This window comes from Lyticum sinuosum, assembly GCF_034471385.1.
Lineage (GTDB): Bacteria > Pseudomonadota > Alphaproteobacteria > Rickettsiales > Midichloriaceae > Lyticum > Lyticum sinuosum.
This window is the reverse complement of sequence record NZ_JARGYU010000003.1, coordinates 115,344-173,014: the sequence shown is the minus strand read 5'-3', so window position 1 is coordinate 173,014 and position 57,671 is coordinate 115,344. Positions and strand designations below refer to the sequence as shown.

The 57,671-nt window shown below is 23.7% G+C and carries 49 protein-coding genes and 4 pseudogenes (2 of these 53 cut by a window edge); 31 read left to right on the top strand and 22 right to left on the bottom strand.

Features of this window, described 5'->3' with window-relative positions; all coding sequences use genetic code 11:
- Positions 1-1,060, top strand: partial view of a S41 family peptidase gene (locus Lyticum_RS04010; protein ID WP_322499043.1) — the 3' portion only. The gene continues 233 nt to the left of window position 1, outside the view; the window shows 1,060 of its 1,293 coding nt (coding positions 234-1,293); its start codon lies beyond the left edge, outside the window; the stop codon is at positions 1,058-1,060.
- 11 nt (positions 1,061-1,071) lie between these two features.
- Here the strand turns inward: Lyticum_RS04010 and Lyticum_RS04005 are convergent, their stop codons facing one another.
- Positions 1,072-1,815, bottom strand: coding sequence for a lysophospholipid acyltransferase family protein (locus tag Lyticum_RS04005; protein WP_322499042.1), 744 nt, complete (start codon positions 1,813-1,815; stop codon positions 1,072-1,074).
- Positions 1,816-2,285: 470 nt separating this feature from the next.
- Between Lyticum_RS04005 and pal the strand changes: the two genes are divergently transcribed.
- From pal to Lyticum_RS03960, 9 genes are all read left to right on the top strand, one after another.
- Positions 2,286-2,861, top strand: coding sequence for a peptidoglycan-associated lipoprotein Pal (pal, locus tag Lyticum_RS04000; RefSeq protein ID WP_322499041.1), 576 nt, complete (start codon positions 2,286-2,288; stop codon positions 2,859-2,861).
- 142 nt (positions 2,862-3,003) lie between these two features.
- The gene (locus tag Lyticum_RS03995) at positions 3,004-4,176 is read left to right on the top strand and encodes an NADH-quinone oxidoreductase subunit D (protein WP_322499040.1); all 1,173 of its coding nucleotides are present in this window, start codon (positions 3,004-3,006) and stop codon (positions 4,174-4,176) included.
- A 102-nt stretch (positions 4,177-4,278) separates the two neighbouring features.
- Positions 4,279-4,911 carry an NADH-quinone oxidoreductase subunit NuoE gene (gene nuoE / locus Lyticum_RS03990; RefSeq protein ID WP_322499039.1) on the top strand — a complete coding sequence of 211 codons (633 nt, stop codon included), beginning with the start codon at positions 4,279-4,281 and terminating at the stop codon, positions 4,909-4,911.
- 183 nt (positions 4,912-5,094) lie between these two features.
- Positions 5,095-7,866, top strand: a complete 2,772-nt coding sequence (locus Lyticum_RS03985) for a CDC27 family protein (protein WP_322499038.1) — start codon at positions 5,095-5,097, stop codon at positions 7,864-7,866.
- A gap of 36 nt (positions 7,867-7,902) precedes the next feature.
- Positions 7,903-9,342: a 2-C-methyl-D-erythritol 2,4-cyclodiphosphate synthase gene (ispF, locus tag Lyticum_RS03980; RefSeq protein ID WP_322499037.1), complete on the top strand. Its 1,440-nt coding sequence runs from the start codon at positions 7,903-7,905 to the stop codon at positions 9,340-9,342.
- 24 nt (positions 9,343-9,366) lie between these two features.
- Positions 9,367-9,918, top strand: coding sequence for a phosphatidylglycerophosphatase A (locus tag Lyticum_RS03975; protein WP_322499036.1), 552 nt, complete (start codon positions 9,367-9,369; stop codon positions 9,916-9,918).
- Positions 9,919-9,996: 78 nt separating this feature from the next.
- Positions 9,997-10,521, top strand: a complete 525-nt coding sequence (locus tag Lyticum_RS03970) for a CinA family protein (RefSeq protein ID WP_322499035.1) — start codon at positions 9,997-9,999, stop codon at positions 10,519-10,521.
- Between the two features lie 356 nt (positions 10,522-10,877).
- Positions 10,878-11,789 carry a triose-phosphate isomerase gene (locus Lyticum_RS03965; RefSeq protein ID WP_322499034.1) on the top strand — a complete coding sequence of 304 codons (912 nt, stop codon included), beginning with the start codon at positions 10,878-10,880 and terminating at the stop codon, positions 11,787-11,789.
- Positions 11,790-12,001: 212 nt separating this feature from the next.
- Entirely contained in the window at positions 12,002-12,676 is a 675-nt protein-coding gene (locus tag Lyticum_RS03960; protein ID WP_322499033.1) for a helix-turn-helix domain-containing protein, read from the top strand.
- A gap of 927 nt (positions 12,677-13,603) precedes the next feature.
- Here Lyticum_RS03960 and clpX read toward each other — a convergent pair.
- A pseudogene (gene clpX, locus Lyticum_RS03955) lies at positions 13,604-14,908 on the bottom strand (ATP-dependent Clp protease ATP-binding subunit ClpX); the annotation flags it as partial.
- 38 nt (positions 14,909-14,946) lie between these two features.
- Positions 14,947-15,564 (bottom strand): ATP-dependent Clp endopeptidase proteolytic subunit ClpP, encoded by a 618-nt coding sequence (gene clpP, locus Lyticum_RS03950; RefSeq protein WP_322499032.1) that lies wholly within the window; start codon positions 15,562-15,564, stop codon positions 14,947-14,949.
- Between the two features lie 388 nt (positions 15,565-15,952).
- Between clpP and infA the strand changes: the two genes are divergently transcribed.
- Positions 15,953-16,210: a translation initiation factor IF-1 gene (gene infA / locus Lyticum_RS03945; protein WP_322499031.1), complete on the top strand. Its 258-nt coding sequence runs from the start codon at positions 15,953-15,955 to the stop codon at positions 16,208-16,210.
- A 145-nt stretch (positions 16,211-16,355) separates the two neighbouring features.
- On the opposite strand, the gene Lyticum_RS03940 is transcribed toward infA, so the two are convergent.
- The 7 genes from Lyticum_RS03940 to Lyticum_RS03910 form a co-directional block, all read right to left on the bottom strand.
- Positions 16,356-16,964: an L-threonylcarbamoyladenylate synthase gene (locus Lyticum_RS03940; RefSeq protein WP_322499030.1), complete on the bottom strand. Its 609-nt coding sequence runs from the start codon at positions 16,962-16,964 to the stop codon at positions 16,356-16,358.
- A 58-nt stretch (positions 16,965-17,022) separates the two neighbouring features.
- Complete coding sequence (locus tag Lyticum_RS03935) at positions 17,023-18,078, bottom strand: UDP-3-O-acyl-N-acetylglucosamine deacetylase (protein WP_322499029.1); 1,056 nt, start codon at positions 18,076-18,078, stop codon at positions 17,023-17,025.
- A gap of 183 nt (positions 18,079-18,261) precedes the next feature.
- A complete protein-coding gene (locus tag Lyticum_RS03930) occupies positions 18,262-18,468 on the bottom strand; it encodes a hypothetical protein (RefSeq protein ID WP_322499028.1) in 207 nt (68 codons plus the stop codon).
- Between the two features lie 32 nt (positions 18,469-18,500).
- The gene (locus Lyticum_RS03925) at positions 18,501-18,845 is read right to left on the bottom strand and encodes a hypothetical protein (protein WP_322499027.1); all 345 of its coding nucleotides are present in this window, start codon (positions 18,843-18,845) and stop codon (positions 18,501-18,503) included.
- Between the two features lie 32 nt (positions 18,846-18,877).
- Positions 18,878-19,165 carry a hypothetical protein gene (locus Lyticum_RS03920; protein ID WP_322499026.1) on the bottom strand — a complete coding sequence of 96 codons (288 nt, stop codon included), beginning with the start codon at positions 19,163-19,165 and terminating at the stop codon, positions 18,878-18,880.
- A 32-nt stretch (positions 19,166-19,197) separates the two neighbouring features.
- Positions 19,198-19,590, bottom strand: coding sequence for a hypothetical protein (locus tag Lyticum_RS03915; RefSeq protein ID WP_322499025.1), 393 nt, complete (start codon positions 19,588-19,590; stop codon positions 19,198-19,200).
- Between the two features lie 32 nt (positions 19,591-19,622).
- Positions 19,623-20,045: a hypothetical protein gene (locus Lyticum_RS03910; protein WP_322499024.1), complete on the bottom strand. Its 423-nt coding sequence runs from the start codon at positions 20,043-20,045 to the stop codon at positions 19,623-19,625.
- Between the two features lie 194 nt (positions 20,046-20,239).
- On the opposite strand from Lyticum_RS03910, the gene Lyticum_RS03905 reads away from it, so the two are divergent.
- Positions 20,240-21,967, top strand: coding sequence for a type I secretion system permease/ATPase (locus Lyticum_RS03905; protein WP_322499023.1), 1,728 nt, complete (start codon positions 20,240-20,242; stop codon positions 21,965-21,967).
- Positions 21,968-21,983: 16 nt separating this feature from the next.
- On the top strand, positions 21,984-23,321 hold the full coding sequence (locus Lyticum_RS03900) for an HlyD family type I secretion periplasmic adaptor subunit (RefSeq protein ID WP_322499022.1): 1,338 nt from the start codon (positions 21,984-21,986) through the stop codon (positions 23,319-23,321).
- A 386-nt stretch (positions 23,322-23,707) separates the two neighbouring features.
- On the opposite strand, the pseudogene Lyticum_RS03895 reads toward Lyticum_RS03900, so the two are convergent.
- Positions 23,708-24,610, bottom strand: a pseudogene (locus tag Lyticum_RS03895) (SPFH domain-containing protein); the annotation flags it as partial.
- A 329-nt stretch (positions 24,611-24,939) separates the two neighbouring features.
- On the opposite strand from Lyticum_RS03895, the gene Lyticum_RS03890 reads away from it, so the two are divergent.
- Both Lyticum_RS03890 and Lyticum_RS03885 read left to right on the top strand, forming a co-directional pair.
- Positions 24,940-25,527, top strand: coding sequence for a 3,4-dihydroxy-2-butanone-4-phosphate synthase (locus tag Lyticum_RS03890; protein ID WP_322499021.1), 588 nt, complete (start codon positions 24,940-24,942; stop codon positions 25,525-25,527).
- Positions 25,528-25,595: 68 nt separating this feature from the next.
- Positions 25,596-26,843, top strand: coding sequence for a hypothetical protein (locus tag Lyticum_RS03885; protein ID WP_322499020.1), 1,248 nt, complete (start codon positions 25,596-25,598; stop codon positions 26,841-26,843).
- A 163-nt stretch (positions 26,844-27,006) separates the two neighbouring features.
- Here Lyticum_RS03885 and lpxD read toward each other — a convergent pair whose 3' ends face one another.
- The 3 genes from lpxD to Lyticum_RS03870 form a co-directional block, all read right to left on the bottom strand.
- Positions 27,007-28,104 carry a UDP-3-O-(3-hydroxymyristoyl)glucosamine N-acyltransferase gene (lpxD, locus tag Lyticum_RS03880; protein WP_322499019.1) on the bottom strand — a complete coding sequence of 366 codons (1,098 nt, stop codon included), beginning with the start codon at positions 28,102-28,104 and terminating at the stop codon, positions 27,007-27,009.
- Between the two features lie 110 nt (positions 28,105-28,214).
- The gene (locus Lyticum_RS03875) at positions 28,215-28,607 is read right to left on the bottom strand and encodes an iron-sulfur cluster assembly scaffold protein (protein WP_322499018.1); all 393 of its coding nucleotides are present in this window, start codon (positions 28,605-28,607) and stop codon (positions 28,215-28,217) included.
- A 179-nt stretch (positions 28,608-28,786) separates the two neighbouring features.
- Complete coding sequence (locus Lyticum_RS03870; RefSeq protein WP_322499017.1) at positions 28,787-29,365, bottom strand: hypothetical protein; 579 nt, start codon at positions 29,363-29,365, stop codon at positions 28,787-28,789.
- Between the two features lie 260 nt (positions 29,366-29,625).
- On the opposite strand from Lyticum_RS03870, the pseudogene Lyticum_RS03865 reads away from it, so the two are divergent.
- The 3 genes and pseudogenes from Lyticum_RS03865 to smpB all read left to right on the top strand — a co-directional run.
- Positions 29,626-30,858: pseudogene (locus Lyticum_RS03865) on the top strand (malic enzyme-like NAD(P)-binding protein); the annotation flags it as partial.
- A 72-nt stretch (positions 30,859-30,930) separates the two neighbouring features.
- Positions 30,931-31,233 (top strand): hypothetical protein, encoded by a 303-nt coding sequence (locus Lyticum_RS03860; protein WP_322499016.1) that lies wholly within the window; start codon positions 30,931-30,933, stop codon positions 31,231-31,233.
- Between the two features lie 123 nt (positions 31,234-31,356).
- Positions 31,357-31,830: an SsrA-binding protein SmpB gene (gene smpB / locus Lyticum_RS03855; RefSeq protein ID WP_322499015.1), complete on the top strand. Its 474-nt coding sequence runs from the start codon at positions 31,357-31,359 to the stop codon at positions 31,828-31,830.
- A 58-nt stretch (positions 31,831-31,888) separates the two neighbouring features.
- Here the strand turns inward: smpB and Lyticum_RS03850 are convergent, their stop codons facing one another.
- Positions 31,889-33,130, bottom strand: a complete 1,242-nt coding sequence (locus tag Lyticum_RS03850) for a hypothetical protein (protein ID WP_322499014.1) — start codon at positions 33,128-33,130, stop codon at positions 31,889-31,891.
- Positions 33,131-33,474: 344 nt separating this feature from the next.
- On the opposite strand from Lyticum_RS03850, the gene Lyticum_RS03845 reads away from it, so the two are divergent.
- Together Lyticum_RS03845 and hemA are read left to right on the top strand one after the other, a co-directional pair.
- On the top strand, positions 33,475-34,299 hold the full coding sequence (locus Lyticum_RS03845) for a transglycosylase SLT domain-containing protein (RefSeq protein ID WP_322499013.1): 825 nt from the start codon (positions 33,475-33,477) through the stop codon (positions 34,297-34,299).
- A 26-nt stretch (positions 34,300-34,325) separates the two neighbouring features.
- Positions 34,326-35,585 (top strand): 5-aminolevulinate synthase, encoded by a 1,260-nt coding sequence (gene hemA / locus Lyticum_RS03840; RefSeq protein WP_322499012.1) that lies wholly within the window; start codon positions 34,326-34,328, stop codon positions 35,583-35,585.
- A 129-nt stretch (positions 35,586-35,714) separates the two neighbouring features.
- Here the strand turns inward: hemA and flhB are convergent, their stop codons facing one another.
- Both flhB and bioB read right to left on the bottom strand, forming a co-directional pair.
- Positions 35,715-36,770, bottom strand: coding sequence for a flagellar biosynthesis protein FlhB (gene flhB / locus Lyticum_RS03835; protein ID WP_322499011.1), 1,056 nt, complete (start codon positions 36,768-36,770; stop codon positions 35,715-35,717).
- Positions 36,771-36,875: 105 nt separating this feature from the next.
- A complete protein-coding gene (gene bioB / locus Lyticum_RS03830) occupies positions 36,876-37,862 on the bottom strand; it encodes a biotin synthase BioB (RefSeq protein ID WP_322499048.1) in 987 nt (328 codons plus the stop codon).
- Positions 37,863-38,000: 138 nt separating this feature from the next.
- Here bioB and Lyticum_RS03825 point away from each other — a divergent pair, with 138 nt between their 5' ends.
- From Lyticum_RS03825 to Lyticum_RS03810, 4 genes are all read left to right on the top strand, one after another.
- Positions 38,001-39,194, top strand: a complete 1,194-nt coding sequence (locus Lyticum_RS03825; RefSeq protein WP_322499010.1) for an aminotransferase class I/II-fold pyridoxal phosphate-dependent enzyme — start codon at positions 38,001-38,003, stop codon at positions 39,192-39,194.
- A gap of 20 nt (positions 39,195-39,214) precedes the next feature.
- Complete coding sequence (locus tag Lyticum_RS03820) at positions 39,215-41,212, top strand: ribosome biogenesis GTPase Der (protein WP_322499009.1); 1,998 nt, start codon at positions 39,215-39,217, stop codon at positions 41,210-41,212.
- Between the two features lie 86 nt (positions 41,213-41,298).
- On the top strand, positions 41,299-41,583 hold the full coding sequence (locus tag Lyticum_RS03815; protein ID WP_322499008.1) for a hypothetical protein: 285 nt from the start codon (positions 41,299-41,301) through the stop codon (positions 41,581-41,583).
- Complete coding sequence (locus tag Lyticum_RS03810; protein ID WP_322499007.1) at positions 41,570-42,076, top strand: hypothetical protein; 507 nt, start codon at positions 41,570-41,572, stop codon at positions 42,074-42,076. The genes Lyticum_RS03815 and Lyticum_RS03810 overlap by 14 nt, the downstream gene beginning before the upstream one ends.
- A 67-nt stretch (positions 42,077-42,143) precedes the next feature.
- Here the strand turns inward: Lyticum_RS03810 and Lyticum_RS03805 are convergent, their stop codons facing one another.
- On the bottom strand, positions 42,144-43,388 hold the full coding sequence (locus Lyticum_RS03805) for a hypothetical protein (RefSeq protein WP_322499006.1): 1,245 nt from the start codon (positions 43,386-43,388) through the stop codon (positions 42,144-42,146).
- 62 nt (positions 43,389-43,450) lie between these two features.
- Positions 43,451-47,503, bottom strand: a complete 4,053-nt coding sequence (locus Lyticum_RS03800; RefSeq protein WP_322499005.1) for a glycoside hydrolase/phage tail family protein — start codon at positions 47,501-47,503, stop codon at positions 43,451-43,453.
- 173 nt (positions 47,504-47,676) lie between these two features.
- On the opposite strand from Lyticum_RS03800, the gene Lyticum_RS03795 reads away from it, so the two are divergent.
- The gene (locus tag Lyticum_RS03795) at positions 47,677-47,913 is read left to right on the top strand and encodes a hypothetical protein (RefSeq protein ID WP_322499004.1); all 237 of its coding nucleotides are present in this window, start codon (positions 47,677-47,679) and stop codon (positions 47,911-47,913) included.
- Positions 47,914-48,196: 283 nt separating this feature from the next.
- Here Lyticum_RS03795 and Lyticum_RS03790 read toward each other — a convergent pair whose 3' ends face one another.
- Positions 48,197-48,913 carry a hypothetical protein gene (locus Lyticum_RS03790; RefSeq protein WP_322499003.1) on the bottom strand — a complete coding sequence of 239 codons (717 nt, stop codon included), beginning with the start codon at positions 48,911-48,913 and terminating at the stop codon, positions 48,197-48,199.
- Positions 48,914-49,122: 209 nt separating this feature from the next.
- On the opposite strand from Lyticum_RS03790, the gene ftsY reads away from it, so the two are divergent.
- The 4 genes and pseudogenes from ftsY (at position 49,123) to Lyticum_RS03770 (ending at position 53,268) form a co-directional block, all read left to right on the top strand.
- The gene (gene ftsY, locus Lyticum_RS03785; RefSeq protein ID WP_322499002.1) at positions 49,123-50,025 is read left to right on the top strand and encodes a signal recognition particle-docking protein FtsY; all 903 of its coding nucleotides are present in this window, start codon (positions 49,123-49,125) and stop codon (positions 50,023-50,025) included.
- Positions 50,026-50,110: 85 nt separating this feature from the next.
- Positions 50,111-50,452, top strand: coding sequence for a TrbC/VirB2 family type IV secretion system protein (locus Lyticum_RS03780; RefSeq protein ID WP_322499001.1), 342 nt, complete (start codon positions 50,111-50,113; stop codon positions 50,450-50,452).
- Positions 50,453-50,554: 102 nt separating this feature from the next.
- Positions 50,555-51,988, top strand: a pseudogene (gene mtaB, locus Lyticum_RS03775) (tRNA (N(6)-L-threonylcarbamoyladenosine(37)-C(2))-methylthiotransferase MtaB); the annotation flags it as partial.
- A gap of 728 nt (positions 51,989-52,716) precedes the next feature.
- Positions 52,717-53,268, top strand: coding sequence for a hypothetical protein (locus Lyticum_RS03770; RefSeq protein WP_322498999.1), 552 nt, complete (start codon positions 52,717-52,719; stop codon positions 53,266-53,268).
- A 303-nt stretch (positions 53,269-53,571) separates the two neighbouring features.
- On the opposite strand, the gene hslV is transcribed toward Lyticum_RS03770, so the two are convergent.
- Positions 53,572-54,147: an ATP-dependent protease subunit HslV gene (hslV, locus tag Lyticum_RS03765; protein ID WP_322498998.1), complete on the bottom strand. Its 576-nt coding sequence runs from the start codon at positions 54,145-54,147 to the stop codon at positions 53,572-53,574.
- A 282-nt stretch (positions 54,148-54,429) separates the two neighbouring features.
- Positions 54,430-54,933, bottom strand: coding sequence for a nucleoside deaminase (locus Lyticum_RS03760; RefSeq protein ID WP_322498997.1), 504 nt, complete (start codon positions 54,931-54,933; stop codon positions 54,430-54,432).
- A 189-nt stretch (positions 54,934-55,122) separates the two neighbouring features.
- Here Lyticum_RS03760 and htpG point away from each other — a divergent pair, with 189 nt between their 5' ends.
- The gene (gene htpG / locus Lyticum_RS03755; protein ID WP_322498996.1) at positions 55,123-56,955 is read left to right on the top strand and encodes a molecular chaperone HtpG; all 1,833 of its coding nucleotides are present in this window, start codon (positions 55,123-55,125) and stop codon (positions 56,953-56,955) included.
- Positions 56,956-57,078: 123 nt separating this feature from the next.
- On the top strand, positions 57,079-57,671 hold the beginning of the coding sequence (gene nuoF / locus Lyticum_RS03750) for an NADH-quinone oxidoreductase subunit NuoF (RefSeq protein ID WP_322498995.1). It continues 676 nt past the right edge of the window; the window shows 593 of its 1,269 coding nt (coding positions 1-593); it begins with the start codon at positions 57,079-57,081; its stop codon lies beyond the right edge, outside the window.

Genomic DNA, 57,671 nt, shown 5'->3' with positions numbered 1-57,671 from the left:
AAAAGAATACTCAGAGATGAAAAAAACAACAGATGGTCAATTTAGTGGAATTGGTGTTGATATTATGCCTCCAGATATAAATGGATTAATTAAAATTATATCTCCTTATGAAGGTGGTCCATCATTTAAAGCAGGAATAAAATCTGGAGATATTATTCTCGCTATAGATGATGTTGAAGTAGGGGATATGGATTTTTTTAGTGTTATAGAGAGTTTACGTGGAAATATAGGGACAAAAGTAAAAATTAGAATATTAAGAGATTTTAGTAAAATTATAGAATTTACAATTGTTCGAGAATTAATAAAAATAATTCCTGTTCAAATAAAAATACTTCCAAATAGTAAAACAGTATATATTAAGATACGTGTTTTTAATAATTTAACTCAAAAAATAATAAATAAAGAATATGCAAAAATTTTACAAACAAAAGAGTTTATTCCTGATAGTATAATTTTAGATTTACGTTATAATCCAGGTGGGCTTCTTGAACAAGCTATTAATGTTTCAGAATTATTTTTAGCTAAAAATAAAAAAATTGTATCAATTTATGGAATTAATAATCAAAATATACAAGAATATAAAACTTTAGATAGTAAAGATATAACAAATGATCTTCCTATTATTGTTTTAATTAATGGAGGTACGGCTTCTGCTGCTGAAATTGTTGCAGCAGCTATACGAGATAATAATAGAGGTATTTTAGTTGGAGAAACCAGTTTTGGAAAGGCATCAGTACAAACTATTATTCCTCTTGCTAATGGTGCCGCAATTAAACTTAGTACAGCTACTTACCATACTCCAAATGGACAATTAATTCATGGAAAAGGAATAAATCCAGACATTTATATTGATTCACAAGGAAAAATACTTAGTAGTGATTTTAAATATAATTATCTTGATAGTAATAATGGAAAAGAAATAGAAAAAGATAATACAAATATATCAACTGATACTAAAAACGACTTTAAAACAATAGTATTAGATTCTCAATTAAATCGTGCTTTTGAAATATTAAAAATTATGATTTTTTATAAAAAAAATAATTGTTATGATCAATAATATTTTCACAATTAATAATTATTCAAAGTATTGATTTGATTTTTTATATGTTCTAAAAATTCATTTTTTGTATAATTGAAATCTAATATTTCATTTTCAAATTTTAAAGTTATTATTCCAGAGCTTAAATTTCCATTTTTTGGCCAAAATTTGCCAGAATTAACAGAAACTGGGATTAAATTTTTTACAATTTTATAAACTAAATATACACCAGGCATACAATTAATAGATTTACCATATTCAACACGTGTACCTTCAGGAAATATAACAATATCTCTTTTATTTTTTATTACTAAGTCAATTCTTTGAGAGAGTTTTCTTATTGAATATATTTTATCTTTCCTATTTAGACCAATCATTCTCATTTTTTTTAAATACCATCCGTAAAATGGTATATTAACAAGCTCTTGTTTTAAAATAAAACATGGTTTTTCTAAAATATATAAAAAAAATACTGTTTCCCAAGTAGATTGATGCTTAATTGCAAATATTCTTGAAGAATCATTATTTTTAATTTTAGGATAATTTATTACTATATAGCTAATATTACATAGCTTTTTTAAAAGAAGAAGAGTAACTTTTGCCCAAGTTTTTCCTATTATCCATATCAATTGATAGCCAAGATTCCCAGGAATAAGAAGAAGAGGTGATCCAGATATAGATATAATAGCAGTCCAAATAATAAATATTATACGAAATAGTATTGATCTAAAATTAGATAAATTCTTATATTTTTCTATTTTATAAAATGACATTTTATTAATTAATTATTTTTGTTGTTTTAATAAATATAATAAGAGATAAGTTACAATATAGAGATAAATTTTTATTAACTAATAATCAATACAAAATGATATTAGTTATTATTAATAATATATAAATTAATATAATAATTAAATTTTAATATTATTTTGATTAAACTATAGTATTTTTAATATTTTAAATGTATTTTTCATAAAAATTTACATTTATATAAGTAAGATTTTTTTTTAATAAATAAAAATAAGACAATATAATAATAAGTTAAATCCATTACAATCTACAGATGTAATTAATAAATGTATTTTTTTGTTTTATAAATATTTGGATCATATTTGCAACTATATTTGCATTTATATTATTATGATTTGCATTTTATATTAAAATTCTGTTGCCAGAGATATGTAAAGTACGATAGAATAAATATTGTTGATTAAGTATATCATTTAAAAAAAATTTTTGATAAATGATCTGCTATAGTCAAAATAATTTGGCATATATTATTTTATTTTATAAACAAAATATGGAATTTTTAAGAATTCGTAACTTATTATTATCTGTTTGTGCTGGAACACTTTTGACTGCATGTTCTTGTGGTAATCGTATTTCTACTGATAACACTTCATCAGGAATAACATCAGGTGTTTCAGATCTAGATGATGTTCCTGCTGGTCTTGTAGGTATTAATGATCAAATGCGTAAGACTGCTGGAGATAGAATCTTTTTTAAACTTAATAAGTCAAATATAACAGCTGAAGCTCAGTCTGTTCTTAATAAACAAGTTGAATTTATAAAGCAAAATCAAAATCTTCAATTTGTCATTGAAGGACATTGTGATGAAAGAGGTACAAGAGAATATAACATGGCTCTTGGAGAAAGAAGAGCAAATGCAGTTAAAAACTATCTTATAAGTAAAGGAATTGATTCTAGCAGATTGAGTGTTGTTAGCTTTGGTAAAGAAAAACCAGCTGATGAAGGTCATAATGAAGAAGCTTGGGAACATAATCGTAGAAGTGTAACTATAATAGTATCTGCAAGATAATGATAAATAAAACATATGCCATTATTGGATAAACCAAAGGCGTATGTTAAAATCATAGGTTATTGCAATAGGTTAATGTTTATCATAGAATAAATTATATAGAATTTTATGATATAAATTTTATTAAAGATTGCCATTTATTATGGTAGAAAATAGTAAAATAGTTTTAAACTTTGGTCCACAACATCCTGCAGCTCATGGAGTTTTAAGATTAATTCTGAGTATGGATGGTGAAATAATATCTAGTATAGATCCTCATATTGGTCTTCTTCATAGAGGAACAGAAAAATTAATTGAGAATAAAACATATCTCCAAGCTCTTCCTTATTTTGATCGCTTTGATTATGTTTCTCCAATGGCGCAAGAACATTGTTTTTCTCTAGCAATTGAAAAAGTCTTAGGATGTAAAATACCAGATCGTGCACAATATATAAGAGTTTTATTTTGCGAAATAACACGTCTTTTAAATCATATGTTGAATGTTACAACAAATGCAATGGATGTTGGTGCTATGACGCCATTACTATGGATGTTTGAAGAAAGAGAACATCTTATGAGTTTTTATGAACGTGTAAGTGGCGCTAGACTACATTCTGTCTATATTCGTCCAGGAGGAGTTGCATCAGATATTGATGATGAATTTATTGAAGATCTATCAATTTATATCAATTCTTTACCACAAAAAATATCAGATGTTGAATCACTTCTTAACGATAATATAATATTTAAACAGAGAATGATTGGTGTAGGTGTGATTTCTTCAGAACAAGCATTATCTTATGGATTTAGTGGACCAGTATTGAGAGCATCTGGTGTTGCATGGGATTTAAGACGTTGTCAACCTTATGAAATTTATGATAAATTAGATTTCATGATACCAGTGGGAAAAAATGGGGATTGTTATGATCGATATTTAGTTAGAATAATGGAAATGTATGAATCAATAAAAATAATAAATCAATGTTTAAAGATGATTCCTAAAGGACCTATAAAAACTGATGATCATAGACTGGTTCCACCAGATAAAAAAGATATCGAAAATTCAATGGAAGCTCTTATTAATCATTTTAAACTTTATACAGAAGGATTTAGATTACCTCAAGCGGAAACTTATACTGCTGTTGAATCACCAAAAGGAGAATTTGGAATTTTTTTAATATCAGATGGTAGCAATAAACCATATCGCTGTCATATTAGAGGACCTGGATTTGCTCATTTGCAAGGAATAGAATCACTTTCTATTGGTAATATGCTTGCAGATTTACCAGCAAATATTGGTAGTTTAGATATAGTATTGGGCGAAATTGATAGATAAAAATATATCATTATTAAATCTTAATAATTTCAAGATTTATGTACTTAGTGGTATAATTTCTTTGTGATAAATACATAAAATGATAATATAAATATTTTATAAATGGCATTAATTAATGATAATAAAATCAATATAAATTTAAATTTATGTAATAAAAATAAAATTTTTACAGAAAATAATAATGAAATTTTAATAAAATATCAAGAAACATCTTCAATAAATAGTAAATATGATGTAGCAGAAAATGCATTCTCATTTTCAGAAGAAAACCTGAAAGAAGTTTCTAAAATCTTATCTAAATATCCTTTAGAATATAAAAGAAGTGCTATTATGCCATTGTTGCATTTAGCACAAAAACAGAATAATGGATGGATTTCATACCCTATAGTGGAATATATATCTAATATTGTTGGTATTCCAGCAATTAAAATATTAGAGATAGTAAATTTTTATACAATGTATAATATACGTCCTACGGGTGAATATTTATTACAAGTATGTCGTACAATGCCATGCTGGTTATGTGGCGCAGAAGAAATTCTTAAAGCTTGTAAAGATATATTAGGAATTGAAATAGGTATGAATACTCCTGATGGTGTATTTTCATTAAGAGAAGTAGAATGTCTTGGTATATGTATAAAGAGCCCAGTTCTGCAAGTTAATTATGATAATTATGAAAATCTTGATTATCAAAAAACTGTAAATTTATTATTGTTTTTATACAAAAATATATAAAAAAATATTTTATTAATTTTTACTACATAATAGTTGATCATTCTACTATCTAAAAATTAATCTAACAAGGAATTGTTTTATAATTTTATATTTGGTAATCTTCTGTAGAAGAATTTTGAATATAAAAAATTTTTACAATTTTATTAATGATTGTTTTTAATTATAGTCTAATTATACAATATAATGATTACAACTAATTTTATCAACTTAAAATTAGCTATTATAACTATATTAATTGCTATTTTGTATCAAATAGGATTAAATTTTAATAATAGTTATGCTGTTTTTACAGAATACAAAAATATACATAATGATATTGATAATAAAATTATTAAAGAAGCAAAATCTGATTTAAATAACATATATGATAATTATAACTTATCGTCTATTAATATTAATAAAGTTATAATTAATTGCAAAAAAGATTCAGATATTGCTATTTTTACTCGTTCAAACAAGATATGGATTGTTCTTAATATTGGATATGAAGATATTATATCATATACTTTATATAAAGATTTAAATATAAATAAAAATCTTAAATTTCGTTTAGGCGATATAAATAAAACGGAAATTGTTACATATCCTTCCAGTTATACAAAATCAACTTCTGTTTTTATTATTCCAATAATATCTTCTCAAGATGGTATTCCATCCATTTTTGCCAAAAAAGATGGAAATAAATGGCATATTAGCATTTCTGCAAAGCCAAATATTTTTATGATGAATTATTCTGTCAAAGATATTAATTATCAGTTAAATAATAAAAAAATTATTATCAAAACAGATCAAAAATTTGCCAAGGAAATATCATTTATTGATCCAATGGTCGGAGATCTAATAACAGTTATTCCAAGCTCTGAAAGCAATATTATGACTATGGTAGATAGATCTTTTATTGATTTTGATATAATATCAAGCAATTCTGGATTGGTAATTAAAAATAAATCTGACGATTTATATATTCATAATAATCAAGATTATATATCAATTGAAAATAAAGATAAAACAAAATCTTTAAATTTAGATTGTGATGAAATTATAAATACATCTTTTTCTTCTCTTATTGAAGAACAAAAAAATAGCTTAAGTATTCTAAATTTAAAATCTTTAGAAGAAAATGGTAATAAAAATTTTTCTTCTAATATTATAAATATAGATTATAAAATACCATATTTATCATCATATGATAAAACACGTTTTATGATTGATTTAGCAAAATATTATCTCAAAAATCAATGGTTTGATGAGAGTATTGCAATGATGAATTTTGCAGTCAATAATACACCTTCATTACAAAGAGATTATAAATTATTCATTATGTACTTTTTAGCATTTAGTGCTATGGGTAAATCTATTGAAGATGTTGATATAAATAAAATAGATATAAATATAATACCTGAAAATAAAAGGGAAGAGGTAATATTCTTAAAAAAAATAATGAAATATATGTCACCATATTATGATTTTATAGATAAATCTTTATATAAAAGTGATAATATTTATCAACCTATTAATAATGAAAGTAATATTTTTAATGATATAAAATTTTTTAATTCAATATATAAAAATAGGGAAAACAATTTTTTAAGGGAATACCCAGATTATTGGAAGATAAAATTTTCTTTTACATTAATAAGAATGGCAATAAATGTTTCTTCTATATATTTAGCTAAAGATATTTTAGCAAGTACTAATACGCTTATTAATTCATCTAGAGATTCTGATAAAATCAATTTTTATAATGGAAAAATAGAAGAAATTCGTCAAAATTACGAGACATCACTTAATATGTATAATAAATGTTCTTTAAGTACTGATGATTTAGTAAAACAAGAATGTCTTTATGCAAAAAATAGTTTACTCTATAAAATAGACAATATATCTTCGTCAGAATATATTAAAGAAATTTCTAATATAACAACTGATTGGCATGGAGATATATTTGAAGCTATTATACTTTATAATTTAGCAGATGAATATAAAAAGAATGATAAGTTAGGATATGCTATAAAAACTTGGCAAAGAATCATTAAAAACGGATCAAATTTAGATTTATCAACATTATCTCATAGAAATATAATATATAGTTTTATAAATTTTTATGATAAAAACTATCAAAATAAAAAAAAGATCTCATCATTTAAAAGAATAGCTTTTTATAATGAATTCAATCAATATTTACCAATAGGTCAAAAAGGCGATGAGATTATGATCAGTATTATTGATGATTTTATAGAACTAGGATTATGGAAGAATGCTGCTTCTATAATACAATATCAAATTTTATATCGTCTTTCTTATTACGAAAAAGAAAAATATATTTATAAATTGTCTCAAATTTATATGGATAATGGGCTTTATAAAAAAGCATATGAAATTTTAAATAGTTATGGATTAGGATGGAAAAATTTTTCTGGTAAATTATCAGATATGCAGAAATATATGTCAGCAAAAGCTTTAGTAAAAATGGGTAAATATAATGAAGTCGAAAAAATGTTGGAGAAAGATTATAGTAATGAAGCAGATGATATTCTATCTGATATGTATTGGTCTACTTATAAATGGAATAAATTTTTAGATAGAGCTGAGCCATCTCTTTATTTATGGCGTAATAACAATTACACAGTAATAGGATATGATAATGTTTTTAATAGAGATATGATAATAAAACAGCCTAAATTTTTTTCTCAGAAGAACTTAGAAAAAATTCTAAAATTGTCAACTGTGTATAGCTTAATAGGTAATAAAAGACTTTATAATGATATGTATATTACAGTTCGTGATAGAGTTCCTATGGATACAGAACATGGTAAATTTATAGCATTACAACTTGATTTCTTACATGAAGGAATGAGAATAGATAATAATATTGAATATGATTATTATACTTCTAGAGAAATAATAAATAATCTAAAAAACTTAATAAAAGAAGAATTCACTGACCAGAAATAACTAGGAATATAATTTTTTATTAATAAGATGTACAAAATGTACGATAAAAATATAAAAACTATAGCTTTAATTTTATCATGTGGGTCTGGTTCTAGATATGCAAAATCATTACCTAATTTTTTTATATTACAAAATATAAAAAAGATTCCAACAAAACAATATGAAATAATATGTGATAAGTTTAATAAAACAGTTTTAGAAATAACAATAGAATCATTTTTACTGAATAAACTAATTGATAATGTTGTAGTTTGTATAGATAAAAATCACTATTCTAACTATTATGAAATAGAGCAAAGAATCAAAATAATTCAAAATGCCTCAAAATTAATTTCTCCACTTTGTTTAAATTCTACTGATAATCGACAAGAGACTGTGCGTTTATCTTTAAATTATTTAATGAAAATATTTGATGGAAATTCGAAAATATTAATACATGATGGTGTGCGCCCACTTGTCTCGCAAAATATTATAAGTTCAGTAGTAAAGAGCCTTGACCATTATAGAGCAGTAGATCTAGGAATCAATCTAAATGATAGTTTAAGAGAAAAAATTAAAAAGAATAATAATACTATAAAATTAAAAAGAAATAATTCAGAATTTAAATCTTTTCAGAAAAATAAATATAATTTAGTAAACAGAGATAATTACTATCTTGTTCAAACCCCGCAAGGATTTTATCTTGAAGATATATGTAATCTTCATAATATTTATAAAGATTATGCTGTTACTGATGATATATCATTTTGTGATTTATCAAATATAAATTATACTTTTGTAAGAGGTGAAAGTTCAAATATTAAAATTACATCATATAATGATTTATTATTTGTAAAAACATTATTGAAAAATCAAAATCAATTAAAAAATCAAGAAAAATATAAAGAAAATAATAAATTTTATTCAGACAAAAAAAATACACAGGAAGATTTCGTTGATTTACATTTTGAATATAGAATTGGTTATGGATTTGATATTCATTCTTTCATAAAAAATAGTATAACTATAAATAATTTAGAAGAAAAAATTATAGAGAATAATAGTATAATTATCGGTGGATGTAAAATTCCATCTACTTATAAAATCAGATCTCATTCTGATGGTGATCTTGTATTTCATGCTATTACTGATGCTATTTTAGGAACAGTTTCTGGTGGTAGTATTGGAACAATTTTTCCTAATACTGATAAAAGATTCGAATCTGCTAGTTCTGCAGAATTTGTTAAATATGCGTATAATTTATTAAATTCTTTTCATGGAAAAATAGTAAATATTGACGTATGTGTTATTGCAGAAGAACCTCAAATTATGCCATATGCATATCAAATAAAAAAGAATATTGCTTCCTTATTAGATATTGAAATGAATAGAATCAATATTAAAGCTACAACTTCTGAAAAAATAGGATTTATTGGAAGAACCGAAGGAATTGCAGCACAAGTTGTTTGTCTATCTAAAATTCCTATAAAACAATAGAATAATCACGAATTTATTGAAATAATGGTAAAAATTATTGCTCAGTGGTTTGGGCTTGGAAGAATAAAATATGCTCCTGGTACTTTCGGTTCACTTGGAGCTTTACCAATATGTTATATATTAATACTATTTCCTTATTTTATATCTCAAATATTTGAATATGAATATTGGAAAATGTTCTGGATAATTTTTATTGTAATAGAATTAAAATTACTGATTCTTGGATATTATTCAATAGGTAAGTTTACCGTAATAGTTGGAGTTAAAGATCATAAATCCATAGTCATAGATGAAGTAATAGGTCAAGTTATTTCTTTTGCAATATTATTTTTTCTAACAATATCAAGATTTCCATCTCAATATCAAGATTTTATATCATTACCAGTATTTTTTTATATTTTTTTTATATCATTCTTTTTTTTTCGTATATTTGACATTTTTAAACCATTTGGTATTAGATGGCTTGATAAAAATATAGATGGAACAACGGGAGTTATAATCGATGATATAGCAGCAGGTATAATAGCTGGAATAATTTCTTCTATTTTATATAGATATTTTATTTTAAATTCTTAATCAGTAATAGTGTTGATATTATATCTACTTCAAAATATGATAAATACTAGAAGTAGTATATAATTGTGAATATTTATTATGGATGAATTACTACATATTCAAGATAGATTTTATCGTATGAGCAATATTGCTTCATTTATTGCTGATGTGTTAAAAAAAAATAATGTTAAGATAGCAATAGCAGAACTATGTACAGGTGGATTAATATCGGCTATGATAAATCAGATTCCAAAATCATCGGAAATTTTAGAGAGAACAATTATTACATGTTCAGATCAAACTATAATAAAGCTATTAGAAATTGATAAGTCTATAATTCAAAAAAATACTTTAATCAGTCGAGAAGCAACAATTGCTATTGCTAGAGGAATAGCAAAGAGTGCAAAAGTAGATATCGCTCTTGCTGTTGTAGGAGAGTTAAATGATTATAGTAAAATATATTTAGATCAAGAAGCTTTTATAGCTCTATTCTTCAAAGGGGAAGTGCACTGTTTAAAATATTATTTTTTTGGTAGTAGGATAGAAATAATTTTTTCTATTACAGAAAAATCTTTAGAATATGTACTAGGAATTATAAGTGAACATTTTAATATCATTAATTAAATTAACTAGAAAATGTAATAATTTATAATAGTAATAAATAATCTTATTATTTTTTTATATTTTAAACCCAAAGTAGTATACTTACTTATGGTTGATAAATTTTTACAACTTTAGTAAAATTTTTATAAATTTATAACGTATTTTTTTATTATTGCTTGATTTTAAAAACCTATAGTGTTATAAGGAATTGGATTTTATTAATTATCTAAATAATTTTATAATATAAATAATGTTAATTTTTGGGTGTTTATTAATAAATTCAACAAACAATAATAAAAATAATAATTGTAAAAGATATAAATTGAAATTAAATAACAAATTTTCTAATTAATTACATTAGTTTTAATTTTTAGATGATGATTGATAAAAAAATTACTGCAAACAAAAAATATGTAATTTGTAATTGGAAGATGAATGGTAGTGTTCTTCTTTGCGAAGAGTACTGCAGAATGATAGAGAACTTAGTTTCTTGTAATGACAAGAATAGAATAATGCCACTTGAAATAATTGTACTTCCACCTAATCCATATATAAATATTTTTTCTAGATTATTAGATAATTTAGGGGATATTAATATGCAAAATGATATAATTAGTGTAAGAGTTGGAGCACAATCGATTTCGTCTGTAGATTTTGATTTTGGCTCATATACTGGAGAAGTGAGCTCTAAAATGTTACATGATATTGGATGTTCCTATATTCTTATCAATCATTACGAATCTAAAAAAATTAATCCCACTTGCAATTCTATAAAAAATATACAAATAAAACTAAAAAATTCTTGGAAAAATTGTTTAATTCCTATTGTTTGTATTGGGCATACAATAGAAGAGCATGATTCTATAAACTCTGTTCAAGAAAAAGTTTTTAATGAAATAAATGAAATTTTTTCTAATTTTGATTTTTTAATAAATGAAAGTAGAAAAAATGATCATATAAATGATAAGACTTTTTCTAAAATAGAGTTTTTATTAGCTTATGAGCCATCTTTTACAATTGGCTCTGATAAATTACAAGAGATAGATAAGGTTGATGTTATTTGTTCAATAATAAAAGATATTGTTAGTAACAATATAGAAAGCAATATACAAAAATATAAATTTAATATAAATATGCTTGGTTTGATTTATGGTGGATCAATTGACCAGTTCAATATAAAATACATTTGCAATAGTTCTAAAATTGATGGTTTCCTTATAGGTAGAAAGAGTTTAGATATAGAGTCTCTTACTAATATATGTTATAATGTCTTGAATAGATTAAGTTAAAAATATTTTATTTACAAATTTATTTAATAAAATTTAATATTTTTTTATATAATGTCAATTTTTATATTTATTTTCTATTTTAGTTAACTAATATCAATAATTTTTTACAATATATTTTTATTATGATAATATTATTATTAATAAATTATCATAAGATAGTATAAAAATGTTTATTAATAAATTTTGTTTTAAATATAAATAGAAATATTCCTATGACCAATAAAGATAAAATAAAAACATCATCACAAGATGCTTTGCAAATTCCACATCCAGTTGATATTTTCGTTGGATCTAAATTAAGATACTTACGTAGATGTTTAGGTATGAGTCAAGATATCTTAGCTAAATTAGTTGGACTAACTTTCCAACAAATCCAAAAATATGAAAAAGGACTTAATAGAATAAGTTGTAGTAAATTATATGAGTTCGCAAAAATATTAGGTGTAAGTATACAAGATTTTTTTGATGGATTTTTAGAAAATAGTGAAGATATTCAAGATACACAATATTATCTTGCAGATAGTAGTCAAAATCCTGTATATGATTATGGGCCAAAAACTGTATCACATCAATTTGCTAAAATTCCACAGAAAAAATATAATTTACAAGATAATTCTCATATATCAAAAACAATGCAAGGTAATAATAATTTAAATCAGTCTTTTAGTAATTATGAGAATGATAATAGTGTTTTAGATATGGGCTCAATAGATGATATTAATTCATCAGAATCATATAGTGATAAATCTAAATTTGATAGGCTTATAGATAGTATAGTGACTAATCCAGCAGATAGAGCTGCTGCTGTAAAAAGATTACAGGAAGCGCTGGATTCTATAAAAAGCCTTACTGACGAAGGAATAGAAGAAGAAAATAAAGAATTTTAATTGATAAGAAAAAATTATAGCCCATCATAGTGTATACTATTAATATAAAATAAAAATAGTGTATCTGAGAATAACCTGTTCTTATAGGGCAAAGCAAAAATGGTAAAACAAATTTAACTGAATTTATTGGGGTTACAGCTTTAGCTATAGCCCTTGTATTCAATCCAATATGCTTTGAAGATGATGAAGAGAACGCATTTTATATAAATGCTATATTACACTACAGAAAACACAAACATAAACAAAAGAACAAGTATAAAAAACAAAAATACTGTTGTAGAAAAAAACCTATAAAAACTATAAATAGTATTATAATTTTAATTATTAATATTGCTTTTATTTTTATTATAAAGAGATAAAGTTATTACTTATCTTTTAGCATTAAAAATTATAGGAAAAACTTAATATAAATATCTTTATTATTAAAAATAATAGGAAAAACTTATAAAAACTACAGAAAAACCAATAAAAATAATAGGAAAAACTTATAAAAACTACAGAAAAACCAATAATAGTATTTTATACTATAATGTAAAATTTTTTATAATTTTAACTAAAGTTGATAAGATAACAATTATAATTTTAATTATTAATATTGCTTTTATATTTATTATAAAGAGATAAAGTTATTACTTATCTTATTTTTAATTAAGTAGACTTGAAGAACGAAAAATAACAAACCGTTTATCAAGTCAACACACGTTTATGAATGCTACAAAATCCGAAAAACACCTCACTAAAAAGTCACATTCATATAAAACGTGCGTACTCCATTGTATTACGCAGTGAGTTCTTTGTCAAGATATTATTAATATAAAAGTCTATTTTGAGGAATTTTTTTATATAAATTTATAAACAATCTTCTTCAATATCTATTAATTTTTTAAAATTATTATTAATAGAATTTTTTATTGTTTTTATATTATAAATATCTTCCATAGTATCTTCATTTACTGTATCTTCGTCTTTCACTACTTCTTTTTCATAAAATATTATAGGATCTTTTAAACCATTTACAACATCAGAATCTATAAAAACTTTAGATACTTGGTAATTACCAGGTAAATCATACATTACATTTAGTAATAATTTTTCCATAACAGATCTTAAAGCTCTAGCTCCAGATTTTTTATTAACAGCTTTTCTTGCTATAGATTTTATTCCATCAAAAGAAATTTCTAAAATAATATCATCCATGTCAAATAAGCGAACATATTCTTTTAATATTGAATTTTTTGGCTCAGTAATAATTCTTGTTAATGATTCTTCATCTAATTCTTGCAATGTGGTAATAACAGGGAGTCTACCAATAAATTCTGGAATAAATCCAAATCTAATAAGATCTTCTGTTTCAACATCTACAATATCAATCTTCTTTTTATTTTGAATAAGTGTCTCAGCGCCAAATCCTAATTTAACAGATTTTTTTCTATTTTTTATAACATGTTCCAGACCTTCAAAAGCACCACCACAAATAAATAATACATTTGATGTATCAAATTGTACCATATCTTGATTATTAATCTTACGAGTTCCATAAGGATTAACTGTTAACTGTGTTCCTTCAATTATTTTTAAAAGTGCTTGTTGTACTCCTTCACCTGAAATATCTCTAGACATAGATGGAGATAAACTTTTTTTTGTTATTTTATCTATTTCATCTATATAAACTATGCCTCTCTGAGCTCTATTAACATCAAAATCAGCTCTTTGAAGCAGACGAACTATTATGCTTTCGACATCATCACCAACATATCCAGTTTCAGTAAGAGAACTAGCATCAATACTGACTAATACAACACCTAATTTTTCAGCAATAGTTTTTGCAATAAGTGTTTTTCCTGATCCAGTTGGTCCTATCATCAATATATTTGATTTTACGATCTCAATTTCAGAGTTAACATTTTCATTGTTAAATATTCTTTTATAATGATTATAAACAGCAACAGCTATTGTCTTTTTTGCTTCATATTGCCCAATTATGTAATCATCAAGAAATTTTACAACTTCTCGTGGTTTGGGAAGATTACTCATATTAATTTCAATAGAAGTTGTGGCAGGTTTATGAGTATCTTCATGGATATTTAAAATTTTACCACATAACAGTACGCATTCATTACAAATAAATGCATTTTCACCAGCAATTAATTTAAGTACATTTTCTTTATTTTTTTGACAAAAAGAACATTTTATATTGTCAGATTTTTCTGTACTATCGAATGTATTATTCATTATTTACATTATTTAATATAAATTATTTATTTATTTTTTTATTGAGATTGTTTTAGTTTATCATTATTAATTAGCTGATTTTTTTCCATAATATGATCTATTATACCAAATTTTTGTGCTTCAGTCGCTGACATAAAATTATCTCTATCTACAGATTTTTCAATTATTTTTAATGTTTTTCCAGTATGTTTAGCATATAAATTATTCATGATATTTTTTACTTTAATTATTTCATTTGCATGAATTACAATATCACTAGCTTGTCCTTTAAAACCACCAAGAGGTTGATGAATCATTATTCTAGAATGTGGTAAGCAATATCTTTTACCTTTTTGACCCGCCATTAAGAGAACAGATCCCATAGAACATGCTTGCCCTATACATACAGTTACGATTTCTGATTTTATATATTGCATTGTATCGTAAATTGCCATTCCTGATGTAATTACACCACCTGGAGAATTTATATACATGTGAATATCTCTCTCTGGATCATCAGATTCTAAAAAAAGAAGTTGAGCAACAATTAATGAAGACGTTGTATCTTCTATTGGGCCATCAACAAAGATTATTCTTTCCTTCAAAAGACGTGAATAAATGTCAAAAGCTCTTTCTCCACGATGAGATTGTTCTATAACAGTTGGAATTAAAGGCATAATTTAGAAATTTGTTTATATATATTTATGTATTTTATTACTATATTAGAGATATCTGATAGCGTAATTAATTGAGCTATCACATAGTAATTTATTTATTTTAACAATAAAATAATATCATAAACTATGTAAACAATTTTGTTTATAAAACTATAATTAATTAATATTATTTCATCAATAATTATTAATAGCTGCTAATGTCAGAGTAACATAGTAATTAAATAAAATAGATATAAATTAATAACTAGCTAAAAATTTGTTGCAAAAAAATCAAAATTTGTTCATTATAGAATAGTATTATTTGTATATTTAAATTTATTATTAAATTAATTATTTTTAATAAGTACATAATATAAAACGGTAAATAAAATTAATTTAACTATTTATAATGTCGAAAGAAGAACTATTAGAATTTAAAGGTGTGATTATAGAATCATTACCAAAATCAAATTTTCGTGTTAAGTTAGAAAATAATCTTGAAGTTATAGCTTATATATCAGGAAAAATGAGAAAAAATAGAATTAGAATATTAGTTGGTGATGATGTTACTATTAAGATGACACCATATGATATTACAAAAGGAAGAATAGTACATCGTTTTAAATCAGGGCAAAACAATGATGTAATTGAAAATGTAGATTCTTAAAATCTCTTTGTCATTTTTAATAAAAGCATATAGTACAATTTGTTGTATTGATTAGAAAAACTATTTTTCTATCATAAAAATATGTAAAAATAATAAATGTAAATAAAACAATACTTAAATATAAATTATTATAGTATTTTTGTAATTATTGATTGTAATTTTCATATATTTCCATAAAATTTATAGATCCTTCTCTAATTAAAGTAATATTATTATTTTCAGTAATTTTTATAATAGTTGAAGAAATTCCTATAGGTTTATATTTAATATCACATAAAAATACATTGTAATTTAAACTAATTTCTTCAAAAAACTTTAAAAATTCATCTTTGTCAATTATATTGTTTTTCCCTGAAAAATTACAACTTGTTCCTATAACTGGAAGATTAATTTCAGAAATAGCTGAAATTAAATATTCACAATCTGGAATTCTAAATCCAGCATTTTTCATAAAAGATAAATTATTATTTTGTTGTATTGGTAAAATAATAGTTAATTTTCCAGGCCAATATATATTAATAATTTTATTTACTTTAGTATTTATTTCACCACAATAATATTCAAGCATTGTTTTATCTGAAATAAATATAGGAAACATTTTATTAAAAGAACGTTTTTTTATCCTATAGATAATATCTAATAAATCTTTTCGTTCTGCTAAACATGTTATACCATATAATGTATCCGTAGGAATTAAAACTATACCTCCTTTAGACCAAACATCTGGTATATCAGCAATTGTTATAATTTGCATAAATAAAGAAGAATTAATAAAAGAAGAATTATTATAATTAATTATAAGATTAACTAATTCAATAGCCAGCTTCAACTATTTCATAATTATCAGAATCAGCAAAAATTTTATGTAAAAGATGTATTGTGCTGCTGTGGCCACTTTTATGGCAGACTACATCTGCAACTAATCTATACCCTGATAGATATAAATCTCCTATACAGTCAAGAATCTTATGACGAACAAATTCATTTTTAAATCTTAGATTTCCATTACTTATTAAACCTTTCTCATTAATTAAAATTACATTTTCAGTATTAGCTCCTAATGCTAATCCTAATTCCCAGAGTTTTTGAGCATCTTTAATAAATCCAAAAGTTCTAGCCTTTCCTATTGTTTTTTCAAAATTACAAGATATTTGATGATGAGAATCATAATAGTATTCATAATTTTTATGATCAACATTATTATTTAAAAAAAAATTATTTTCTCCGTATTTTTCGATATAAATATGTTTTTGTTTGCCAATATTAGGAAATTCAATAAAAAAATCAATTAATAATCCATATTTATAAGAATTATTATTTTCTATATTACTTTTATATAAATTATTATAAATTATGTTATAATATTCTTTTGAAAGAAATGGTGATATTTTTATACTAGAATCTTTATTTTCAAATATTATTTCTTTTTTTATAATTAGATATTTACGTTTTTGTGTCTGTTTTTTTAATCCAGTTTTATTTATTGCATCGATAAATAAACTGGCACTTCCATCTAATGCTGGTATTTCGACAGAATCAACTAATATTATCATATTATCAATTCCGCATCCCCATAATGAGGACATAAGATGTTCTATAGTATTTATTTCTGTATTAGCATTACCTATTTTTGATGACATATTTGCGCATACAATATTTTTATATATTGCTGGTAAATAGGTTATTCTACTTTGGTTATTTAATTTATTCATAGAATCAATATAAAGAAATAATATACCAAAATTTTCTGCAGCTGGAAAAAATGTAATATTGCATTCTTTACCATTATGTAATCCTATTCCATTTAATGAAACGCTTTTTTCAATCGTGAATTGAAAATGACTATAATTATATATTTTTTTTGACATTTATACAAAAAACTTAATTATGAAATCTTTAAAACAAAGCATAATATCAAATATAAAAAAGTATAGTAAAATTATTAAAGTTATAATTTTTACTTAGTTAAATTATTGAGTCATTAAATTTTTTATCAAGTTTTTATAAAATTTTTTATTTATTTTCTTTTTGTATTAATAGATTAAAATAGATTATATTTGTACTTGTTGTTGTTGTGCTGATGACTTATAACGAGAATATAAGTTTTTAATACCTTCTATACCTCTAGCCACCAATTCACCTACAATTGCACAGACTAATAATGCGAAAGTACAAATAATAGCAACAGCTAAACTATCAGCAATAGCTTTACGAAATCTTTCAGTAAGATTTTTATCAATAGATACTTTTATAGTCATAGTATTTTTTTATATTAATAAATTAAAATGGATTATATTTGTACTTGTGGTTGTACTGATGACTTATAACGAGAATATAAGTTTTTAATACCTTCTATACCTCTAATCACCAATTTACCTACAATTGCACAGACTAATAATGCGAAAGTACAAATAATAACAACAGCTAAACTATCAGCAATAGCTTTACGAAATCTTTCAGTAAGATTTTTATCAAGATAATAACCAATTTTTCTACTTGCAGCAAGTATAGCTCCACCTGTTATTATTCCACAAGCAACCATAGCTAAGTCTAGATTATCTCCAATGATAGCAATTCCCACTGTAGCACCTATTATTCCACCAATAGCAACTATTTTAGATACTTTTATAGTCATAGTATTTTTTTGTTTTAATAGATTAAAATAGATTATATTTGTGCTTGTGGTTGTTGTGCTGATAACTGAGAATGCTTAATTTTTTCAATAGCTTCTATACCTCTAAGTATCAATTCCAATATAACTACACTGATTAATAATAGAGAAGCAATAGTAGCAGCAAAAGCTAAATTATCATGTTTAGTACATTTACTAATAGGATTAGTTTCTTCAGTAATTGCAAGTATTATAGTACCACCTATAGTACCTAATGTCGTCAGAATAGCAATAACACTCGCTGCTATCTCTTTCTTTAAGAACTCATATATTCTTATAGTCATAGTATTTTTTTGTATTAATAGATTAAAATGGATTATATTTGTACTTGTTGTTGTTGTGCTGATGACTTATAACGAGAATGTAAATTTTTAATACCTTCTATACCTCTCATCACTAATTCAGTTACAATTGCAGAGATTAATAATACAGAACTACAAATAACAGAGAAAGCTAAACTATTAGAAATATCACGACCAACTGTTTGAGGAATATTTTTATCTAACTGTGTTAAAAGAATATTAATAAGATCATAACCAAATTTTTTACTTTCAGTAACTGTAATTACACCTATGATCATTGCAAGAATAGAAAAAATAGCTGATTTTAGCCGCCTCTCTTTATCTGTGTTTATGATAGCAATTCCAAGAGTTATACCTATTATTCCACCAATAGAAGTACCAGATAATTCAAGTATTTTTATAGTCATAGTATTTTTTTGTATTAATAGATTAAAATGGATTATATTTGTGTTTGTGGTTGTTGTGCTGATGACTTATAACGAGAATATGCTATTGTTCCAACTACAATACCTATAACCATCACTATAGAGATTAATATTATAGAAGTAGCTAAAGCAATAATAGCTAAACTACAAGAAGTATCACCACTGAATCTTCCAGGAAACTTTTTATCAATTAAATGGGTTAAACCTTTAACACATCTATTCATAGGATTAGTTTCTTTAGTAGTGCAAACATTTATAGTTGGCATTGTAAAAGATACAAAAATTAGTGTAGGAGCAAAGATTATAAATGCTATTCCCATCACATTATCCTTCCATTTTAAGATTTCTAATTCCCCTTTGAATTCTGTCACACCTTTTGCCCATTTTCCTGTTATATCAGATAATACTTCTCCAATATTAGATAATTTTTCTCTCATAGTATTTTTTTTTAAATTATATTATTATTTAATGAACTCATTAACTAAAGACTATAAAATATTTTATATCAGTAGTTAATAAAAAAGATATAATATTTTAAATATTAAATTAATTCAAGTATTTTTCTATTTTTACAGAAAATTTATAAGAGATCATATTATAAATAAAAAATTATCATATTTATTATAAAATAATGAAAAATAATTTAAAAAATTACTCTTTTACTCCTTTACAATCAACTTTATTAGCTTGTCGTATTATTATAGTATATATTTTATTATTTGGTTTTATTCTAAATATTTTAATGTTGGCTGCTCCAATATATTCAATGCAAGTTCTAGATAGAGTATTATCAAGTGGAAATATTAACACATTAATAGGATTAACCATTGTTATAATTTTAGCATTTATTTTAACGGCTGGAATTCAGGGAGCGAGAAGCTTTGCTTTAAATAGAATGGGAATATGGTTTGAAAAACAAATGTCAGAATTATTGTTTCGTAATTCTGTAAAAATGTCTTCAACAATAAAGGGGAGCGCTAATAGTCAACAATTGAGAGATCTTCAAATTATAAAAAGTTTTATAATTAGTCAGTCTGTAATTATTATAATGGATTTACCATGGTCGTTAATATTTTTATTAACTTTATTTTTTTTGCATACTTACATTGGATTTTTAGCTCTTTTTGGTGGAATTATCTTAATTACTATTGGAATCATATCAGATAAAATAAATAGTAAAATTATACAAAAAAATAATGAAAATTTTTTAAAAAGCATGAGTTATGTTGAAGAATCTAATCATAATGCTGAAGTCATAGAGGCTATGGCTATGATGCCTAACATCATAAATTCTTGGCAGAAGTTAAATAATATTGTTCATGAAACACAATCATATAGCAATGAGAGTCAAATAATATTCTCTGAAATAATAAAGGTTATAAGATCTATTTTACAAATTGCAGTAACTGGTCTTGGTGCATATTTAACAGTTCAAGGAGAGTTTTCATCTGGTGCAATTATAGCAAGTTCAACTTTAATGAGTAAAGCACTTGGGCCATTTGAAATAGCAATTAATACTTGGAAAAAATTTGTGAATTGTAGACAAAGTTATGAAAGAATTAATATGCTATGTAAAGAATATGATACAGATAAATTATTAATAGATTTAAGAGAAATAAAAGGAGATATAAGACTAGAAAATATATCTATAACAAATCAAAATAGTGGGCATTATATATTACAAAATATTGATTTTTATTTAAATTCTGGAAATATTTTAGTGATTATTGGTGAAAGTGGATCTGGAAAAACTTCATTAGCCAAATTATTAGTTGGAATATCAAGCCCAACTTCTGGGATTATCAGAATAGATGGAATAAATTTAAAGGATATAAAAAAAAGCTCATTTGGGAATAATATCGGGTATCTTCCACAAAACGTTGAGCTATTTAGTGGTACAATTCTTCAAAATATTGCTCGTATGTGTGAGAATCCAAATTATGATGAGGTAATTTATGCTGCTAAGATGGCTGGTGCACATGATATGATATTAGGTTTACCAAATGGATATAACACAAACATAGGATTTGCTGGATCTTCACTATCTGGTGGTCAAAAACAAAGAATTGGATTAGCTAGAGCTTTTTATAAAAACCCTAAGATTCTTATACTGGATGAACCAAATGCTAGTTTAGATGCTCATGGCGATAAAGCATTAATTAATGCAATTCAATATGCTAAAACTAAAAATATAACAGTTATAGTTATATCACATAGAAATACAATTTTATCAGTAGCAGATAAAATTGCTATTATTCATAAAGGAAATTTAGTAATTTTTGGTGATAAAGATGAAGTAATAAAAAAAATGCAAGAATCTAATAATATACTAATTTCAACTGCATTAGAAAAAAAATAATTATATTTTTTTAAATATGTTAAATAATAATGAAAATTATAATAATCAACTGATTTCTTTAAGAGATTATATTAATAAACCAATAAAATTAGCTTATTTTTTTATAATTATTGCTATATCTATTTTTTTTATTTGGGGATGTTTTGCAAAATTAGATAGTGCAATAATAGCTAGAGGAGTAGTAATAATTGCAGGTAATCGTAAAGAAGTACAACATTACGAAGGAGGAATAATATCAAAAATTTTAGTCGAAGAAGGGCAAAAAGTTAAATCAGGAGATATATTAATGATTCTAGATAAATCATCAATAGAAGGTATTTTACACACAACACTAACTTTATTAAGATCGAGAATAGCAATAGAAAAAAGGCTTATAGCTGAAATAACTAATTTAGATAATATTAGTTTTGATCATAATCTTTTAAAAGGAGTAGATAAAGAAGTTGAAATAATAAAAAATAATCAAATTAATATATTTTTAACAAAAAGAAATGAATTTGAAAGTAATATGTTGTCATTTAATGAAGAAAAATCAAAAATCTTTATTAATATTAATGGAATTAAAAAACAACAAGATATATTTCAAGATAATTTGAAAATACAAGAAGAAAAATTAAGTGATATTAAAAAATTATATGAAAAAGATGTTATAAGTAAACATAACATGCTATCTATACAAAGAGAATATCAAGAAATGCAAGCAAGAGTGGCTTATTTAAAAGATCAAGAGTTAACTCTTAATCAAGATTTAGAAAAACTTAAAGCAAATATTGCATCATTTAAAAATAAATATTATACAAATTTATCTAAAGAATATGAAAATAATCATCTTGAAATTATTGATTTAGAAGGTAAATATAAGCACTATCTTAATATTTTAGATAGAACAAATATAAAAAGTAGTGTTTCTGGTATAGTAACTGATCTAAAAGTTCATACAATAGGAGGAATAATTCGACCAGGAGAAACACTTATGTATATAGTTCCAGATACAGATAATTTTATTATTGAAACTAATATAGCTCCACATGAAATTAGTAATATAAAAGTTGGTAATCTAGCTAAAGTTAGTTTGGATTCATATAAGCAGCGTTTAGTACCACGTTTATCCGCAGATATTATATATATTTCTGCAGATAGTTTGAAATCTGAAAAAGGATCTACAGGATTAAAAGAATATTATATAGTGAGATTAAAAATTAAACCAGAATCTTTAAAATCAATAAATTATGATGTAAAATTATATCCTGGAATGCCAGTTACTGCTTTTTTAATTAGAGGAACTAGAACATTTATGGAATACATGTTATCACCTATTATTGAATCTTTTCATAAAGCATTTAAGGAACAATAAATAATATTGAAAAATAATAAAAAAATAAGAAGATATTTTTATATTTCTATCTAAATAAAGTAATTTAATTATCTGTTACAGGTAGTTTTGTCGCATTACAAGTATTTTCAATATTAGTTGAATTTGTTGAGTTTTGAGAATTTTCTTCAATATTAATATTTCTATCTAAATAAAGTAATTTAATTATCTGTTACAGGTAGTTTTGTCGCATTACAAGTATTTTCAATATTAGTTGAATTTGTTGAGTTTTGAGAATTTTCTTCAATATTAATATTTTCACTAAGTTTATTTTGATTTAGTTTATCATTATATATCTCATTATCTGGCTTCTTATTATTTCCTTTATGTAAATCATCAACTTTATGATAATTATTCAATTTATTATTTCTTATATTAGAAATAATTGCGGTTGCTTGTCCTATTATACTTGCAATATCAGAAGGATTTGTTGGAATAATCATAGTATTATTTTGTTTTGCCAACATAGAAAAGGCATTAATATAATTATCTGCTAGTCTCATATTTACTGCTTCATATCCATTATCACTATGCATAGCTCTTGCAATACTTTCAATTGCAACGGCATTAGAATTTGCTAAATTTATTATAGCTTCTCCCTCTCCTTTAGCTTGATTAATTCTTTGTGTCATATTTGCTTCAGATGCTAGAACTATCTCTACTTTCTTTCCTTCTGCAATATTTACCATAGATTGTTTTTTTCCTTCTGATTCTAATATTTCAGCTCTTTTTTGTCTTTCAGCTGCAACTTGTGTTTCCATTGCTCTTAAAACATTTGTTGGAGGTTTTATATCTCGTATTTCATAACGCATACATTGTATTCCCCAAGCTTTAGCTGCATCATTAATGATAGATACTATTTGTGTATTTAATATTTCTCTTTCTTCAAAAGTTGTATCCATTGTTAATTTTCCTATTGCAGATCTAACAGAAGTTTGAGCTAACTGTGTTGCAGCGTAGTATGGGTTTTCTACACCATATGATGCATCAACTGGATTTATAATTTTCACATAAATCATACCATCAACCATTAATGTAACATTATCTTTTGTTATTGCTGCTTGCTCTGTAACACTAATAGCTCTTTCTTTCATTGTATGTTTATAAGCAACTTTATCAATAAAAGGAATAATAAAACTTAATCCAGCTTCTAAAGATAAATTATATTTACCAAAACGCTCAATAATCCATACTTGCTGTTGAGGAACTATCTTAAAGCCAAATGTACAAATTATACCAATTATTATGAATATTATAACTATAGGATCCATGTTAAGTTATTAATTTTAAGTTTATATAGTTCATATAAAATAAATATAATACTCTTATTTAAGATTATCAATTTATTTTAAATCTTATTTTAAATCTTTCAATTAGGATATTATTAATACTAGAACTACTAAATTTTTTTTATTTCTTATTAAACACTATATATAATTTATAACAATATTATTATATTACTAATAAGGTATATTTATAGTATTTTTGATAAAATTTTTAATTTTATATACAATTACTGTACATTAATCATTGTCAAACTAATATTTTTATTATAAATGATATAATAATATTTGTAATATATATTTTTAATAAAAAAACAATGAGAGAAATTATATCAGACGTTATAAATGGTAAATTTATTATTATTTTAGATGATGAAAGTAGAGAGAATGAAGGTGATTTAGTAATTTCAGGTAGTCTAGTTAATCACGAATCTATATCTCTTATGTCGAAGTTAGGAGGAGGTGTCCCTGTTGTAGCAATTAGTCAATCAATAGCAACAAAATTAGATTTAAAGATTTTAGAACGTAGAAATATATCAGAAAATGGCGCTATGTATGCACAAACAGTTGATGCAAGATATGGTTTAACAGGTAATGGGTGTTCTACTCATGATAGAGCTTTAACTATTCAAACTTTAGCAAATCCACTAACTACAGTTGATGAAATAACAACACCAGGACATGTTATGACTGTTATAGGTCATAAAGATGGCTTAAATGCAAGACTAGGTCATACGGAAGCTTCAATATCTTTAATGAAAATAGCAGGATTTTCAGAAGTAGCACTAATATGTGAAGTTATAGGAGATCATGGTAATCCACTTAAAGGTATATCACTAATGAAATTTGCTGATTATCATGAAATTAAAATTACTACTATAGATAACATAAAATCTTATAAATAATTTTAATTATTATTAAAATTAAATTAATTAATAAAAATAAATAATAATATTATATTAAATAACAAAATATGCAAAAAGAATTAGAAATTATAAATAATGTAAATCAAGAAGAAGAATTAGAAATTATAAATAATGTAAATCAACAAGAAGAATTAGAAATTATAAATAATGTAAATCAAGAAGAAGAATTAGAAATTGTCAAATTTAATATCACTAATAAAATAATTAATAATGATAAAAATAAACTATATTCTACGATTTTTATTTTATATAATATATCAATGGAACTATCAGAACGTTATATTAATTATACTAATTACATTAATTGCATAAAAAGCAATAATAATATTTCAGATAAAAAAAAATTCTTAAAATTCTTAAAAGATCATAATGATATCACAAAAAAAATAAAGGGTTATTTTGAAGAAATCACTGATACAATATTAAATATTAACAAAGAACAAAAAAAAAATAATGATGATAAAAATACTGATTTACTAGATGATTTTATAAAAAGATCGAAATTTTTTAAAAAAAATAATCAACAGTCGCAAGAATTGCAAGATTTATCAAAAGTACAAAATACTCAAGAATTAAAAGAATTATCAGAAATGATGATAAAAATTGCATTTTATATAGAAAATGAATTTATTCTAGAAAAATTTGAAGTTAATATAGATAGAAGTAGTTTTTATAAAAAAATTTGTAAATCTTTATTAAAATTAAAAGAAACATTAATTTTAAAAGTATTAAATAAAGATACATTAATTAAATTATTTTTAGTTTTTAAATCCATATTTAAAACTATAAAATATGCTACTTTAGTAACTTTTATACCTATTATTACTTTAGGCTTAATACATTACTTGAATTATTCTTTCGTTATAATATTACCATCTCTTCTTATATCTAGATTTATAGCTTCTGCTTTAAATAAGAATTTAGAAATAGATTTCAAATTTGATAATGTTTTTTCTCAGAAATTTAAATTTACTGACTATATAAATATTATTATTGGTATAGCAGATACAATAATAAATACTTGTACTTATCAAATATTAAAAAGTATTTATGATGAATTTAAAGAAAAATACAAAAGATTGCATTATGCAAAATTTGGAGAAGAAAATGATGAAAACGTTGATAAATTATTTACATTTGAACCTAAAGTCAGTAAAGAATCAACACAAAAACTGAGAAAATGCTTTAAAATATTAAAACAGAGAAGATGTTATAAGCATGATAAAAGTTATTCATATCATAAATTATCTTCTATAAATATAAATTGTTATAATAAGGTTTTAATGATCACATAAAGTTAAATTTTATAATATTTATAATATAAAAATAACATTATAGTATATAAATTAGATACATAACATATAGAATATATAATATGATTTAATATTTTATTTTTACTATTATTAATTATTTTTCTATTGAAATAATATTAATATATTATCAAATAATTAAAATTTTTTATTTAAACTTAAACATTTTATTTATACCGCGCCAGAATTTAATGCGTGATACTGCAGGGAATCCTACAACAGATTCCCCTTCTTCTAATGAGTTAATTACTCCACTTTTGGCACCAATTGAAACATTATTTCCTATTGATATATGACCTGCTATTCCTGCTTGGCCTCCTATTTTCACATTATTTCCTATATTAGCGCTTCCTGCTATACCAACTTGCCCACATATAAAACATGAATTGCCAACTATTACATTATGACCTATTTGACATAGATTATCTATTTTAGTTTCATCTCCTATAATCGTACCACTCAAAACACCACGATCTATACATGTATTGCATCCTATTTCGGTATTATTTCCTATTTTTACAAATCCGACATGAAGTATCTTATTAATGATAATTTTTGAATTATTTTTTTCTAATTGATTTTTTGCATTAAAATCTACATCTATAGTATAACCAAATCCACTTTGACCTATTTTAGCTCCAGATCTTATTATAGATCCATTTCCTACAACTGTCGATTGTAATATAACATAATCTTCTATAACTACATCATCATTTATAATAACTCCAGGTCCAACTATTGAATATCGACCAATAGTTACATTATTACCAATAATACTATTCTCACATATAATTGCTGTATTATCTATTGATGAGTTTTTTCCAATTTGAGATGTAATATTGATATTAGAATTATTATTATTATGATTATATAATGAATAACGATTAGAATAGAGCAAATCTATAGTTAAAGAATAAGCTAGCTGTGGATTTATATTTAAAATAGGAATTATTGTTTCTGGGATATATTCAGCAAGGTCATAACTAACAAAACAAGCAGGAACATTACTTTGTTTTAAATTTTCAATATAAGATAAGTTATATAAAAATGTAATACTTGTATTAGTTGCGTTTCTTATGTCTCTTATATTAAAAATTAGAATTTTATCTAATAAATCTTCATTTAATTGATTTTTACAGTTTATACTAATATCAGATCCTGTTTTTAATATTATATCTTTAAGAGATATGGGATTATTAGTAATAGTAAATCTATTAAATATATCCTCATTACTTAAATTATTCATATTATTATCGATATTATTAATAGCCAAAAAAATTATTAATGATGATTAAATATATATAATCTTATATAAATATATATAATATTAAAAATATTATCAAATTATATATTTATTTATGCTTTACTTTCTATTTTCTTATTTTGTATATCATCTATTGCAGCTGAAATTGCCTCTGCAGCTAAAACAGAGCAATGAATTTTCACAGGCGGTAATCCTAATTCATCAGCAATTTGTTGATTATTAATCATTTTAGCATTATTTACACTCATACCCTCTATTTTAGAAGCTAAGTATGAACTAGAAGCAATTGCTGAAACACAACCAAATGTTTTAACTACTGCTTTTTCTATTATACCTTGATCATTGACTAATATCTGTAATTTCATAACGTCACCACATGAAGGTGCCCCTACTATTCCCGTTCCAACATCTGATCTTGATGAATCTAAAGATCCGATATTTTTAGGGTTATCAAATGTATTAATAATTTTTTCGTTATATGGCATATGTTAAATATAATTTTAGTAATTAAATAGTATAAATGAGATTAAAGATTTTATTTTAATAATAGATAAATTGCAATTTATTATTATGTTATTATGTATTTATAACTAATTTATATTTATATATAATAGCATACAACATTTAATTATATAATATTAATATGAATATTTAATAATAAATATTATTCGTGTACAATACTTGCTTTATCGATATAATCGATATATATATTATAACCTTCTAGTAATAAATGAGTATTATTCTCTTCTAGTAATAAACAAGCATTATTAGAATTTATATCTTTAGTGAAGATATTAAGTTCATTGATATGCCTTATATAAATAATAGAGTTATTTTTATCAATAGAGTTATTTTTATCATTTATATCTTTAATATATGCTTTTTCATCATATAAATGATTATTTTTAATGTTTACTTGATTATCTATTAATTTTATTTCTTCTAATTTTCCAATATTAAACGCATCTTCGCTTAATTTTTCAAATCCTTCATAAGATAGAGCTAGATTTTTATTTAATTCTTCAATATTGATTTTATTTTCTTCTTCAAAGATTTCGGTGTTATCACATTTATAATCAGAATACGGATCATAATAATTATAATCAGAATATGGATTATAATAATTGAAATAATCTATATTATTAGATTCAAGATAATGATTACCTTGTCTAAAATATGGTTGTACATTATCAATTTGATTTTCTAAATTATCATTAGATATGAGATTAAAGTCATTTGACATATATTATACTTATGTTTTAATAGTTAGTATATATTTTAATATTAAAATATATATGTTTTTTATAAAATAATAAATCAACTTTAGATTTTTAAGTAAATATACTATTTTTCACAAAAGTTGCAATAAAAATATATGTATAAAATTTTATAATATATCTAATAGTTATTATATTTTAATACTATAACAAAGCAAATTAACTAAAAAGAAATATATCATAATTTTTATAAATATTAATTTTATCAAATACTCTTATAAAAAAAATGACGTTTTATCATAAAGATTCAAAAAATAGTGTGATCTTCGATGAATCCATTAAATGGCATTCTCAAGAACCTAAAGGAAAATTGTCAATGACCCTACCAAAACCGATTAATGGACAATATGATTTAGCATTAGCTTACTCACCAGGAGTTGCAGCACCTTGTATGGAAATATATCAAAATCCTGAAATGGCCTATGAGTATACAGGTAAGGGTAGAACTGTAGCGGTTATTACAAATGGAACAGCTGTTTTAGGATTAGGAAATATTGGATCTTTAGCATCTAAACCTGTGATGGAAGGAAAATGTGCGTTAATGAAAAGATTTGCTGGCATTGATGCTGTTGATATATTAATCAATAGTGAGAACACAGATTTTTTAATAGATGTTATTTCATCTATATCAGGAACATGGGGTGGAATCAATTTGGAGGATATTAAAGCTCCAGAATGCTTTATTATAACAGAAGAAGTACAAAAAAGAGTTAATATTCCAGTATTTCATGATGATCAACATGGTACTGCAATTGTTGTTTTAGCTGGTCTTATAAATTCTTTATTACTTACTAAAAGAAATATTGATGATTGTAAAATTGTGATTAATGGCGCTGGTGCTGCAGCAATAGCATGTGCTAATTTAATAAAAAAAGAAGGATTTAATCCAAATAATATAATAATTTGTGATTCACGTGGAGTTATTTATAAAGGTAGAATCGATGGTATGAATAAATGGAAAGAAGAATATGCTGTTATCACAGAATCTAGAACATTGGAAGAAGCAATTGTTAATGCAGATATATTTCTTGGATTATCAGTAAAAGGGGCATTAACAAAAAAAATGGTTTCTCAAATGAAGAATGAACCAATAATATTTGCAATGGCAAATCCAGATCCAGAAATATCACCAGATGATGTAAAGGAAGTTAGAGATGATGCTATAATTGCAACAGGTAGATCAGATTATCCTAATCAAGTTAATAATGTTTTAGGTTTCCCATATATATTTCGTGCTGCTCTTGATGTAAGAGCTAGTCGTATAAATGATGAAATGCAAATTGCTGCCGCGCATGCAATAGCTCAACTAGCAAAAGATGATATTAATTTTTCGAAGTCTTATATAATACCATTACCATTTGATGAAAGATTAAAATATACTATACCTATTGCTATAGCTAAGGCTGCAGATGAAAGTGGTGTGTCTCGTAAAAAAATAGAAAATTTAATGTTATATAGAGATTTTTTAAAAAATCTTTAATATAATATCAATTTTTATTTTATATTAATCAATATAAAAATCATTGTAGAAATGCTAGAAAATGACAAATTGACTTTATTAATTTCATCTCCAGATACGAAAGTAAATGGTATAATTGCAGATAGTATTAAAATTTTATGTTATGATGGAGAAATGATGGTACTTCCCCAACATGAATCAATAACAGTTCTTCTTAAAATTGATGGAATTATTGAAGTTACACAGAATAATATAAATAGTAATAATATAAATACAATAAAAAAACTAATCTTTAAATTTATTAATGGTGGAATTGTTAATATAAATAACAATATTTGTACTGTAATTTCCACTATATTTGAACAAATTGATTAATTTTAAGATATTTTAAAATACTTAGAAAAATTATTAATATACTTAAAAAAATTATTAATAAAAATGGCAGTAGAGAATAAAATAAATAAAATTTGTAATAAATAATTAATTATTTGTTTTGTTATGGCAACAAAATCAATACCCGATAGTAATATCTATCATTTAATATCAAATAATAATAAAGCATCTTTTAATTATAATATAGAGGATGTTATAGAGACTGGTATAGTTTTAACTGGTAGTGAAATAAAGTCATTACGCAATTATAAAACTAATATAACTGATTCACATGCTATAGTTGAAAATGAAGAAGTATTTCTACATAATCTTCATATTAATGAGTATATTGAAGCTAATAGATATAATCATTACCCAAAGCGTCCTAAAAAATTACTTTTACATAAAAATCAAATTCGTAAACTCATTGGAACATTTAAAAAAAAGAATATAGCATTAATTCCATTGAAAATATATTTTAATCATAGAAATATAGTGAAAATTCTTCTTTCTATAGCAACAGGTAAAAAAAATCATGATAAAAGAGCTGCTATAAAAGAAAGAGATATAGAAAGATCACTTCGTAGAGGAATGGAATAAATAATAAAAAAATTATATATATTTACAATATTACTATATTAAGATCCCATAATAATTTTTATTGTCTTAAATTTCTATTATTTATGGGAAATAATTTAATTAAATGCTCAACATCATCACTTACTTTTAAATCCTCATTAAAAAAATCTATAGTAAGATGATCATGTAAATCTACATCTTTAATTTTAATCTTAGATATTTTTTTACTTGGATCATTTATATTATTGATATTATTATAATTTAACAAATCAGCAGAATAAGATTTTTTATCAATGTATTCTATATAATGTTTCTCTTGTGCTTTTTCATCATAAATTTTATTGAATCCTCTTATACTTTTATCATTACTAGGATTTGTAACAAAACCAATTCTATGAGGATTAATATCTATTCCACCACGCCTATTATAACGCGCCCATACTTTAAGAAATTTAGGTCTAAACATTCTCCATATATCTGTAAATATTTTCTCGACAGATTGTTCATGAAACATATTGAGATTTCTTGTACCAAGAATATATCTTGCTAAAATTGATAGACGTATTTTATCTCCAGAATAAACAATATACACTGTACCCCAATCTGGTTGTCCTGTAACTGGACACAAAGATCTAAGAAGCTTTGAATAACATCTATAATAAGTATTTTTTTTAATGCTATTTTTTAACTTAAATTTATTTATAAATATATCAAGATGGTCTTTTTTTAGAATTTCTTTGGGTGAAAGAGCAGTACTTCTTTTACAATATTTTCGCAGCGCATTATCTATACTCATAAATCCATCTTTTTTTGCTGCTACATCATCATTTACCATTGTAAAAATTGGAATATTATCATTCCAAGAAGTTGATTCATATAGTTTGACAAAAACAGGAGTTCCAATTCCTTTTGTTAAATCATTTGCAATAATTTTTTCTACGCTTTCAGTAGATTCAAATATAGTTTCACTAAATGAATTTAAATATAATTTTAATGATTTTGATTCTACAATAGATGGAGAAGAAGATGAATACATTATTTCACCTATTGCAATTATTGGTATACTATTTGTATCAAGCCAAGAAATCTCATATGCATTCCATAAATCAAATCCATACATAGATAAATTAAGATTTTTTTCTAAAAATAATTTATTATTAAATCTTGAAATATTTTTATTAAAATCATAATCATTTTGATCAAAATGGATATAAATATCTTTACGACCTGTTAACCTAGGAATAAAGCATAATAATTCAGAAGAATAATAAGAAATGTAAGGAGTATTTTTCCCTAAAGGAGATAAAGAGAGATTATGCATATTTTTATTTCATATTTTAAGTTTAAGTTCTACTCATTTATTTGTATGTTTAATAGACTTTTCTTACTAGTATTATTAGTGTTATATATAATGAATCAAGATATAGTTCAAAATTTTTAATTATCAATACTTAAATAGTAAAATTAGTAGATATAATTTATGCATTTTAAAAAATTTTTATATATTGTAACATAGTAATTTATATTCACATATCAATATTAAAATAAATAAGTTAGATGATAAGTATTAATTATATAAGGTTTATAAAAAATATAATAAAAAAAATAATAAAAACTACAGAAAAATTTACTATAAAATTTATCATATCAATATTAATTTATATAGTGATTACAGATGAAAGATATAATGCTTATGCATCTTATGATATATATGGCGATCATTGGCAGTGTATAAGTGCTATAAAGTTTTATGAGAAAAAATACTCATTACCTAAAAATCTTCTTTATAGTATTTCTATTGTTGAATCAGGTTATAATTATTTTGGCAATAAAGATCCTTTACCATGGCCATGGACTATAAATGCTTTAGGTAAATCTCATTACTTTAAAAATAAACAACAAGCTTTAAATTATCTAAAAAGATTATTAGATGCTGGACATACAAATATAGATATTGGTTGTACTCAAATTAATTGGATTCATCATAAACATCAATTTGGTAATAGTCCAAATAATATTTTAAATCCAATATATAATGTGGCATATGCAGCGCATTATTTAACAGAGCGTTATATTTCACAAAAAAACTGGAAAAAAGCAATAGGCCAATATCATTCATTTACGCCTCACCTTTCTTCTGCTTATAGCGAGAAAGTTTATAAGCGTATGAGTGAATTAGGAAGTAATATTTCTTATAGAAATCCTCATAATTCAAATTATTTATATAATAGATATAACATAGAACAATCTCTATTAAGTAATGAAAATTATAATTCTAATAATAGAAAACATAAACAAAGCTTTTCGCAAAAGTCTCAAAATATTACAAATAAAAATAATAATAAAAGTAGGGATATTTCTGAGCCTATGATGATAGCTACTAATATAAATCATAGAATACCTGATAATCATGGAATATCTGATAATCATAGAATGCTTGATAAGCATAAAATATCTGGCCATAATTATATAACTTTACCAAAAAATTAATTTTAATATAAAATTTTTTTATATTTATGCATAATTCAAATTCATCATTTATAAAAAATAATGAAAGTAAAAATATTGACGAAAATATTTATGATAAATATTTTTCTGATATATTATCTAATATAAAAAATGAAAAACGCTATCGTAAATTTACTTATTTAAACTATAGTGGTAGTACATTTCCAATTGCTACTGATTCATTAACTGGAAATAGATTAACTATATGGTGCAGTAATAATTATCTTGGTATGGCGCATAATGAAGATATTATTAGTCATCATCAAAAATCAATACAAAAATATGGGGTTGGAGCTGGTGGTACTCGTAATATATCTGGATCGAGTTCATCTCTGTTTGATTTAGAATTTACTTTGAGTAAGTTATATGATAAAGAATCAGCGATGGTTTTTACTTCTGGTTATATTGCAAATCAATCTACAATTGAAGCATTAGGCAAGATTATACCTAATGCTATAATCTTTTCTGATGAAGAAAATCATTCATCCATTATTCATGGTATAAGAGCAAGTAAATTACCTAAGCATATTTTTCCTCATAATGACATCATTGCATTACAAAAATATTTATCTGAATATCCCATAAATCAACCAAAAATTATTATTTGTGAATCAATATATTCAATGACAGGAACAGCAGCGCCTTTAAAAGATATTGTATCAATAGCTAAAGAACATAATGCTATTATATATCTTGATGAAGTTCATGCTGTAGGATTATATGGCAAAAATGGATCTGGTCTTGCCGAAGAATTGGGTCTAACAGATCAAATAGATATAATTCAAGGAACTCTTGGAAAAGCTTATGGTTTAGTCGGTGGATATGTAGTATCCACTAAAAATTGTATTGATACTATAATGGCTGTAGCACATGGTTTTATATTTACAACTGCTATTCCTCCAGCTATTGCTGAGACGGCATCATTTTGTATAAAAAAAATTAGTAATATTGATGGTCAAAATTTAAGAATAAAGCATAAAGAAAATATAAAATATCTAAAAAAAAGAATGGAAGATAAAAAAATACCATTTATTGATAATGGATATCATATAATTCCAATAATAGTTGGAGATTCTCAAAAAGCAGAAAAAATATCTTCTATATTAAAAAGTGATTATAAAATATATATACAACATATAAATTATCCAACTGTTCCTCGTGGTCAAGAAAGATTAAGAATTATACCAACACCTTTACATACTGTTGATATGATTGATAAACTTTGCGATGCATTGTACAAAGTATTAAAGTTATATAAAATTATATAAATATAATATTTATGATATAAAACTATATTATAATATATTTTTAATAAAAGATAATGCTATTCTATTATAAATAAAAGATAAAACTAAAAATACTTAAAATCATATCAAAAATATATAAATTATCTACTATTATCTATTATTAAGATTATAAATATAATTTATTATATTAGCAACTGCTTGATAATATATTTGTGTTATTTCATGATCTACTTTTATATTTGCATAAAGTGATTGTGCTAATGTTTTATTTTCAATAATAGGTATAAAATTATCTCTAGCTATTTTTTTCATTTCTAATGCAATTTCATCAACTCCTTTAGCTGTTACAATAGGAATTGACATTGTTTTATCATCATACTTAATTGCAACAGCATAGTGTGTAGGATTAGTTATTAAAACAGTTGCTTCTTTAATTGCTTTTTTCATATTATTTCTCAATCTTTTTCTCGCTATTTGTCTTAATTTGCTTTTTATCTTAGGATCTCCTTCATTTTGTTTATGCTCATCCTTTATCTCTTGTTTTGACATTTTCATATCAGTGTAATATTTATATCTTTGATATAAATAATCTAATATTGATAGAAAAAACATAACTATTATAACAGTTGATAGCATTTTTCCTATACAAATTAGTATAATATCTAAAATTTCTTGTGATAAAAGATTTTTTGATATAAAAATATTATTTATTTCTGGTAAAATTGTACGATATAATGCTATTCCAACTATAATTATTTTTATTATACCTTTTAACATTTCAACTAACGTATTAATTGAAAAAATTCTCTTAGCACCATTTATAAGAGAAATACGATCTAATTTAGGCGATATATTTTTCGGAGAATAAATAAATCCATGTTGTATTATAGATGATATAATTCCGCTTAAAGTAAATGGAATTATTATAATTACAAGAAAAGTTATAAATTTTACGAAAATACTACGAATTAGTGTCAATATTAAATTTTTATCAATTAAAATTGAATTTGTATATAAATTCAATAAATCATCATAAATTACTAATGATAAATTAGGAATAATCCATTTTATAACAATAGCAGCAGTAATAAATGAAAAAAGATTATTTATTTCTCTAGAAGAAAAAGTTTTTCCTTCTTCTCTAGATTTCTTGAGCTTTTGTTGAGTAGCATCTTCTGTTTTTTGAGATTTATCTTCTTCACTCATTATTATTTATATATTTTAATATATTTATTATACTCATATATTTTTATTATATTTTAATAATACTATAATTTTAACTATAAAAATTTAATAATTAATACTAATTTACTATTTTTTCTCATTAAAAAAGTTAATCATTGAATCATTATTATTTAGTTGTAAAAATTTTAATCCTAATCTTTTAAAAAGATTTATATCTCTATCAGGCATAGAATTTTCAGCAGTTAATAATTTTTCTCCATAAAAAATTGAATTAGCTCCTGCTAAAAAACATAAAGCTTGCATTTCATCAGACATGTTTTGACGTCCAGCTGATAATCTAATAAATGAATTAGGTAACATAATCCTACAAAGAGCAATAGTTTTAATAAAATCAAATGAATCAACATTCTCTTGATTAGCAAGTGGAGTACCAGGAATTTTTATTAATTTATTTATAGGAACTGATTCTGGTTGAATATCGAGATTAGCAAGAATAACTAACATCTTAATTCTATCTTGATTTGTCTCTCCCATTCCAATAATACCACCACAACAAACCTTAATTCCAGCTTTTCTAACATTTTCAATAGTATTTATTCTATCTTGGAAAGTTCTTGTAGTGATAATTTTTTCATAAAAATCATCAGATGTATCAATATTATGATTATAAAAATCTAATCCAACTTCTTTAAGTTGTTCTGCTTGATTGTCATTCAACATACCCAATGTAACACATGTTTCTAAACCTATTTTTTTTATCTCTGTTATCATCTCACAAACAATATCTAAATCTTTTTTATTAGGACTTCTCCATGCAGCACCTAAACAGAAACGAGTTGCACCTACTTCTTTAGCATGAAGTGCTGCTTTTACAACTTCATCAATCTCCATTAACCTTGTTTTTTCTAAATTAGTTTTATAATGTGCTGATTGTGGGCAATAAGAACAATTTTCTGGACACCCACCGGTTTTTATATTTAGAAGTGTACTAACTTGTAAATGGTCTGGATTAAAACTTTTTCTATGTATTGTTTGTGCTTTATGCATTATATCATTAAAAGGAAGATCAAATATATTTTTTGCTTCTTCTACACTCCATTTAGTCATAATAATAAAATAAAATTAATAAAAATGATAAAAAATAATAATTCTTTAATATTTTAAATATTTTGATATATATAATTATAATATTTTTTAGTTATAAAAATTATATATATAAAATAATATATAATATCCAACAAATAAATAGAAATGACTAATATAAAAACTCATATAAATTTATATAATGATGAATTATCAACTCTAAAAAAAAAGGGATATTATCGCAAATTACCAGAAAAAGTTTATAATAAAAATAATATTGAAAGTAATAACTTTAATGATTCGAATTATAATTTAAATTTTTCAACTAATGATTATTTAAACCTTAGTCACCATCCAGAAATTATAAAAGCAGGATTTGATGCAATGAACAAATATGGTGTTGGTTCAACAGGATCTCGTTTACTATCCGGAAATATTTCATTATATGAAGAATTTGAAGAAATTATAGCAAAAAATAAAAATACCGAAAGTAGTATTATATTTAATTCAGGATTTCAAGCTAATATTACTGTTTTATCATCTTTACTTGATTACAGAGTTTTAAAATGTTACCCAATAGTTTTTTTTGATAAATTAAATCATTCTAGTTTATATCAAGCTATATTTTTAAGTAAAGCTGAATTACATCGTTACTATCATAATGATTTAAATCATTTAGTTAAATTAATGGAGAAATATAAATATGACATAAGGCCAAAATTCTTAGTAACAGAAACTGTTTTTGGTATGGATGGAGATGTTATTGATATAGAAAAAATTATATCTCTAACAAAAGAGTTTAATATATTACTTTACTTAGATGAAGCACATGCAACAGGGTTATTTGGCCCTAAAGGATATGGTTTATCTACTAGTATAAAAATGGATAATATAGATTATATTGTTATGGGAACATTTAGTAAAGCATTAGGAGTTAGTGGTGCTTATATTGCCTGTAGTTCTATTATTAAAGAATATTTAATAAATAAATGTCCAGGTATAATTTATTCAACAGCGCCGTCTCCAGCTGTAATTGGATGTTCATTTAAAAGTTGGCAAATGATTGAATTCATGAATAATGAACGTCTTTATCTTCAAGATTTAGCTAATATACTCAGATTAGAATTAAAAAACCTCGATTTTGATATAGGGGAATCAACAACACATATTATACCAATTATTCTTAATGATGAATATAAAACTCTTTATGCACAAAAAGAATTACTTAAAAATAACATTATCACTTCAGCAATTAGACCTCCCACTGCTAGTTCTTCACGTTTACGTATTGCTTTAACAACTAAACACAATTATAAAAGTATAGATCACTTATTAAAATATATCATAAAATTAATTAAGTAAAAATAAATAATAATATAAAAATGATAACAAAAAACAATAATATACAAAATAATGAATCTAAATTATCAACATTTGTAGATAATAGATTACCTAAAATAGCTATAGTTGGTAAACCAAATGTTGGTAAATCAACATTACTTAATAACCTTTGTCATAAAAAAATTGCTATTACAGATGATAGACCTGGCGTGACTCGTGATAGAAAATATTTCTCAGCTAATCTTCTTGGATGGGAATTTATTGCTATAGATACTGCAGGATGGGATATATCTGATCAAGCAAAAATTCATAAAGAAATGATTAATCAAACAATGATAGCAATAAAAGAGGCTGATGCTATAATATTCATTGTTGATGGAAAAAATGGTTTAAGTAGTTTGGATTTTGATTTTATAAAAGAAATCCGCAGAATAGGAAAAAAAATTATTCTTGTTGTAAATAAAACAGAAAGTAAAATATCAGTTACAATTAGTGAACTCTTTTCTCTTGGATTAGGGGATCCAGTTTTTATATCAGCTACACATAGTATAGGATTTAATTCACTTCACGACAGATTGATAGAAATTTTTCCTAAACAAATATATAGAAGAAGTAGAAATGCAAAACCTATTACAACTATTACAATATGTGGACAACCAAATGTTGGAAAATCAACAATATTTAATGTAATTCTGGAAGAAGAAAGAAGTATTGTAGATTCTCAACCAGGAACAACACGTGATTCAATATCTGCAACATATTTTAAAAATATAGAATCTAAAAATAAGATAAATTTTATTTCTGATGAAAAAATCACCAATATTCAATATACAAAAAATGATATTGCTATAAAAAATAATAATTATGAAAATATAGATAATAATAATATTTTTATAAATAGAAATGATAATATTAAAGAATATAGTGAAAATAATTCAGAAAACGATTATAATCTACAATCAGATAATCCAACAATAGTTGCAGAACTCTCAGAAATAGAACTTGTTGATACAGCAGGAATGAGAAGGAGATCTAAAGTTACTAATGAGAATTTTGAATTCAATTCTGTTGGACAAAGTATTGCTTCAATTAGACGTGCAGATGTTGTGATTTTAGTCATGGATGTACAAAAACCATTGAACAAACAGGATCTCAATATTGCAAAAATGATTGTTAATGAAGGTAAAGGCATAGTAATAGTATTTAACAAAATTGATACCATTAGTATAGAAGAACTCACAAAATTAAAAGAAGATGTTAAAGAAATATTACCTAATTTTATAAATGAAGTAATTTCTCCACCTATAATTTATACATCAGCTATAAATAGACAAAATGTGAAAGAAATTATTCAGATTTCACATATAATAAAAATATTATGGAAAAAATCTTTTAATACTGCATTATTGAATCGTTGGCTAAATATTATCACTAAAGATCATCCTCCTTCGCGTGGAAAAAACAATATTTTAGTAAAAATAAAATATATGAATCAAATAGCTACCCAACCTCCAACATTTCAATTATTTTCTAATACAGAATGTATAGCTGATAATTATATCAGCTATATAAGAAATAAAATGGCAGAAAAATTTAACTTATTTGGTATACCTTTAAGATTTATTTGTAAAAAAAGTTCTAATCCATATGTTGATAAAAAAATTAATAAATCTCTAAAACAATCTGTCACAAAAATCGTTAAAAATACAAAAATTTCTACTAAAAATAATAAATTATTATCAAAAACACAGAATTCTATAGTAAAAAACGATGCAGAATCTTTTAATCTTATCAAAAATAAAAAATCTGGTACTATAAAAAATAGATCAGAAATTTTAACTGATAAAAAAAAGCGATCTGAATTTAAATCAGAGCACAAATTATCTTCTGATCATTTTACTGATTCAATAACTCCAATCAAAAATACATATAAAACAATAAAAAAGAAAGATAATAAAAAAATTAATACAAAAGAAAGATCTTTAATTAGATATAAATCTAGAAAAACTAGAAGAAATCAAAAGACTGATAAAAATTAGTTATAAATACTCAATAAATACTTAATTTTTATAGATAAAATTATAAAAAATAATAACGATAATAAATATGATTTAGATATTATTATATGTATATATCATTTAACGAATTAGTTCTTATTTTTATTATTAGTATTGTTTTTTTACATCCTAAAGATTATTCTATAATATGTAAATCTATCTACATTTTATACAATTATTATATAGAACTTAAAAACAATTTTAACTTATATAATATAGAGTATAATAATTCAAATTCATCACAAGAAATAAATTTAGATAGTAATGAAAAGAATTGTAGATGGGGATATTGGCCAGCACAACATATGTCTGTTAATGATAACTTTTTATTGAAAGATTATGATAATAAATAATGATTCTGTTATAAAAGAAATTATTATAACACAAAATAATAATAAAAATCATACTAATAAAAATAGGTATTTAAAATTATATACTACAATAACATATATTTTTATTACTCTCTTTCTTATAATTTTCATTATAGATTTTTTAGATAATTTTAATATTAAAAATGATATAAAAACTAATTATAATAATATCTATAAATCAATATTAGTATCTTTAATATTATCATCTATGATAACATTATTTGTTATAATTCCATTTGGAATAGTAAGTCTTAAGTTTAGTGTTTGTCCTATGTGTAAAGAGATATATTCCTGGTATTATACGCCTAATACAGAAAATATTTTATCAAAACAAATTATTTATTTCAGTATTTTCAGATTCATTTTTGATATAAATTTAATTCAGTGCCAAGATGAAATGAAATGCTTAAAATGTAATCATATCAGGAATAAAAATAATTATAGAATAGCTTATCCATTTTTTTGGATAAATTAATATAATCTTAGCTAATTATTAATTAAAATTAATTAAAAAATAGTCAATTATTATTAATTATTAAAAATTAGAAAATTCTATTAATACCTTTATCAATCATTTTAGATGCTATTAATCCAATTACAACATAAAAACTAACTTTATATATTTTATTCTTTGCAGATTGTATTTTTTTATCCACATATGTATTAACACTATGATTGATACCATTAAAAAGTTTACCTATGGTATTAATTGTTCTAGCAGGAACATTAATTATATTACTAAAAATATTTTTAAAGAATTTCTGGCTTTTATTATTATTTTGTAAATCGTTATCAGTTTTTATTTCTATATCCAGTGTTTTTTTATCAGTAAATAATTTTCCTAATGCTGCTTTTGGTAAATTCCACAAAAAATTTCCTAATCTCTGGATTTTTCCTTTATTTTGATTATTTAAAAGTTCAAAATTTGAAGATTCATTCAAGATACCTGAAGTTTTGCTAAACAATTCAAAGCTTAAAGAGTTATTCAAAGCATTTGGAGATTCGTTAAGTACAATAAAACTTGAAGATTTATTCAAATCCATATTAATATTTTTTTGTACTATCTCTGATTTATATTTATATTTATCACTATCATTCATCTCATGATTTGAAGTAGATTTAGATATATTTTTTTTATTTTGCTTTTGAATATGTTCAAAACTTAAAGAGTTATTCAAAGCATTTGAAGTTTTGTTAAGCAATTCAAAATCTGAAAGATCTGATATATTCCGAGATTTGGATAGATTATTACTTTTACTTAAATTAATAATTTGGGAATTATTTAATGATTTATTAATTTCATTATCTAAAATATTTAGAATTGTAGCAGATTCGGATATGTTGTTTTTATCTTCATTTTTAACATATTGAAAAGAACTTTGATTTAAATTATTAATATGTTGATTATTAGTATGATTAAGATCTTTTAATACATCTGAAATAATCTTGTTTTCTTCATTATCAATAGATTTATCATTAGCATCTTTGATAATACTTAAATTTAAATCTTCATTATCAATAGTATTTAAATTTTTATCATTTTTTTTATCAATAATTCCAATAGAATCTAATAATAAAGAATTATCAGTAGAATTTAAAGGTTTAGAATTTTCGACTTTAAAAGAATTTTCGACTTTAAAAGAATCTTCAAACTCATCACCAATAATTTCAGTAGAATTTAAATTTAAATTATTATCATCAATAAATTCAACAGAACTTGATAATGAAGAATTATGATTTTTTTGTGAATTTTTTGGATTTTTTTGTGAATTTTTTAAATTTTGCATAAAAATTTTACTTTTTATAATTATATTATAGTTTATTACTATAACTTATAAAAATTATACAGTCAATTTGCTTTTGTATAAAATATTATATTTCCTTTTCTATAATAGTCTCCATAATAATATATTTTTGAATATGGTATTAAAAAAGATAAAATATTTTTAATTTCACAATTAAATTGCTTTATTATATAATTTTCTTGATTTTGTATATGATATTTATATTCAGACATATTATTATTATCAATATTCTGATTATTTTTTAATATATTAATATCAAAATACTGATTTTTAAGAGAATTATTCCAAAAATCTCCATATTCACGCGATATCCAAGAATAATAAAGATTATATAAATTATTATTATCTTTAATATTATCTTGATCAATATCTTTACTATAAGAAATATTCTCAAAAGAAGTAATATTATCATTATCAATTATATTATCGGATATATCATTTTTTATAATGAATTTAAAATCTATAGGTGTTAGAGGTAAACTATTAATATCTATATATTTATAATCGATATGATAAGTATTTTTAATAACTATATCTTGATTATCACTTAAAGGCTCTACAGTGATTCTAGCATCATAATTATCAGTCAAGCATGGCATAACACTCATACTTACTATTCTTTCATCTAACAATACAAATCTGGTGCCATTTTTATGACCACTTGTAGCAAATTCTTCTGTTCCAAATAAACCACGTAAGATATATCTTAAACTATAAATATTCTCTTCTATATGTTCTACTTTTGCAAAAGCAATAACCTCATTTCCTATTACAGCATAATTATTATAATTATTTCTTGAGAATAGATTAAAGATTTCTGTACTATATAAATCACCATTAATTGCTACTATAATCTCATTTTCATAATCAATAATTTTGCAAAAATTCTCTTTTAAAAAGAAATTATTTGAATTTTTATTATTAAATACTAAATCATTTAATATAATCCCAGTAATTGCAGGTTTTTTAATTTCAGCAGATGTTTCATAATTATTATTTTGATCAGTCCAAGTTATACGACAACCAGACCAGTGATTACCTCTATCTGGATATGCAGCTATTAAAACTTGAGAATATAGTTTAGATTTTTCATTAAAGTTAGTATTATTATCATAATCAATTTGAGAATCTTTATTATCTTTTTGAAATAATGAATAAAATTCTGCAGGTAAACGAACATCTATTATTTCTATCATACTATTAATTGAATATTCTTCTATACCGATTTTTTCTATACTTTGTGAAATTTCATCACATTGTATTTCTGCATTAGAGTTAAAATCTGGTAAGCGATTATAATCAGAATTACTGGATATTCCCTTTATTCTTAATATCTTATTTTGCCCAAAATCTACATCTGTTAATTTAATAACATGATCATAATCAGAATAATTTATAATAACTATATCTCCTGGTTGTAAATTTATATAAGAAGCAGGTAAAGCAAATTCATATGATAATTTCTCATACCAAAAATTTGTTAATATTCTATTTGCTATATACTTTGCATACTGATTAGAGATTGTTATAGGTAAATCAATATGACAATGTAATCTATTTTTAGTTAACTGATAAGAAGCTATATGACTATTTACTCTATACGAAGAATTTCTATCAAAATAATTTAATACAACTGTATTAGGTAGATTATATTTTTGATCAACTGTAATAACAAAATTATCTTTGTCAGAACCATTGTAAATTAGATCTTCTGATGAGATCTTATGTATATTTTTTTGACTAAGAAAAAATATTTTTCCCATTTTTTCGACTATATCGAATAAATATACACTTTGTAACATTTCTATAACTTGTTGTATAGAATATCCATTATTTATTATAAATCCATCAACAACCTCATTTAGATCAGTAGTATCTATATCATTTTTATCTAATCCAGCAATATAGCATATATCTTCAATAACATTAGATAAAGTAGTTATACCCATTTTTCCTTGAACCCAGTGACCCATATTCCAATTCTTATTATCTGACCAAATATCAGATCTCTGAGGCCAAGTAGGATATGGACGAGCATCCCAACACCATAGCATTTTCATCTCAATCATCGATGAATCTCTCCAATAATTTTCAGTAGCTTCTATACCAATTCTTTGTGATATTATATCAGGTTTCCCTTGAGAATAACGAGGTATAGATGATTCATAACTAGCACTATCAAAAAAAACATTGGGTTGATTAGTTGATAAATCAACTGATGGAAAACCATATTCTGTAAACCATATTTTTTTCTGCCGTGGTATCCAAGATGAACAATTACCATCTGGATTTATATGATAATTATTCCACCACCATTTTATATTTTTCCATGCATAACGTTTTAATAATGGTATTTTATCACCTCTCAAATTATTTATATTAGAATTATTATTTTTTATATTTTTATCATAATTAATATCGTTTTTATTGTCATCAGCATAATAATATTCATAACCCTCTCCAGACTCCCAACCATGTTTGATATTAGAAATATTATAATCTGGAAAATATATATCCGTTAATGGAAAATAACTATCTATTCCAATAAAATCTATATTTTCAGATGACCATAATTTATCAAGGTGATACCATCCACCATCTGTATGGTGATATTCACTCCAATCTGCTGCATATGTAATTTTAATATTATTATTTCCATTTTCAGTAAAAATTTTTTTTATATCATTAGAAAGATTAATAAATTCATCAACAGCCAAGAAAATACCATTTTCATCTCGAATTTTATTTAAGTTAACCATCTCAGATCCTATAATAAAAGAATCTATTAATTCTCTTGTCAAATATGCATAATGTTTTATAAAATCATTGTACCCATTTACCCGAAAGAATCTTTTAACATCATTATAATTTCCTGTTATTCTGCCACGCCAAGGTTTTCCCGGACAATCTACTTGTAACATAGGATATAACATTATTTTATAATTACGATTTTTTAATTCTTTAAGATAACGTAATAAACTTATATCATTTACAGTCCCACCATACCGTATTAATCCATTATCATTACCAATAATACGTGCTTTAAATCTTTCTATTCCACTAACATTCCATTTATCAGGAAATGTATCTATACTATGATTTTCTACAGCTGGATAGACTTTAGCTTGACTTATGTTTAAAGAATCAGTAAACCAATTTACTACAACAGATACCCATTCAATATTTGGTAATGTTTCTTTTAATTGATCTAGTGCTACAATAGCGTTTGCTTTATCAACTGTATTATGTTGATTTATAGATTTTTTATTATTTCCTATATAATATCTATTTTTATCGGAATTTTTATTATTATAAATATAATTTGCAACTCTAGAATTAGATTTTATGATAGAATTAGATATTTGAATATTCGTATCATAAACAAATTCACCACTTCCTGGAATTATAACTATTCCTTTTATTTTTTTTTCTAAACTATTATTATTTTTTATTTTCTTTTTTACTTCAAATGTAAAGTTTGGTAATCTGTTTTCAAATGATGTGAGATCAAGATTTTCAAAGATAATATATGCTAAATCACGATAGGCTGGAGCAAAATCTTTTCCATATTTTGCTATTATAAGCTTATCAGGTAATTGATTAGATGATCCATGATATATTCTTATATTAGGATTTTCAATTTCTATTTCTACTTCATTTGCCCAAATTTTTTCTATTGATGATATTTCTCCTTTACAAATTCCTATTGCTAAAGAAACAGTATATGAATAACTTGTTTCAATATATTTAATTTTTTTCTTACCATTTTTTACTTTTTTCTTTGTAGAATGAAAATGTTCTTGCACTTTATCAGCCCAGATGATATTACCAGATATCTTAGTAGTACCATATGTGATAGGAATAATATCTCCATAACTCATACTTTGTATTAATGTATTTGTGAGACGTATTCCGTTGTGATACTTTTTTATTGATTTTTTATTAAATAATGTATTTTCAATTCTATTTCCAACGGTCTCACCTAAAATTTTACCAGCTCCTACAGCCATTGTAGTGGCAATAGTTCCTAATCCAACTGATGCACTTAATGCTGATCCAAATGCTGATCCAGCAATTCCTAATAGTAATGTTGCCATATTAATTATATTTTTTATGTTTTTATTAAAAATGCGTGAATTATTTATATTAATTTACATAAATTTTTATTTACAAACAAAATTCTTGAAAATATATTAATATTATATTACATATATAAGAATATGTATCTTTGATACATACCAAATTTAACAACTTTTAATTACAAAAAAATATGACAGAAATTGAAAAACAAAATACTCCTACTCAAGCATACTTAGATCCAGAATATGGAGTTGTTGCTTTAAATATGGAAGGAAAACAAGGTCCAGGATTTTATGCTATAGACTCTGAAACAGGTGAACCATTTTTAATTAGACCAGTTGATTTTAATCCTGAATTTGATTTTGATGGATGTATTCTAGGTGGAGAATTAGATACATTTATTGATATTTCTCAAACTTCAATTTGAGATAATATTATTAATTAAATAATTATGTGCTAAATATCAAGTATTCTCAAATGTATTCTCAAATGAGTTATGATGTTTAGTACTATTTTGATTATGTATATAACTTTATATCTAAATAACTTTATATCTAAATAATATCTCACAGTAGATTTTTTATCTATTTGCTTTCTAGATTTTATCCTTTTTGTTTCACAAATCTTTATCATTTATCGCAGTATTTTATTATATAAATATATTTTTCAAGTATATTATATATTTTGATGTGTATTTTAAATTTATTTAATCATATTGCTTGTTTTTTATTTGAAAATATATTCCAAAATTTACATAAAGCTGCAATATTTTTATTAAATTTATGGTTTTTTTCCTCTACTATAAAACCAGAATTTATACAAGCATGAATTAATTTTGATATATTTCCTGATTCTATTTCTGAAACTATACCAATATGCCAATTTCTCCAACCAAGTTTTAATAAGACAATATCACCAATTTCCAGACAAATATTTTGAGAAATATCATTAATTCTATATTTTTCATATTCATTATCAGAAATATTAAGTTTATTAAAATCAATATATTTTATAATAAAATGTTTTAATATTACTTCAATTAACTTAAAACTATCTATATTGATATCATAATACAAATTATCAAAATCGTTCAAATTGGATATTTTATCATATACTGAAACTATATTTAAATCTTTTGCAATTGCTAAAATCAACCCAATACAATCGTATCCATTTATACCTCTTCCTTGAGGTCTGAATGAATGACCGATAAAACTACGAGCAGAGTTTATAATTTTCTCTGATGTTATTAAATTATATGATTTAAATTTTGTATAATTTGTATAATTATTATTAGTATTTTTATTGTATAGTATTTCATTTTTTTTACTATAAGTATTAACATGACATTGAATAGTATCATCTTGAAAAATATTATTTAAATGGGTATATTTAAAGTTTTTATAACTAAAATTGTAATTTAACATGCGTATTTTAATAAAAAATTAATAATCAATTAAGTTAATCGTAACTTCTGCATATAGATAACTATTTACAAAAGATTCGCGAGCGAATTATGTATAAAATAGTCTTAGGTTTTATTATCAGGAAGACTAAAAATAAAAAATTTAATAAAATTTTACTGTAAAAATAATTATATAACTTTTTACTATTCTAATAATTAATATAAATTAATATGAGTTGGTTAAATAAAATAAGGGATGGGCTTAAAAAAACATCAGAGGGAATAGGTAATTTTTTCAAAAGAAAAACAAAACTTGATATACAATCACTTGATGAATTAGAAGAAATTATGATACAAAGTGATATTTCACCAAAAATAGTTGCAGATATTATTGATCAAATATCTAAAAAAGGTTTTCTGGATAGTTCTGTATATGATGCACAAAAATTTATTGCTAATTATATAGCAAAAATTCTAATACCAGTTACTAAACCTCTACCAATAGTTCCTCAAAATGATACTAAAGTTATAATGTTATGTGGTGTTAATGGAGGAGGGAAAACAACTACTGCTAGTAAAATAGCCAATAAAATAATAAATCAAAATAATAAAGTAGTATTAGCTGCATGTGATACATTTAGAGCTGCAGCTGTTGATCAGCTTAAAGAATTAGGAGATAATCTTGGTGTTTTAGTATTTAAAGGACAGGAGAACCAAGATCCTGCAAGTGTTGCTTATCAAGCATTTATCTCAGCAAAAAAAGAAAAAATTGATTTTTTAATAATTGATACGGCTGGTAGGATTCATAATAATGATAATTTAATGAAAGAATTAGAAAAATTTGTCAAAGTTGTAAAAAAAATAGATAATAATGCTCCACATGAGATAATATTAGTTTTGGATGGAACAAATGGACAGAATGCTATCATTCAAGCTGAACAATTTAATAAATTTACTAATCTTACAGGCTTTATTATAACTAAACTAGATGGAAGTTCAAAGGGAGGATTTGTAGTTACAATCGCAGAAAAATTCAATAAACCAATATATGCTATTGGTGTTGGAGAAAAGTTAGATGATTTGGATACTTTTCTACCTGAAGATTTTGCTAATTCTCTAGTTGGAGTAGAATAATTTTAATTTTTATCTTGATAAATAAAAATTGATTTGTTATTATTAATGTAATGATTATTATGTTTTTTATTTAATTTTATAAAATATGTCTTTTAGTATTATTAAAAGTGATAAATTTCACATGTTTCTATTGATGATACTTGCAATAGGAATAACATTATTGTCAGCAACACCTTCTATTTTTGCAGAAGAAGATAAAATGACAGAGACAATGTGTTCTATAATAAATTATGTTCAAGGTCCACTAGGAAAGAGTATTACAATCATTGTTGTAATGTCTGCTGGTGGTATGTTGTTTTTTGGTAAGTTATCTTGGGGAGCTGCAACAGCAATTTTCTTAGGCGTAGGTTCAATATTTGGAGCTGTTGCTATAGTTTCTGGTATAACTGGTGGTGGTGATTTATGTGCAACTGATCCTAAATCGTAATTCATAGTTGTATAAATGAATTAAGTTGAATTTATATATGTAATAATTGTAAATTACTAGTAAATTAATAACTTGATTCATTAAAAACAATAAAAACTAAAAGTGTCCAATATAGATACTACAAATAATTATAATTCTGAAAATAATTCTGAAAAGTATAAAGATCAGAATTATAAATCTGATCAAAGCATAAATAATAATTTATTAAATTTATATAGTGAATCAAATAATAATGATTCTATAAGTTTAAATCCATCCGCCAATTCGTTTGAAAGTAAAGTTATAAATTTTGGATGTCGTCTTAATTCATCAGAAAGCGATATTATATCTTATAATTTAAAGAAATTAAATGTAGATAATGTTATAGTTATCAATAGCTGTGCTGTTACAAAAGAAGCAGAAAGACAAGTTAAACAAACAATACGTAGTTTATATAAAAATCATCCAGAAGCAAAAATTTATATTACAGGATGTGCATCTCAAACTGATAAAAAATTTTATGAAAATATGCCAGAAGTGTCTGGTATAATAGATAATACAAAAAAATTAGATATTAATGAATATAAGAAAATAAATAATCAGTTATTTTCTGAAAAGTTAAACGATATTACTTTTAATAGTAAAAAAATAAAAAATGATATAGAATTATCAGAAAATGATATACAATCAAGAAAATCATTTGTTTTTCCTGATAAATCGCTAGAAATCTTTACATTAGAATCAAAAATTGATAAAAATTGGAAAGATATTTATAAAAATTCATTTAAAGGAAGGGGTTTTGTCCAGATTCAAAATGGATGTAATCATCGTTGTACGTTTTGTATAATTCCTTATGGTAGAGGTCCTAGTCGTAGTCTTCCAATGGCTAATATAGTATCTCAAGTCAAAGGACTTATTGATAATGGATGTGGTGAAATAGTATTTACTGGTGTAGATATAACAGATTATGGTATTGATTTACCAGGACATCCAAAATTAGGACAAATAGTTCGTAGATTACTAAATTTAGTTCCAGATATAAAACGAATACGTTTATCATCTATTGATGTAGCTGAAATAGATGAAGATATTTTATATTTATTAGCTAATGAAAAACGATTTATGCCGCATTTGCATATAAGTCTACAAGCTGGTGATGATATTATTCTAAAAAGAATGAAACGTAGGCATAATAGACAGCAAATTATTGATTTTTGTTCTCATGCACGTATAATTAATCCAAATATTGTATTTGGTGCTGATATTATTGCTGGTTTTCCAACAGAAACTGATGATATGTTTGAAAATACTAGAAATTTATTACAAGAATGTAATATTATATATTGTCATATTTTTCCTTATTCAGAAAGACCTGAAACTCCTGCAGCAAGAATGCCACAAATTCCATATCATGTTAGAAAATCTCGCGCGAAGATACTCAGAGAAGATGCTAAACAGAGATTATTATCATATTATAATTCTCAGATTGGTAAAACAATTTCTGTTGTTATTGAAGGAAATGGAATGGCAAGAGGTGAAAATTTTGGTTTGATAAAAATAGAAAATAGTAATATATTACCAAAAAAATTAGATAATATTTCTAATATTATTGAAAATAATAAAAATAAAAATCAATTTAATAAGAATATTAAAGATAATTTGATTAATAATCTGATTTGTGGTAAAATTTATAATACGATAATAACAGGAATTGATTCATATAAATCAGAATATTGTATGAATGGAATAATATTAAATTAATATATAATATAATTTTTATATTTATTTTATTATTTTTAATAATTTTCTCATAAAAGAATTATATAAATTAATATAAATCAAAATTCATAAATATCATTATTTTATATTTTAGTTTGTAGTTTGTAGTTTTTTTTTGAAAAATTACGAATTTTTAGTATTTTTATACAATTTTAAGTAAAATTTTTAACGTAATTACATTTATTCAACAGATCTTATTCAATAGCAATAGATTTATTGTAGTATTTAATTTTATTAAAATAATGTTGTAATTTACGAATTTTTAGTATTTTTATACAATTTTAAGTAAAATTTTTAACGTAATTACATTTCTTTAACAGATCTTATTCAATAGCAATAGATTTATTGTAGTATTTAATTTTATTAAAATAATGTTGTAATTTATTTCAATTTGTGTATAATCAACATTAAATTAAATAATTTATATGCAGTTGCATATAATCTTAACTATATAATAAATAATTATATAGTTATGTAATAGTAACTAAAAATTTAAATTAAGCACTATGAAAAGTAATATTCAACAAATATTTAGTCTTTTAAAAGAGGAATTTCAAGATCAACAAGATTCTCGTTCTTTTATTTCGGATCCTGATCAGATTTTAATGTCAGAAGAGCCAATAAATCAATATAAAACGAAAATTCTTGCAGCATTTCATAATGATGAATATGATGATATGTTTAATGATATCGAGGAAATACAAAATTTAGTTTTTTCTGGCGCAAGTAACTATAGAAGTATTCAGATAAATAAATTAGTAGAAGAGATGCAAGAAAATATAGAAATTAAACGTCAACAGAAAATTAATGAGATTGAAGATAATAATCCTCTTAAAGATCTTAAAATCCTTTTTAATAAAACTAAACAACTATTATATAATTTCTTCTTAAATATAAATTTGTTAGAAAGAATAAATAGAATTTTTGAATGTAATTGTAATTCTTTGCAAAAAAAATTATTAATAGAAAAAGGTTCATTTTCTGGAGAAAATTCTCATATTAGTCTTGTTTCTAATGATCTTATAGGAAATAAAAATCAGAGTAATATTAAAGTATAATAGTTATAGGGAAAAAATACAATAAACTATAATAAACTATAAACTATTTTATACTTTAGTTTATTAATAAATATAAAATGGTCAACCAGTTGTTTTACAATTGGTTGATCTCCTCAAGATAAAGGATAAATTATTTATTATGTTAAAATAATAATATGATATAATAATAATATATTTTAAATAAATTATTTTATATTTATCTAAAAACAGTCTTATTTTACACTTTATTATATTATACTATATTATATATAATATTTATCTTTTGATATTAATATCAATAAAATAAAGTATCTATTCAAGTATCTATTCAGGTTTTTTTGGTACTACTTTTAGTATCCTCACCTCATGATTTGTATATACACATATATCAGCTGCAATTTTCATTGATTTTCTTGCTATATCTTCTGCTGATAAGTCTTTATTATTATCTACTGATAATATTCCTAGCGCTGCTGATAAAGCATAGTTTCCACCAGAGCCAATTGCTGTAATTTGTCCTTCTGGTTTTAGTACATCTCCATTTCCTGTGATTACAAATATTTCTTCTGAATCTGCAACAATAAGCATTGCCTCGAGTTTTCTTAAATATTTATCTGTTCTCCAGTCTCTTGCTAATTCAACAGCTGATTTCTGTAATTGACCACGATAAGATTCAAGTTTATGTTCTAGTCTTTCAAATAAAGTGAATGCATCGGCAGTTGCTCCTGCAAATCCAGAAATAATACTTCCATTCCAAAGGCGTCTCAATTTATTAGCTGTTGATTTCATAATTGTATTTCCAAGACTTACTTGTCCATCTCCTGCAATTATTGTCTCTCCATTGTGTTGAATAGCTAGGATTGTTGTTCCATACCATTGATTAGGGTTAGTGTGCTCCATATTATATTTTTATTTATATTTTTATAATATATTTAATATCAGATATTTTAAATGTATTTTTATATTATTAATACTATATCTATATAAATTATATATGTATATATATTGCATATATCAATAGCTTTAGTATTATAAATAATAAATTTTTTATTTTTTATATGTGTATATATAGATATAATAATATAACAATAACAATATAACATATCTATTTTTAGATCTTTTTAGTATATTTTTATATTCATTTTATACACATATTGATAATATATTATAAGAATAACTTTGCTAATATTTTATATTTATATTCCTTTTTTGTTTAAAAAATTTTTTTAGTATATTACTACATTTATCTTCCATAATACCGCCATAAATCTCTATTTTATTTGAATTTTTTGATAAGTTTTTTGTATCAATATTATCATTTTTAATATATTTTTTATTTTTATTATCATTTTTAATTAAGTTTAATTTTGTAATATTTGATTGCAAAGAAGAATTTGTATAAGCTCCAAAATATATTCTACGTATTCTTATTAATCTTAAAGCATATAAACACATATCACAAGGCTGAAGAGTAACATATATATCGTATTTATTAAGGTATTTACTTTTTATCTTTATTATTTCATTTTCTACTAATAATATTTCAGCATGTTTTATAGGATTTTTTAATAAACTCATACAATTTCTTGCTTCTGCTATAATATTATTGTTTTTAACTAAAACTGCCCCAACAGGTACTTCATTATTTAATAATGATAATTCTGCATTTTTCAGTGCATTATTCATAAAAGAAATAAACATATTCAATAAACAAATTTAAATAAAAACAAAAATAAATAAAGACAAATAAATTAAAATAAAACATTAAATCAAAATTATTTTATTACTAGGGATTGAAACTATCGGTGTATAGAATATATATTTATAAGGATACTTAACAAGTAATTAACAAATTATTCACATAAATAAATTTTTATGAGTAAACATCAATTTAATGCTGAAATAGGGAAAGTTTTAAATCTAGTAATTCATTCTATTTATACAAATAAAGATATATTTATTAGAGAATTAATTTCTAATGCTTCTGATGCATGCGATAAATTTAGATATTTATCACTTGGAAATGAAGAATCTCCATTAGAAATAAAAATCAAATTAGATAAAAATGCATCAAAAATAATAATTAGCGACAATGGAATAGGAATGAATGAAGAAGATCTTGTGGAAAATCTTGGAAATATAGCATATTCAGGAACGCAAAAATTTATTGAACAGATGAAAAACAATACCGGTCATCAACAAATAGGTCAATTTGGAGTTGGATTTTATTCATCTTTTATAGTAGCAAACAATGTTATAGTTTATTCAACAAAATATGTAGAAAATAAAGAAGATCAGAAAACATTTGTTTGGTCATCTGATGGAGAAAATGGATTTGAAGTTCAAGAATATGAACATATTCTTCCTCGTGGAACTACAATTGAACTTACTATAAAACCTGAAGAATGCGATTTTATAGATAAGTATAGAATTAGACATATTATATCAACATATTCAGATCATATAGCTTTTCCAATAAAATTAACTGATGAAAATGGGAATGAGGAAATATTAAATACAGGAACAGCTTTATGGATTCGACCAAAATCTGAAATAAGTGAGAATGAATATAATGAATTCTATAGACATGTATCACATTCTCCAGATACTCCATGGATGACAATACATAATAAAATTGAAGGTGTATTGGAATATACAAGTTTACTTTATATCCCAAAAAATAAACCATTTGATTTATTTCATCAAGATAGAAAAAGTCGTGTAAAATTATATATAAAGCGTGTTTTTATTACAGATGATACAGTTAGTATTATGCCATCTTATTTAAGATTTATACGCGGTATAGTAGACTCTAATGATCTTCCATTAAATATAAGTCGTGAAAACTTACAATATAATAATACAGTTAATAAAATAAAAAAATCTCTTGTAAAAAAAATATTATCAGAATTAAAAAAGAAGATTGAAAATGATACTATTGAATTTACAAATTTCTGGAAAAATTTTGGTGAAGTTATAAAGGAAGGATTATGTGAAAATGCTCTAGAAGAAAAAGAACAAATACTTGATATTTGTCATTTTTATACTTCAAAATCTGAAGATGAGATTATAAACCTCCAAACATATATAGATAGAATGGTTGATGGACAAGATAAAATATATTATCTTACAGGTTATGATATAGATAATCTTCGTAAGAGTCCACAGATAGAAAGCTTTATCAACCGTGGAATCGAAGTTCTTTTACTTAAAGATCCAGTAGATGATTTTTGGATACAAGTTGTAAATCAATATAAAAATTATGAATTAAAAAATGTTATTCATTGTGATGGTAGTATAATTGATAATGATACTGAAGTTGATAAATTAAAAAATAAAGATGATAAATTATTAGAAGAAAAAATTATTAAATCTTTTAAAGATATACTAAGTAATAGAGTTAAGGATGTTCGTATTTCAAAAAAATTGATTAGTAGTCCATCTTGCTTATCAGTTCCAGAAGGATCAATGAGCGGTAGAATGGAGAAGATTTTATTAGAACAAAAACAATTATATTCTAAATCAGCAAAAATCTTAGAAATTAATATAAATCATCCAATTTTAAAGAAACTCAGTGATAATTTAGATTCTCACGAAATAGTATCTGATATTGTTGAGGTTATTTTTGGTCAAGCATGTATATCTGATGGAGAAATAATAGATAAACCTCATGATTTAATTTCTAGGATTAATCGACTAATTGTATAAATATATATTATAAATATATATAATATAGACAGAAAATATAGATACTAAATTGATAAATTAAAATATAAGTGTATTATTATAATGACTAAGAAATAATTTGTTAAAAATATATCTTCATTAAAAATGTCTGATAATTATAGATTTATTTTCTCTAATCTTCAGGGTAAATTTTCATCTACATTAAAAGATTCTATAAAAAGAGGAGATTGGGTTGATATAGATAAAATATTACAAAAGAATCCTGATAATATAATAGATATAATTAAAGATTCTGGATTACGTGGTCGTGGAGGGGCTGGATTTTCAACTGGAGCAAAATGGTCATTTATGCCTAAAGTAAAGAATTCTGATAAACCATCATATCTAGTTATTAATGCGGATGAAGGAGAGCCTGGAACATGCAAAGATAGATTTATAATAAGACATGAACCTCATAAAATAATTGAAGGAGCATTAATAGCTGCATACGCAATAAAAGCAGAAGTTGGATATATATATATTCGTGGTGAGTATTATTACGAAGCAAAGATACTACAAAGAGCAATTGATGAAGCTTATGCTTATGGATTATTAGGAAAGAACATAGTAAATAGTTCTTACAATTTTGATTTGTACATTCATCGTGGTGCAGGAGCTTATATTTGTGGCGAAGAAACAGCACTTTTAAATAGTTTAGAGGGACATAGAGGTATACCGAGATTAAAACCACCGAATTT

What these genes read in the sequence shown, in the direction of transcription:
- Lyticum_RS03810 (WP_322499007.1), top strand. Translation starts at nt 41,570, where the DNA reads ATGATAATAAATAATGATTCTGTTATAAAAGAAATTATTATAACACAA.
- Lyticum_RS03970 (WP_322499035.1), top strand. Translation starts at nt 9,997, where the DNA reads ATGGATGAATTACTACATATTCAAGATAGATTTTATCGTATGAGCAAT.
- Lyticum_RS03860 (WP_322499016.1), top strand. Translation starts at nt 30,931, where the DNA reads ATGCTAGAAAATGACAAATTGACTTTATTAATTTCATCTCCAGATACG.
- Lyticum_RS03915 (WP_322499025.1), bottom strand. Translation starts at nt 19,590, where the DNA reads ATGACTATAAAAATACTTGAATTATCTGGTACTTCTATTGGTGGAATA.
- clpP (WP_322499032.1), bottom strand. Translation starts at nt 15,564, where the DNA reads ATGCCTTTAATTCCAACTGTTATAGAACAATCTCATCGTGGAGAAAGA.
- Lyticum_RS03870 (WP_322499017.1), bottom strand. Translation starts at nt 29,365, where the DNA reads ATGTCAAATGACTTTAATCTCATATCTAATGATAATTTAGAAAATCAA.
- Lyticum_RS03925 (WP_322499027.1), bottom strand. Translation starts at nt 18,845, where the DNA reads ATGACTATAAAAGTATCTAAAATAGTTGCTATTGGTGGAATAATAGGT.
- Lyticum_RS03780 (WP_322499001.1), top strand. Translation starts at nt 50,111, where the DNA reads ATGTCTTTTAGTATTATTAAAAGTGATAAATTTCACATGTTTCTATTG.
- Lyticum_RS03820 (WP_322499009.1), top strand. Translation starts at nt 39,215, where the DNA reads ATGATAACAAAAAACAATAATATACAAAATAATGAATCTAAATTATCA.
- flhB (WP_322499011.1), bottom strand. Translation starts at nt 36,770, where the DNA reads ATGAGTGAAGAAGATAAATCTCAAAAAACAGAAGATGCTACTCAACAA.
- Lyticum_RS03940 (WP_322499030.1), bottom strand. Translation starts at nt 16,964, where the DNA reads ATGCAAATTATAACAATTGCTGATATACCAGATGTTTGGTCTAAAGGA.
- Lyticum_RS03805 (WP_322499006.1), bottom strand. Translation starts at nt 43,388, where the DNA reads ATGCAAAATTTAAAAAATTCACAAAAAAATCCAAAAAATTCACAAAAA.
- htpG (WP_322498996.1), top strand. Translation starts at nt 55,123, where the DNA reads ATGAGTAAACATCAATTTAATGCTGAAATAGGGAAAGTTTTAAATCTA.
- Lyticum_RS03965 (WP_322499034.1), top strand. Translation starts at nt 10,878, where the DNA reads ATGATTGATAAAAAAATTACTGCAAACAAAAAATATGTAATTTGTAAT.
- lpxD (WP_322499019.1), bottom strand. Translation starts at nt 28,104, where the DNA reads ATGAATAATTTAAGTAATGAGGATATATTTAATAGATTTACTATTACT.
- Lyticum_RS03770 (WP_322498999.1), top strand. Translation starts at nt 52,717, where the DNA reads ATGAAAAGTAATATTCAACAAATATTTAGTCTTTTAAAAGAGGAATTT.
- Lyticum_RS03760 (WP_322498997.1), bottom strand. Translation starts at nt 54,933, where the DNA reads ATGAATAATGCACTGAAAAATGCAGAATTATCATTATTAAATAATGAA.
- infA (WP_322499031.1), top strand. Translation starts at nt 15,953, where the DNA reads ATGTCGAAAGAAGAACTATTAGAATTTAAAGGTGTGATTATAGAATCA.
- Lyticum_RS03875 (WP_322499018.1), bottom strand. Translation starts at nt 28,607, where the DNA reads ATGCCATATAACGAAAAAATTATTAATACATTTGATAACCCTAAAAAT.
- ispF (WP_322499037.1), top strand. Translation starts at nt 7,903, where the DNA reads ATGTACGATAAAAATATAAAAACTATAGCTTTAATTTTATCATGTGGG.
- pal (WP_322499041.1), top strand. Translation starts at nt 2,286, where the DNA reads ATGATCTGCTATAGTCAAAATAATTTGGCATATATTATTTTATTTTAT.
- Lyticum_RS03900 (WP_322499022.1), top strand. Translation starts at nt 21,984, where the DNA reads ATGTTAAATAATAATGAAAATTATAATAATCAACTGATTTCTTTAAGA.
- Lyticum_RS03905 (WP_322499023.1), top strand. Translation starts at nt 20,240, where the DNA reads ATGAAAAATAATTTAAAAAATTACTCTTTTACTCCTTTACAATCAACT.
- hslV (WP_322498998.1), bottom strand. Translation starts at nt 54,147, where the DNA reads ATGGAGCACACTAACCCTAATCAATGGTATGGAACAACAATCCTAGCT.
- Lyticum_RS03815 (WP_322499008.1), top strand. Translation starts at nt 41,299, where the DNA reads ATGTATATATCATTTAACGAATTAGTTCTTATTTTTATTATTAGTATT.
- Lyticum_RS03920 (WP_322499026.1), bottom strand. Translation starts at nt 19,165, where the DNA reads ATGACTATAAGAATATATGAGTTCTTAAAGAAAGAGATAGCAGCGAGT.
- hemA (WP_322499012.1), top strand. Translation starts at nt 34,326, where the DNA reads ATGCATAATTCAAATTCATCATTTATAAAAAATAATGAAAGTAAAAAT.
- Lyticum_RS03935 (WP_322499029.1), bottom strand. Translation starts at nt 18,078, where the DNA reads ATGTCAAAAAAAATATATAATTATAGTCATTTTCAATTCACGATTGAA.
- Lyticum_RS03790 (WP_322499003.1), bottom strand. Translation starts at nt 48,913, where the DNA reads ATGTTAAATTACAATTTTAGTTATAAAAACTTTAAATATACCCATTTA.
- Lyticum_RS03890 (WP_322499021.1), top strand. Translation starts at nt 24,940, where the DNA reads ATGAGAGAAATTATATCAGACGTTATAAATGGTAAATTTATTATTATT.
- smpB (WP_322499015.1), top strand. Translation starts at nt 31,357, where the DNA reads ATGGCAACAAAATCAATACCCGATAGTAATATCTATCATTTAATATCA.
- ftsY (WP_322499002.1), top strand. Translation starts at nt 49,123, where the DNA reads ATGAGTTGGTTAAATAAAATAAGGGATGGGCTTAAAAAAACATCAGAG.
- nuoE (WP_322499039.1), top strand. Translation starts at nt 4,279, where the DNA reads ATGGCATTAATTAATGATAATAAAATCAATATAAATTTAAATTTATGT.
- Lyticum_RS03795 (WP_322499004.1), top strand. Translation starts at nt 47,677, where the DNA reads ATGACAGAAATTGAAAAACAAAATACTCCTACTCAAGCATACTTAGAT.
- Lyticum_RS03800 (WP_322499005.1), bottom strand. Translation starts at nt 47,503, where the DNA reads ATGGCAACATTACTATTAGGAATTGCTGGATCAGCATTTGGATCAGCA.
- Lyticum_RS03960 (WP_322499033.1), top strand. Translation starts at nt 12,002, where the DNA reads ATGACCAATAAAGATAAAATAAAAACATCATCACAAGATGCTTTGCAA.
- Lyticum_RS03885 (WP_322499020.1), top strand. Translation starts at nt 25,596, where the DNA reads ATGCAAAAAGAATTAGAAATTATAAATAATGTAAATCAAGAAGAAGAA.
- Lyticum_RS03995 (WP_322499040.1), top strand. Translation starts at nt 3,004, where the DNA reads ATGGTAGAAAATAGTAAAATAGTTTTAAACTTTGGTCCACAACATCCT.
- Lyticum_RS03975 (WP_322499036.1), top strand. Translation starts at nt 9,367, where the DNA reads ATGGTAAAAATTATTGCTCAGTGGTTTGGGCTTGGAAGAATAAAATAT.
- Lyticum_RS03930 (WP_322499028.1), bottom strand. Translation starts at nt 18,468, where the DNA reads ATGACTATAAAAGTATCTATTGATAAAAATCTTACTGAAAGATTTCGT.
- Lyticum_RS04005 (WP_322499042.1), bottom strand. Translation starts at nt 1,815, where the DNA reads ATGTCATTTTATAAAATAGAAAAATATAAGAATTTATCTAATTTTAGA.
- Lyticum_RS03825 (WP_322499010.1), top strand. Translation starts at nt 38,001, where the DNA reads ATGACTAATATAAAAACTCATATAAATTTATATAATGATGAATTATCA.
- Lyticum_RS03985 (WP_322499038.1), top strand. Translation starts at nt 5,095, where the DNA reads ATGATTACAACTAATTTTATCAACTTAAAATTAGCTATTATAACTATA.
- Lyticum_RS03910 (WP_322499024.1), bottom strand. Translation starts at nt 20,045, where the DNA reads ATGAGAGAAAAATTATCTAATATTGGAGAAGTATTATCTGATATAACA.
- Lyticum_RS03850 (WP_322499014.1), bottom strand. Translation starts at nt 33,130, where the DNA reads ATGCATAATCTCTCTTTATCTCCTTTAGGGAAAAATACTCCTTACATT.